Origin of the sequence: Streptococcus cristatus, assembly GCF_001578775.1 — a bacterium.
Taxonomy (GTDB): domain Bacteria; phylum Bacillota; class Bacilli; order Lactobacillales; family Streptococcaceae; genus Streptococcus; species Streptococcus cristatus_A.
In genome coordinates this window covers 1,319,836-1,377,506 of record NZ_KQ969062.1, presented here as the reverse complement: position 1 = coordinate 1,377,506, position 57,671 = coordinate 1,319,836, and the positions used below count along the sequence as shown (strand labels likewise).

Sequence of the window (57,671 nt, the reverse complement as noted above, 5' to 3'; positions counted from 1 at the left end):
ATATAATAACAAGAGGAATTATTTGAAGATGAATATAGGAAAAATGTAAAAAGGACGAAAGAATGAAGAAAGTAAAAAAGATTATGTTGATGAGTGCCTGCACTTTGGCAATTCTTGGCTTAGCTGCATGTGGGAAGGCGCAAAAGCAATCAAACGGCAGTCAAGAGAATCCAACAGTTGGTCAGACTAGCTCAGAAAAATACCCATGGAAGGCGACTTATTCAAATCTAAATAGTCAAAAAAGTGTCGAAGAAGTTAAGAGTCTGTTGGCTGCCGACTTGGATAAGGCCAGTGTCGATAACTTTGTCAATTTAGTCAATGACTACAATGGACTTGTTGGTTCTACTGGATTAACGGGCGATTTCACTAAATTTACCAAAACTGAATATGATGTAGAAAAAATCAATCCTCTATGGCAGGCAAAGAAGGGCGATTTTATCGGGACAAATTGTCGGATCAATACTTATACTCTGCTAAAAAATAGCATCGAAATCCCTCAAATATCAAAGGACGACGAACTCTTGTTCATCGATAATGACTCGATTGACAAGGGCAAGCTCTTTGATGCCAAGGACAAGGAAGAATTTAATATCCTATTTTCAAGAGTCAAGACTGAAGCGACTCAAGATGTCAAGGTACATGCTAAGAAGATGGAGGAATACTTCAAACAGTTCAAGTTTAACGAAAAGGCTCGGATGCTTTCTGTCATCGTCCACGACAATCTTGACGGTGATTCTCTCTTTGTAGGGCATGTCGGAGTCTTGGTTCCAGATAAAGACGGCTATCTGTTTGTCGAAAAGCTGACCTTTGAAGAGCCATACCAGGCCATCAAGTTTGAGACCAAGGAAGATGTCTACAAATACCTGCAGACAAAATATAAAGACTACACAGGAGAAGGATTGGCCAAGCCCTTTATCATGGACAATGATAAGTGGGTAGAGGGGAAATAGAATTTCGAGCTAGTTAAGTTTTATGTAAACTCTAGTTAAGGGAAGGACATAAAAATGGATAAAAAACAGACATATTTTTCGATTGCCCTTACTCTTATCGGTTTTCTACTTGTGGAATCAAGTATCTATATCATACCCTATATTGAAGGATTAAAAGAACTAGAAATAGTTGTTTTTGTAATTGGAATTCTTGTTTTACTAGGTGTCATCATCTTATTAGCAAAGACTAAGAGGCATAATGATTAAAGAGCAGTACTTACGAATAAAAGATTTAGAAATTATTTTATGGGAATTTATTGGTCATAAAGTAGAGGAATTGTCCTTCTTCAAAGCATTATCTGAGAATTTAAACTATCTTAATAGAGAAAAGCTAGATATGGTTGATTCATCCGAAATTCAGGATAGCGAAGGTCTTACTATCTTAGACTTGCAGCAGAATGATAGGGAATTGTTCATTCGCTTTGAAATGGACTTTAAACTAATGGGCTGGGCATCTGCTAGCAATGACTATGCAGCCTATATCCAAGCGACTCTTGTTGGAAGTTATCAAGTTGACTTGAAAGCAGAGCTTGCTTTTTCTGACAAGAATGTAAATTCTCTCACTATAGCTCAATTATTAGAATGTGGCGAAAAATTGATTTCAGATTTAGAATTCCACTACCGAGATGTTGAAGGTTCTGAACACTATGGATGATGAAACCTTCTTAAACGAACAAGTGATAATTGCCTAAATCATCAGTCCTATGACTAGGACTAGTCGGGATTACAGATAAAAATTTTTTCAATAACGTTAAAAATATGTCCTTATGGACAAGAAAGGAGTCGGTTATGACAAATGAACTGAACAAAGAAATTTTTACCAGTATAGTTGAACTGCTAACTGAGGACAGCTCTGTCCGTTCTGCTATAGAAGCTTGTCTTGCCTCACCGTGGGACTACTTTGATGAAAATATCGATCGCTATGACGATCGTGGGATAGAGGACGATGAATCAGAAGATACCATCGTTTGGATCGGGATTGCGGATGAGTTAATTGAGAGTGGTAATGCTATTGAGCTGGATTGGAAGGCTGAGTTAGAAGACTTCACCTATTTCATGAAAGAATTAGCAGATCAAAAGAATCTCCCACTGCAAGATGAGTGGCTAGATGAAGATGGAGACATCCCATCATGGTGCAAGGTCTTGGATGAAAAATGGGAGGAAGCAGGCTGCTGCCTCGGAGCAATGGACATTGATAGCGACAGCTATGTCATGTTTGTCTGTCGCAGGGAGACTTTGACTGAACTGATTCAATTAGGTCAAAAGGTTGGGTTCCGTTTGGATTTTGCAAAGAATATGTAAATATCATATTTAAAAGGGTGAACCAATCCTGATGATACAAGGGAAGCCTGAGACAGCTGGGAAAAGTATCCCGCTGGTTCAGGTTTCCTTTTTTCGCTTATGCTTTGAAGGATGTAGCAGATGAAGCAGATTGCTTCGCCTTTTTTTCTTTTTGTGTTAAGCTAAGATTAGCAAACTGAAAGGTTTTTCCGATGTATCTAGCAGACTTAATGGAAAAGAGCGAAGCGGGGCAGTTTATTGTCCTGTCTTATTTACAGCAGCATTCTACATCCAGTTTGAAGGACGTTATGTCTGAAATCGGTTTCTCGAAAGCAACCTTGACCAAGTACATTAGCTTGATTAACGACAAGGCTATGGACCATCATACATCCTTATCCATCCAGCTTCAAGACGAAACGCTCAGTCTGTCTATTGGATCTGATACCAAGGGACGGGACATTCGCAGACTCTTTTTAAACAATGCTGTCAAATACCAGATTTTAGACTACCTGCTCTATCATCAGCAGTTTTTAGCCCATCAGTTGGCTCAGGAGCTGATGATTAGCGAAGCGACCCTTGGCCGCCATATATCTGGTCTAAATCAGATTTTATCAGAGTTTGAGCTATCTATCCAAAATGGCCGCTTGAAAGGTCCTGAGCACCAAATCCGCTATTTTTATTTCTGCCTCTTTTGCAAGGTTTGGTCCAGTCAAGATTGGGAAAAGGAACTTCAAAAATCAGAAAGAAGGCAGGAAGTTACCGTCTTAGAAGAACTCTGCGGAGCCCAGCTCTCTCAAGGGCAGCGATTGGACTTGGCCCTTTGGGCGCATATTACCCAACAGCGCCTAAGAGTCAATGCCTGTCAATTTCAAAACATTGAGCAGAAAATGCAGGGCTATTTTGAGAATATCTTCTACCAGCGCTTGCATCGCCGGACGAATGATTTCTTTGCCGGACAGCACATCACTCTAAGTCTCGAAGATGGCGAAATGATGATTTTCTTTTCATTTCTGCTTTCCCATCGGATTTTACCCTTGCACACCATGGAATATATACTGGGCTTTGGCGGTGAAATTGCCAGTCTGATTACGCAACTCATTCAAGAGATGAAGGGCCAGGACTTGCTAGGGGATTACATCGAAGACCAAGTGACCTACGAACTCAGTCAGCTCTGCGCCCGCGTCTTTCTTTTCCGAGGCTACCTCTTGCAAGACAAATACAAGCATGACTTGGAATTGCGCCATCCTTACTTATGGAGCGAAGACGATTATAGACAAGTGGCAGACACTATTTTTAGCAAACTGCCTATTTTCCAGCAGGGAACATCTCTGGATAAAAAGGTGCTGTGGGATTGGCTCCAGCTGATGGAGTACATTGCTGAAAACGACGGTCAAGTCATCAAGATAGGCATGGACTTGACAGATAGCTTTATCGTTGTTTCCAGGATGACAGCCATTTTAAGGCGGTACTTAGAGTACAATCGTTTTATTACGATTGAATCCTACGACCTTACCAGAAATTACGATCTCATCATCACCAACAATCCCATTCATCAGACCCAGCAGGCTCCCATCTATTATTTAAAAAATGACTTGGATTTGGAAGATTTGGCTCAAATCCGTCACATGATATTTCATTAAGAAACTTGGAGAAATCCAGGTTTCTTTGTGATTTTCGCACAATCTCCTCAGATTTTTTTAAAATTTAAAAAAAGTTGATAAAAAAGAAAGCGTTTTATTTTATATACTAGTTACTGTAGAGGAAACATCCTCAAGATTTTTACTAGGAGGACAGTTCATGTCACAAGAAAAATACATCATGGCCATCGACCAAGGAACTACTAGTTCCCGCGCCATCATCTTTAACAAAAAAGGAGAAAAAGTTAGCTCCAGTCAAAAAGAATTTACTCAGATTTTCCCTCAAGCAGGTTGGGTTGAGCATAATGCCAACGAAATTTGGAACTCTGTTCAATCCGTTATCGCCGGTGCCTTCATCGAAAGCGGTGTAAAACCCAACCAAATCGAAGCTATAGGAATCACCAACCAGCGTGAAACAACTGTCGTCTGGGATAAGAATACTGGTCTTCCTATCTACAATGCTATCGTTTGGCAATCTCGCCAGACTGCTCCTCTGGCTGAACAGCTGAAAAGCCTAGGCTACGTAGAAAAATTCCACGAAAAGACTGGTTTGATCATTGACGCTTACTTCTCTGCTACCAAGGTACGCTGGATTTTGGATCATGTAGAGGGTGCACAAGAAAGAGCTGAGAAGGGCGAATTGCTCTTTGGTACCATTGATACCTGGTTGGTTTGGAAATTGACTGATGGTGCATCTCACGTGACCGACTACTCAAATGCAGCCCGTACCATGCTCTATAACATCAAGGAACTCAAATGGGATGACGAAATTTTGGAAATTCTCAACATTCCGAAGGCTATGCTTCCTGAAGTTCGTTCTAACTCAGAAATCTATGGTAAGACTGCTCCATTCCACTTCTACGGCGGAGAAGTTCCAATCTCTGGTATGGCTGGTGACCAGCAGGCAGCTCTCTTTGGACAGTTAGCTTTTGAACCTGGTATGGTCAAGAATACTTACGGAACAGGTTCATTCATCATCATGAACACTGGTGAAGAGATGCAGTTGTCTGAAAACAACCTTTTGACAACCATCGGATATGGTATCAACGGCAAAGTTTACTATGCCCTAGAAGGTTCTATTTTCATTGCCGGAAGTGCTATTCAATGGCTGCGCGACGGTCTTCGGATGGTTGAAAATTCACCAGAATCTGAAAAATATGCTCTCAATTCTCGCAACAATGACGAAGTCTATGTTGTACCTGCCTTTACAGGTCTGGGCGCTCCCTACTGGGATCAAAATGCCCGTGGATCTGTCTTTGGCTTGACCCGCGGAACCAGCAAGGAAGACTTTATCAAGGCTACTCTGCAATCCATCGCTTACCAAGTACGCGACATCATCGATACCATGCAGGTTGACGCTAAGACAGCTATTCAAGTCCTCAAAGTCGACGGCGGTGCTGCTATGAACAACTTCCTCATGCAGTTCCAGGCTGACATTTTGGGAATCGATATTGCCCGTGCTAAAAACTTAGAAACAACTGCTCTCGGTGCAGCCTTCTTGGCAGGACTGTCAGTAGGCTACTGGAAAGACTTGGACGAACTCCGCACTCTCAATGAAACTGGAGAACTCTTTGAACCATCTATGAATGAATCCCGCAAGGAACAACTCTACAAAGGATGGAAAAAAGCCGTTAAGGCAACCCAAGTCTTTGCGGAAATCGACGACTAATACTGAAAGAATAACGCGACTAAGTTAGAAAGTGTGTAAATATGGAATTTTCAAAGAAAACACGTGAATTATCGATAAAAAAAATGCAGGAACGCACCTTGGACCTCCTGATTATTGGTGGGGGGATTACCGGTGCTGGAGTAGCCTTGCAAGCAGCAGCTAGTGGTCTTGAAACTGGTCTGATTGAAATGCAGGACTTTGCAGAAGGGACTTCTAGCCGTTCTACCAAACTGGTCCATGGTGGTCTTCGTTACCTCAAACAATTCGACGTAGAAGTGGTCTCAGATACAGTTTCTGAGCGTGCTGTGGTCCAGCAAATTGCCCCTCACATTCCAAAACCGGATCCAATGCTCTTGCCAGTTTACGATGAGGATGGAGCGACATTTAGCCTCTTCCGTCTTAAAGTGGCTATGGACTTGTACGACCTTCTGGCTGGTGTCAACAACACACCAGCTGCTAACAAGGTCTTGAGCAAGGAAGAAGTGCTCGAACGGGAACCTGAACTCAAGAAGGAAGGCCTGGTCGGTGGCGGTGTCTATCTTGACTTCCGCAATAACGACGCACGCCTCGTAATTGAAAATATCAAACGCGCCAACCAAGACGGTGCCCTGATTGCCAACCATGTCAAGGCAGAAGGCTTCCTCTTTGATGAAGCTGGAAAGATTACAGGCGTTGTTGCGCGTGACCTCTTGACAGATGAAGTCTTTGAAATCAAGGCACGCCTAGTCATCAACACAACTGGACCTTGGAGCGACAAGGTGCGCAGTCTGTCAAATAACGGTGAGCAATACTCACAAATGCGTCCAACCAAGGGTGTTCACCTGGTAGTTGACTCTAGCAAGATCAAGGTTTCTCAGCCAGTCTACTTTGATACAGGCTTGGGAGACGGCCGGATGGTCTTTGTTCTTCCACGTGAAAATAAAACCTACTTTGGTACGACTGACACTGACTACACTGGTGACTTAGAGCATCCAAAAGTAACACAAGAAGATGTGGATTACCTCTTGGGAATTGTCAATAATCGCTTCCCAGAAGCAAAGATCACGATTGATGACATCGAAAGTAGCTGGGCAGGTCTGCGTCCTTTGATCGCAGGAAACAGCGCTTCTGACTACAACGGCGGAAACAACGGTACTATTAGCGACGAAAGCTTCAATGCACTGATTGCGACTGTTGAAAGCTACCTGGCTAAAGAAAAATCCCGTGAGGATGTTGAAGCAGCTGTTACAAAACTCGAAAGCAGCACGTCTGAAAAACACTTGGATCCATCTGCAGTGTCTCGCGGTTCCAGCCTGGAACGTGATAACAATGGTCTCTTGACTCTTGCTGGCGGTAAAATCACAGACTATCGTAAGATGGCTGAAGGCGCTATGGAGCGTGTCGTTGAAATCCTCAAAGCCGAATTCGACCGCAGCTTCAAGCTCATCAACTCTAAGACCTATCCTGTTTCAGGTGGAGAGCTCAATCCAGCAAATGTGGATTCCGAAATCGAAGCCTTTGCGCAACTTGGTGTTTCACGCGGATTGGACAGCAAAGAAGCCTTCTATCTTGCCAACCTTTATGGCTCCAATGTTCCTAAAGTCTATGCCCTCGCTCACAGCATCGAGCAAGCGCCAGGACTTAGCCTAACGGATACCTTGTCACTCCATTATGCGATGCGCAATGAATTAGCACTCAGCCCAGTGGACTTCCTGCTTCGCCGGACAAACCACATGCTCTTTATGCGGGATAGCTTAGATGCGATTGTAGAGCCAGTTCTGGATGAAATGGGACGATTCTACGATTGGACAGAAGAAGAAAAAGCAGCCTATCGAAATGACCTAGAAGCTGCCCTTGCGAATAATGATTTAGCAGAATTGAAATAATAGAGAATAGAAGAAGAGGTGGCGGACCAGTTCTCCTGTCTGGCCTCCCCTTCTTTTAAATGGAGTAATATAGATGATGAAAGAAATATTTGGTGAATTTTTAGGAACCCTGCTCTTGCTCCTTTTGGGGAATGGCGTCGTTGCAGACGTGGTTCTTCCCAAAACTAAGAGCCACAACTCTGGTTGGATTGTGATTACCATGGGATGGGGGATTGCCGTTGCCATCGCTGCTTTTGTATCTGGCAACCTTGGCCCAGCCCATCTGAATCCTGCCCTAACCATCGGAGTAGCTCTCAAAGGTGATTTACCTTGGGCATCTGTTCTTCCGTATATCCTTGCTCAGTTTGCAGGTGCTATGGTTGGACAGTTCCTCGTCTTCCTACAGTTCAAGCCCCATTATCTGGTTGAAGAAAATCCAGCTAATATTCTTGGGACATTCAGCACTGGCCCTGCTATCAAAGACACCTTCTCAAATCTGATTAGCGAAATTCTTGGAACTTTTGTCCTTGTACTGACTATCTTCGCTCTAGGGTTTTATAAGCTGCAAGCAGGACTTGGTACTTTCGCAGTTGGAACCTTGATTGTTGGGATTGGTCTTTCACTTGGTGGAACGACTGGCTATGCCCTCAACCCTGCTCGTGACTTAGGACCTCGCATCATGCACGGTCTTCTTCCAATTCCAAACAAAGGAAATGGTGATTGGAGCTATGCTTGGATTCCAGTTGTCGGTCCAATCATTGGTGCCGTCCTTGCAGTAGTAGTCTTCTCCCTATTTTAGAATAAAATAAAGCAATCCTCTTCTCCGAGATTGATACATGCTTGGAGAAGAGGATTTTTCTATAGATTTTCTAATTTCATCGAAGACTTTGCTAGATCAATCTAAAATCAGGAGAAAAGAGTCAGTCAGGACGATATTTGACAGCGGATTTATGCTATAATTGACAGTATAAATGATCTAAAGGAGTTATGATGAATCAAACTGTTCAATATTTACAAGAATTAACGGCTATTCCTTCCCCAACAGGCTTTACGGCTGAGGTGGCAGACTATCTGGTGAAGACACTAGAAGGCTTGGGCTATGAGCCTGTCCGGACCAATAAAGGCGGCGTTCATGTTGTGGTTAAGGGAGCAAATGATGCTCAACATCGGGTCGTGACGGCCCATGTGGATACTCTGGGTGCTATCGTGCGTGCGGTTAAGCCAGATGGTCGCCTCAAGCTGGATCGAATTGGTGGTTTCCCTTGGAACATGATTGAAGGAGAAAACTGTCTAGTCCATGTGGCCAGCAGTGGCAAGACTATCAGCGGTACTATCCTAGTTCACCAGACTTCCTGACATGTCTATAAGGACGCTGGGACGGTTGAACGTACTCAGGACAATATGGAAGTTCGTTTGGATGAAAAGGTGACGAGTGAAAAAGAAACGCGGGATTTAGGAATCGAAGTCGGTGATTTTATTTCCTTTGATCCTCGTACCACTGTTACCGAGTCAGGCTTTATCAAGTCCCGCTTTCTGGATGACAAGGTCAGCGCAGCTATTTTGCTCAATCTTTTGAGCGTTTATAAAGAGGAAAATATTCAGCTACCAGTGACGACTCATTTTGCTTTCAGTGTCTTTGAAGAGGTTGGTCATGGGGCTAATTCCAGCCTGCCGGCGCAAGCGGTAGAGTATTTGGCGGTTGATATGGGGGCTATGGGTGACGATCAGCAGACAGATGAGTACACAGTTTCCATCTGTGTCAAGGACGCTTCAGGTCCTTATCACTATGGCTTCCGCCAGCATTTGGTGAATTTGGCTAAGGATCAGGACATTCCTTATAAACTGGACATCTATCCATTTTACGGGTCAGACGCCTCTGCAGCCATGAGTGCAGGAGCAGAAGTCAAGCACGCCCTGCTAGGTGCTGGTATCGAATCCAGCCACTCTTACGAGCGCACGCATATTGATTCGGTTGTTGCGACAGAGCGCATGGTGGATGCTTATCTGAGAAGTGGCTTGGTGGAGTAAAAGTAGGGCATCTAGCCTTGAATAAAAGGCAGAAATATGAGTATCCTATGGGAAACAGAATGGCTGTTCTTGTTTAATCGGTTTAGTCTTCGTAGATGCTTAAAAATATTTGGGAAATTATGGTGTTCAGGTATTTGAAGAAATTCTTTCTGTGTTTGCTTTTTACAATCATCAGTGCTCTGGTCTTAATCTTTACTTATCATAAAATCTGCCTGACTAAAGAGCAAAAATTACTTGATAATCCCTCAGGTCGACTGGTTCAAGTAGATGGCAAGAAAATGAATGTATATGTAACTGGTCAAGGAGAGCAGACGCTGGTCTTTTTGGCGGGTGGTGGCACAACTTCCCCCATTCTTGACTTTAGGACCCTCTATTCAAGATTGGAAAAAGATTATCGCATAGTTGTGGTTGAACGATTGGGCTATGGCTTCAGCGATGACAGCCAAGGAGATAGTAGAGATATTGACACGGTACTTGCCCAGACGAGGCAGGCTTTACAAAAGTCTGAAGTCACAGGCCCATATACTTTGGTAGCACACTCTATGGCCGGACTAGAAGCGCTTCATTGGGTTGCAAAATATCCAGAAGAAGTCCAAGGCATTATCGGACTGGATATGGCTTTGCCGAGTTCTTACACTGATCTGAGGCTCTATCCTTTAGCTTATAAAGGCTTACAAATGGCCGCTAATTTAGGCTTAAGTCGGGTATTTTATGATGCTGACAAGCAGGTTCCCGCTCTTGCGTCTGGTGATTTGACAGCAAAAGAAAAGCAAATATACAAAGTGCTGTTTTATCGTCGTCCATTGTCAAATGCTGTTTATGAAGAGGTCATGCAGGTTAAGCAAAATGCTGAGCTAGTTTCGAAGGAAAAGCTTCCTGAACTACCGATCTTGCTCTTTGCTTCAAATGGCCAAGGGACTGGCTATAGTCAGAGAGAATGGCAGAGCTTCCAGAAGGATTTTGCAGCAGCGCATTCACAGACAGAGCTAATTCTACTAGACTGTCCTCATTATGTGCATGATTATGCTAGTGATGAGTTAGCAGAAAAAATAAAGCAGTTTCTAAAATAGCAAGTTTTATAGGAGCTTGAAATACTAGAAAAACGAGAGGAAATTTTTCCTTCTCGTTTTTGAATATACAGATTATTTGACAGACCAGACACTGACTGACTTTTCCTCCACTGGAAATTCTCCCCAGCCTTCTTCGTCGATCGTCACGATTTGAGAGCTATTGCCCAGATAATCGCTGAATTCTCTACCAGCCCATTCTGGCCCGACCAGCATAGGCTTGCTGCTAGCTTGGTCATTGCAGACAACAACAGCGATTGGCTGACCATCGTCCTTGCCTTGGCGAGTCCAGCCGATACAGTTGACATCGTCAAAGTAGTCAGTCTGCTCACCGTAAGCGAGATTGAGGCGGACATCCAAGAGCTTGTCCAGCACTTCTTGGAAGCTCTCTTGAGCAAATTCCCCACTAATACCATAGTAGTCACCATAAAAGACGCAAGGCAGTCCTTCATCTCGTAGCAGGATGAGAGCATAGGCTGCTGGCTTGAACCATTCTTCGACGGTGGATTCCAGAGCTTGTCCTCGCTGGGTGTCGTGATTGTCCACGAAGGTCACGGCTGATTCAGGATGATTCTTGGCAAGCGTCTGATCAAAAATCGTCCGTAGGTCAAAGTCTGCCCCAGATATGCTAGCGTCAAAGAAATTATGGTGGAGCTTGACGTCAACAAGATCAAAGCGGTATTCAATATTTTTTAGATAGTCGTTATTAGCTGTCTCATCGCTATTCCAAAATTCTCCAAAAACATAGAAATCCTCACCGTATTTTTCAGTTATATCGCGGATAAAATTTCTCATAAAGAAGGAGTCAATGTGCTTGACAGCATCTAAGCGAAATCCTTGAACGCCTGTTGTTTCGATAAACCAGTAAACCCAGTCGTAGAGGTTTTGAATAACCTCTGGATGCTTAAAGTCAATATCGGCATACATGAGATAGTCATAGTTGCCGTTTTCATTGTCCACAAGCTCATCATCTGCCCAGCCTTTATTGTCTCCTTGGATAAGGAAAATGCCTGACTTGTTGTTTTTGGCATCATAGTCTGTACCGGTAAAGTGGTACCAATGCCATTCAAAGTCATTGTAGGTTTTATTGCGGCCTGGGAAGACAAACTTAGTCCAGCCTTTGATTTCGAAAGGTTCTGACAAGACTTTAGTTCGATCGTTGGGATCCACTTCAACGACAGTAAAACGCTCTTTGTAGTCTGCAGCTGCCTTGTGATTCAGGACTACATCAGCCATGGGTTCAATGCCATTGGCTTTGAGAGTTTGGATAGCTTTTAGGTAGTCTTCTTTAAAGCCATATTTGGTGCGGACAGTTCCTTTTTGGTCAAACTCACCTAGGTCGAAGAGATCATAAACTCCATAGCCGACATCATTTGAGCCTGTTGCTTTGAAAGCTGGTGGCATCCAAACCTTGCGGATACCTTTTGATGCTAGTTGCGGAGCATCCTCCGCCAAGCGATTCCAGTGTTGTCCATCATTTGGTAAGTACCATTCAAAATACTGCATTAATGTTTGATTTTCCATACGAGATACCTCACATTCTTGGGATGGGTCTATTTTACCAAAAGAAGAATGATGACACAAACGTTTATACAAGTTAATTCCATATTTTTTGATGATAAGCTAAAACTAGCATTGAAAATAAAACGTTTACATAGTATAATGGACAAGTAATAAACTTTATAAAAAGAAAGGGGTTCTTTATGAAAAAGAGAGAACTAGTGAGGTTACTCTTATCAGTCTCGCTATTTGCACCTTTGGCCCTAGGCCAGGTTGTTCAAGCCGATGAGGCGAGTCAGGCGAATGTCGAAAGCAAGGAAATTCTTCAAACAGAAGCTATTGCAAAGCCGTCTGAACCAGTATCTTCAGTCCAGCAACCAGCAGTTTTAGAGGTTGAAAGCAAGGAATCGTCGGTTACTGCAAGACCAGAAAAGCAAGAAAGGGAGTTGGTCACTGCTGAAAAATCAGTTGTGGACTCTGAAAAGCCTACCTCATCATTGGAGTCGCCACCTTTAGCTTTGGCTCAAGATGCTAGCTTAGTGCCTTCTGCTGTGCCTGCTACTGCCAAAGGCCAAGACCTGTCTGCTTATACTGGAAGCCTTTCAAATCCAGCCTTGGCTGATAAGGAACTGACCCTGCAAGAAGCAGTCGATGAGCTCCTGAAATGGGCAGCTATCAATGAATCTCAGCTAGGCACCAGTGCCCAAGATAGGGTGAATCTAGCCAAGAGCATGGGAATGATTGACAAAGAGGCCGATTTGACAGCCCGTGTACAGGGAAGCAATCTGCAGACTATGTATGCAGTTGCCAAGCGCCTGCATGATGCCTATCGTGCTGAAAAGAAAGCACCGCTCTTTTTGAATGGTCGGGCACAGCCAATTTTCCCATATAGCAGTGGAGCTAAGGAAGATAAAGACTATTCGTATGAAAAAAGCGATATCGTCCGTTTTCCTGTCTATGTTGAGACGGATCATGACACGGATGGAGACGGGAAGCGTGACCTCGTCAAGGCTATCGTACAACTTCCTAAAGCAGTAGCCCAAGGTGATTTTAAGGCTTCTACAATTTTAGAAGCTCGCCCTTACGTCGCGGGGACTTTGGATGAAAACTATGTGACCTTGGAAAGTCTCAATCTGCCGACAAACGGTTCTTATGACATGAAGAGCTTGCACAATAAGCCTGCTAAGCGCCAACCGGTTTCTAGCATGAGCAGTATTGATGCGGCAAAGAAGGCCAAAGCGTCTGATTGGTACTATTATAGCCCTTATGAAGGGATTTATGATTACGAGAATTTGAACTGGTATGATTACTTCCTAGTGCGCGGCTATGCCTTTGTTTCCAGTGCTGGTCTGGGAACTAAGGGTTCAGAAGGCTTCAATACGACTGGATCTGATTTGGAAGTAGAAGCTTTTAAAAATATTGTCGAATGGGTCAACGGTAAACGAACGGCCTACACAGACAGAACTAGCAATATTGAAATCAAGGCTGACTGGGCCAATGGCAAAGTCGGAATGACTGGCCTATCTTGGGCCGGTACGACAACTTTCGGTGTGGCAACAACGGGTGTAGAAGGCCTGAGAACCATCGTTCCAGCCGCAGGAATTGCTAGCTGGTATGATTATTTCAATAGTCAAGGAACAGCCTACAGCAATCCGCCATACAGTGATCTTTCTTGGCTGTCACTCTACGTTTCTACTCGGATGCTTGATCAAGACGATTGGGCTTCAATCTGGAACAAGTATGCTGACTACATCAATCAGCTAAACAAGGACCAAAAAGCCCACGGTCGCAATTATAGCCAAGTTTGGCGGGAACGCGATTATACCTTAAATTCAGGAAAGATAAAGACTAGTGCCCTGCTGGTACATGGCTTAAATGATGACAATGTCAAAACCAAACAGTTTGAGCTCATGTATGATGTCTTGAAAAAAGCAGGACAAAATGTAAAACTCTATCTCCACCAAGGAGACCATGTCCATCCAGCAGCTATCTCTCGAGGTTATGGTATCAAGGCCAACAATCAAGATTTCTACGACTTGCTCAATATTTGGTTCTCTCATTATCTTTACGATGTCAAGAACGATGTTAGCAAGCTTCCTGCTGTCTTGGCACAAAATAACTACGATCCAAATAAATGGACGAGCTATGATAACTGGAAAAGCACCAATCGTTTGATTTTGACAGCTAAGTCCAAACGTCTCGAAGAGACCATCTCCAGTGACTATGCGGCTGCTGGGATTGACACTAGTAAGCGAGATGAAACTGTCAGTCAAGCTTCTTCTAAGTCCAACATGACCTTTATGACAGAAGTCAAAGAAGACACGACTATAAAGGGCCATATTCCAGTCCACTTCAAGGCAGCTTTAGCCAAGGGAAGTGGCAAAGACTTGCAGGTCAATGCGCTATTGGTGGATGTTTCGGACGAAGAGTTTGATGTTGTTGGAAATGGTGCTGCTAGTGATGATAGCAAGGCTGGTGACTTCTGGATGGGTAGCAATCTCAACAATCTGGATGTTAAAAACTTTGCGACAACCAAAACAAAATACAAGGTCATTGCTAAGGGCTGGCTAAACTTAGCCAATCCAGAATCAGGCTATACACCGTCTAGTTCAGAAAAAAGTATTAAGCCAAAAGTCGGCCAATTTCATGATTATACCATGTATTTGCAGCCGAATCTTTACACGGTGAAAAAAGGTCACAAGCTGGCTCTGGTCTTCAATACTTATGATCCTAGCGACTTGACGATTAAGCGTCAGTATGCGGTGACTTTCAAGACGGATTCTATTAGTGCGCTAGTACCGACTGTGGAAGCTAGTCGTTCTCAAAAAGCTGATTATGTAGCAAGTGCCCTGGATACGGAATATGCTAACTTACCTGAAATTCTTGGTGAGAAACTAGTTGCACCAGAAATCAGAGAAGTTCCAGAATATATCTTTGATAGACAGGAGCCGCAACAAGAAGCTCCGTCAGTCGATTCGAGGGTTGGACGTAAAGAAGATGAGAAAGGCGTGACTGACCATGTGCAGCAATTAGGCAGTCAGAAAGTGGTGCCTCAGGTGCAGCAATTGGCTAGTCAACTAGAAGCGTCTCAAGTGGAGCAGGCAGTTGTTCAACAAGCTCAACAAGCCGCAGCTTCCTTGCCAAAAACTGGTAGCCATTCAGAAAAAGGAATGTTCTATCTAGGCTTGGTACTTCTTGTCAGCACATTCAGCATGTCTGGCCTCGTTAAGAAATATTCTCATCGTTAGTCATTACAAGAAAAAAGCAGCCAAACATTCCGGACTAGGTAAAGATTGGCTGCTTTTGCCTTATCGTCTTTCAGCTGGCCTTGGCTTGCAAGTCAGAAGTGCCAGCAATATAGAGGTAGAAAGAATGAAACAGTATATTCAAGATATTTTTGACCAAAGTATGGCGATTGAAAGTTTTACCCATACTAGTTCTGAGCGGAAGATTGAAGCCTTTCTTCAGGAGCGGATAGGCAAGATTCCTTATTTTCAGGAGCATCCAGAACAGTTTGGCTGCTTTCAGATTCCGAATGATTTTTATGGTCGCAGTGTCAACTGGGCTCTGGTCAAGCGGGATACGCCTGACACCGTGATTCTTTTTCATCATCATGATACAGTAGACATTGAGGATTTTGGCAGTCTCAAAGACTGGGCTTTTGATAATCAGACTCTTAAAGAAAAATTACCCTCCATTTCTTCAGATTCAGATCTTTTAGCGGATATTGCGTCGGACAAATGGCAGTTCGGTCGGGGTTCTTGTGACATGAAAGCGGCTCTGGCCTTGCAGCTAGGAGTGGTAGAAAGATACAGTCAGAGACAGTCTGGTCAGGTCAATTTGCTCTATCTGTCTGTCGGAGATGAGGAGTCCTATTCCCAAGGCATGCGGGCAGCAACAGCCCTGCTTGCTGAACTGAAGGAGCGTTTCCAGCTTCATTACCTTCTGGCTGTGGATTCTGAGCCTTTTGAGAGTCAGTCAGCAGAGGAAAAGGTTCTTCATATAGGAACAGTCGGCAAGTTGATGCCAGTTGTCGTGACTCAAGGCATCCTTTCTCACATGAAAGAGCCACTCAAGGGAATCAATGCTCTATCCTTGCTGGCCAAAGTTGCTGAAAAAATTGACCTCAATCCGGCTCTGTCCGACATGGCCTATGGAGAACGCTCGCCCCTGCCATCTTGGTCCTATCTGCGTGATTTGAAGGAGAATTACGATGTGTCAACTGTGCTGCGTGCTGCAGGCTATTTCAGCGTCCTTTATCTAGAAAAGAGTCCAAGTGAGCTGCTAGCGACCATAAAGAATCTCAGTCAGGAAGCAGTGGATGACTTTTATCAAAACTACTGTCAGTTGCAGAAGGTTTATGAAGAAAGCAAGCATGTACCGAAACCGCGCGTGCTGACCTATCAGGAATTACTGCAAGAATGCCAAGAAAAAATCGGTTTTGAAAGCACTTTGCAGCAGATTTACGAAGAAGCCCAGCAAGCTCTGCAAGAGGGTGCCTCCTATCAGGAAATCAGCATTCAAAATATTCAAAAAGTTTTAGATTTTTACGATCGTAAGGAAGCTTTGGTTATCTTAGCAATCGCGCCGCCTTACTACCCATCCATGAATTGTCGCCGCTTGTCAGACAGTCCGATTAGGATTGATAAGGTCATTCAACTCTATCAAGATTATCTGGACAAGGAAGCTGGTTGTCAACTCCAAGTTGACGAATTTTTCATGGGAATTTGTGACCTTAGTTACTGTGCCTTGGAGAAGCCTGCCGCTGAATACCAAGACCTGATTGCCAGTATGCCTGTGCCTGAGAATCTCTATCATCTGGATTTCCCAGAAATTGCGGCTAATCATATCCCTGGTATCAATCTCGGTCCATGGGGCAAGGACTTGCATCAGCTGACTGAGCGTGTCTATGAGCAGGATATGCTGGAAACCATTCCTAATTTCTTGCTCTATCTGCTGGAGAATGCTCAATCTTTTAAGGTTTAAAGGATGGTTCTTCCTTGTTTTAAAGTAAAATCCGAACTTTTTCGCTAGTTTCTAGACAAATGACTTTTAGGATAGTATAATAACCTCAAAACATAGCAAAGGAGATTCTCATGATTGAATTTAGAGATGTTACAAAAGACTATGATGGCAAGCTGGCGCTTAACCACCTGAATCTGACCTTGGAAAGCGGTGAGATTGTTGGTCTGATAGGGCATAATGGAGCGGGTAAGTCAACGACCATTAAATCCTTGGTCAGCGTCATCAATCCGACACAAGGACAAATTTTTGTGGACGGCAAGGAGCTATCCAGTAATCGTCTAGAAATTAAGAAAAAAATCGGCTATGTAGCTGATTCTCCTGATCTTTTCTTGCGTCTGACAGCCAATGAATTTTGGGAGCTGGTGGCGACTTCCTACGATATGACCACGGCAGAAGTAGAGGCTCGTTTGGGTGAATTGCTGGCTATTTTTGACTTTGCTAGCCATCGTTATGAAGTAATTGAGTCGTTTTCACACGGTATGCGGCAGAAGGTCTTTGTCATTGGTGCTCTTTTGTCCGATCCAGATATCTGGGTTTTGGATGAGCCCTTGACGGGCTTGGATCCTCAGGCAGCTTTTGATCTCAAGCAGATGATGCGTGAGCATGCTAACAAGGGAAATACAGTTCTGTTTTCAACCCACGTGTTAGAAGTAGCTGAGCAGCTATGCGACAAGATTGCCATTCTCAAAAAAGGAGAGCTGATATTCTACGGAACGGTTGAAGACCTGAAAGCCCAGCATCCAGACCAGTCCCTCGAAACCATCTATCTAGGTCTGGCTGGCCGCAGAGAAGAGGTGAGTTCAGATGCGCCTTAAAGCGATTAAAAAATTAGTTGATATCAATATTCTCTATGCTATCCAAGCTTCGCAGTTGCAGCAATACCGCAAGAAGCAGGAAAAAAATCCAGAGGTAAAAGTCAATGTCTCCCTGCAGGCTATTCGAATGTACTTGATTTTGGGGTTGGTCTACCTATTCTTCTTTGGTATCATGAGTGCCTTCAATCACATGGTGGGCAATCCGGGACATTTTGCCAATATGGTCTCCATATTTGCTGTATTCTCCATGTCGCAGGGCTTCCTCGTTTTCTATAATGTCTTCTATGAAAGTAAGGATTTGCAGTCCTATCGGTCCTATGCCTTTAGTGAATCAGAAATCATTGTCGGAAAGAGCATCTCTGTTGTCCTGACCCTCTTGATTGCAATTCTGCCCATGTATAGCTATTTCATCGTGCTAGCTCTTCAAGGCGGAAATCCTTTAGTCGGCCTGCCTATGGCCTTGATTTCGATTGGAATTTTAAGCTCGGTTATAACTTTTGTCATTTTGATTTTGGTGCATTTTATCACCAAGACAGCTTTCTTTAGAAAGTATAAGACTATTCTATCCAATGTGATTCTAGGGCTGGTTTCCCTTGGTTCGGTAGGACTCTATATCTTTATCAATCAAATGAACAGTCGTAGTATCGCCAGCAATACAGTAGCCACACCTTATTTCCCGCCAGTTGTAGCCTTTTACGACTTTATCATCAATCCTTTTAGCTTGTCTGCAATTTTAGGAATTCTAGCTTGGCTTGCCGTGGCGGCTCTGCTCTTCTTGGTGGTTAAGTTCAAGGTCATACCAGAATTTTATGAAGCAGCCTTGATGACGGGTGCAGCAAGTGGCAAACGTGAGCGGGTGCACGATATCAATATGGACGAGGCCAAGAACTTTAAGAAGTTCGTCTGGCGCTATCACATTCGGCTGCTGAGTGAAGGTTCGGTTATCTTGCAGGCTCTCTTCATGTCAGCACTGATTCCTTACATCATCATTTTTAGTATGGCCATGGGGGCAGTCAAAGCAGATCTAAATGTTAGCCCGTTCTTGATTCCGCGATTTTTACTTCCGCTTAGCTTCCTATCTATGTTTATCGCTACCCTCAATTCGGGTGGGAATAATCTGACCTCTATTGGTTTATCCTTGGAGCGGGAAAATTTTGATTATCTGAAGGTCTTACCTTTTGAGCTAAGAAAATACGTTCGTCTCAAATTTTGGTATCTCTTTGCCATTCAGTCCATTTTACCAGTGATTCTTCTTTTGGTGACTAGTCTTATCTTCCATGTTCATTTGGTGACGTTTCTCGTTATGCTGCTGGTTTGGTTTATGGCTAGTCTAGCTTGGAGCGCTTGGGGCTATCATCGGGATTATAAGCATTTGGTGACCAACTGGTCCAATGTCAACGAGCTGATGAGTCGAGATAACAGTATGGGTAAGACCCTATTGGCACTAGCCTTTACCATTGGAGTGATGATCGTGATTGGTGTTCTCTATGTGATTTCATACTCCCTATCTCTCATGGTTCTCTATCTCCTTTCTGTTCTGCTGATTTTGACTTGTGGACTTGTTTCTTATCTGATCTATCGCTACTATATGAAAAAACTTGATAGCGAGATTGCTAGTTTTAATTGCTAATTGACCATAATAAAAAGCTTAGCGGCGAGGTTACTTGATACCTTGCTGCTAAGCTTTTTAGTTGCGATTTATTTTATAGTTTTCCGATATAAACTGTATGTCAGCTGATTTTTATCCTTTTAAGAACGCCAGTTAATCAAGACATACATCAAGCTGGAGCCAAACATATCTGCCAAGGCGTGCATGAGGAAGAAAGGCAGGAGGTTCTTGACCTTGTACTTGTAAAGGAAATAGTAAAAGAGTCCATAGACCACTCCGATAACCAAGGCCCAGAGCATTCCTTGGTAAGTATGGAAAGAAATCCGAATAATGGTAGAATAGGCCAGCGCCCACCACTTATACTTATCCTTAACAGAGGTCATAAGCCCCAGAAAGAAGAATTCCTCATAGAAACCATTGAGCAGTCCGTAGAGGATAGCCATGGGTGTCAGATCAGCAAATTTCCGGAAGATTTCCAGTAAATCAATATAAGACCAGAGGGTTGGATCAAAGTAATTATACTCGCCACTCAGCGTCATCACAATGTCTCCAAAGAATCCCACTGCTACAAAGGTCAGAGGTGTCCAAAGGAGAACCGACCAGCTCAGACGGATAGGGAGCTGCTTAAAGTCAAAGCGCCGAAGCAATAGGTAAAGAATAGTTAAGGTCAGCATCAGGAGCTGAAGATTGAAATTGCTTGAGAATGCTGCGCCTTCGCTAGCTGTATTGCTGACAGTTTCAGTTGCCGCTGTCGTCGCTGTTGTTGCAAAGCTAGCTAGGTAAAGCTCAGTTGATGTGTAGATGAACTGACCAAACATGAGCAGAGTAATCACAAGAATGTCAAACCATTTCAGCTCTTTCAGAGGCTGTGATGGGCGGATTTTTGATAAAATAGCCATTCATTTCCCTTCCATAACTGGCAGAATCATTTGCCAGAGATCATCTTTTCTATCCTTATCTTAGCAGAGAAAGCTTAAATTTATATTATTTCAAAGCTCTTACTTTTGAGAGGTGGTTAGTGCAGATCTGTTGCCGGCTTGGTTGAAGAGCTGCATTATGCTATAGAAAAAAACTGCTTTGAAAAGCAGTTTTACATGAAATAGACAATTGCTAGGTACTGGAGAGCAGAAGCGGCTAGGATGAAGAGGTGCCAAATCATGTGGAAGTAGGGCTTCTTTTTGGCATAAAAACCAGCGCCGACTGTGTAGCAAAGACCGCCTGCTAGCATGAGTCCCCAAAACACTGGTCCAGTTTGTCCGATAATTTGCGGGATGATAAAGATAACCAGCCAGCCCATAATTAGATAGAGAGCCAGGCTGAATTTCTCATTGACCTTTTTGGCAAAGATTTTGTAGAGAATACCAAAGATGGTCGTTCCCCACTGAATCGCGATAATCAGATAGCCCCTCCAGTCATTCATGAGTGAAAGGACGACAGGCGTATAGCTGCCCGCGATAGCGATATAAATCATGGAGTGGTCAATAATCCTTAGGATGTATTTGTGGGTAGAGCCGTAGGACATGGAGTGGTAAATGGTAGAAGAAAGAAACATGAGGAAAAGGCTAATGACAAAGATAGAAGTGCCAACAGCAGAAACGAGGCCATGCCCTTCATAACTGTAAATAGCAGAGATGGGCAGGAGAATCAGCATCAAAACAGCTCCGACGGCATGAGTGACAGCATTGGCAATTTCCTCTCCAAAAGAGAGTTGTTTACTGAGTTTAAGCGCGTAGTTCATCGTTATCGGCCTCCTTTTCGGGTACTTGGATAAAAGCAAGGGTTTGTTGGTAGAGTTTTAAGGTCTGACAGGCACTGGCAATAATGGGAGTCACTTCAAGTTTCCGTCCGTTCATATAATCCACAAAGTCATTGTAGAGCTCTTCAGACTGGGTCTCAGCGTTGAGCATATCTAAAGTAGCAGCAATATCTTGAATAGAAAAAACAGTTTTCAAGCTTGTAATGGCAATCAAGCGGGCAACTTGCTGGCGATTGTATTTTTTCTTTAGAGGTTTTTCAAGGTAGGCATGCTTGACATAATTATTGATCATGGATGCCGTCAAGCCTTTGTCGGATGCAGTAAAAGCTGGCTTGCAGACCTTGTTGACGTAAAGCAGGACTTGGTCCAGATACAGGTCAAGAACAGGTAATTCATCCCATCTCGGGAACAGATTTTTTGTTTCCAAATTTTAAACTTTCTATTATCTAGTTTTGATAACTAGATAATATCATTTTTGAAAATTAAAGTCAAGAATAAATCCGATTTGTCCAAAATTTGCTATAATCATGAGTAGGGAAAACAGGAAAATAGACTCTGAATCCAAGATGAGAAAGGGAAAATATGAAAATTTTAATTCCGACTGCTAAAGAAATGAATGAAGAGCAGAGCTCGCTGGGGCGCTCCCAGTTGACGCCTAAAAGCGCAATCATAATAGAAGAGTTGTTGCAATTCTCAGCCAAGGAGCTGGAAAAATTATACAAAATCAGTCCGCAGATGGCTGAAATAGAATACCAGCGAATTCAAAACCTGAGCAAGAATGAAGCGGAGACCTATCCAGCCTTGCACTTATTTGACGGGCTTATGTATCGCAATATCAAGCGAAAAGATTGGACACAAGAGGAGAAATCCTACATTCAAGACCATTTGCTTTTAACTTCTAGTCTATATGGAGTTATTCCTGCCCTGAGTCCGATTGCCCCTCACCGCCTGGACTTTTTGGTGGGACTGAAGCCCAATGGTCAAACGCTGAAAACATTTTGGCGGGAAGAGTATACAAAAGCAGTAGCGGATGAAGATATGCTGCTTTCTCTCTTGTCCAGTGAATTTGAGGATGTTTTTGATAAATCCGTCAGAGAGAAGATGCTTCGTTTTAAATTTTTAGAAGAAAAGGCTGGCAAACTCAAAAGTCATTCTACTATTTCTAAAAAAGCGCGTGGGCAGTTTTTGACTGCTTTGATGGAAGCGCAGGTCGATCATCTTGAGCAAATCAAAGAGCTCACTTTTGCAGGTTTTACCTATCGAGCGGATCTTTCAGATGATAAAGAATTGGTTTTTGTAAAAGAAGAATAAGAAAAGGAGGCTGGGACAAAAGTCTGGCTTCAAATATAAAAAGCGAACAAAACTAGTTTTCTGGTAATCAGAATTCTACTTTGTTCGCTTTTCGCATTTAATTATAGATTTGAAGGGCTTAATAATTAAGATTTTTAAAAATTGAAATATTTTTGTCCCAAACTCTTTTTTGTAGCAAAGAGATTATTGTCCCGGACTCTTTTACTCTATTATTTAGATTTACCAAAATAAAAATTAACTTAACAGGTATTCTACTGCAACTTTTAATACATTCATTAACTACATTAGAAATAAGAGTAAGGCAATTCGAAACAGAGACAGGGCGAGCAAATGAAGGGGATAAAACCAGTAAAATACTTTTCCAATATTGGCCCCTTTTTGACCGTTGTAGAAAGAGGTCACGAGGAGAAATAGAAGACAGGTGGCAGCCAGATCAGCCAGACCATCATAGGAGAAATTGAAGGCCAAAATTAGGATTTGCACACTATTTAGTGCCAAGACACCGCCAATTTTTCGGAAGATTGGGTCTTTAATCTTTGCAAAGGAATAGATACCAAAAACTCCTCCCGTCAGTCCGCCGTCAGCGATAATGGACAGAGTGAAACATAGTAGAATAATTAGAACTTTTCTCCAGGTTGCTGTTTGCTGATCACTGTAATAAAGAGCACAGAGCCCCAAAAAGAGAGTAACAACCGTATTTTGCATGATAAAGCCAAGACCAGTAACCCAGCCCATCAGAGAGAAAGGGATGATACTGATAAGAGCCAGCAGCCCTAATCGTCTCATATACTTGCTCACATCATGACTGTGCCGATAGCCTTCTGCAATACAAAAGGCAAAGACTGGAAAAGCCAGGCGGCCAATTATGTGCATACTATTGGCCAGCCAGTTAGGAGAGAGAATATTCATATTGGTAGCCAGTGGAAAAGATACCCAGGCGATATGGTCAATCAGCATTGCAAGCATAGCAAGCAGTTTCAAACTGCTATTGTCAATCATTTTTTTCATAGGATACTCCTTTTTCCTTTCCTATGATACAAGAAAGAGTTTCTTCTTTCCATTTCTTTAGCTTACATTTCTCTCATTTTTCTTACAATTTTGTAAGTTGGAATTTCACCTTTTTACCTCATCGATGAATACTTCTGATTTTTCTTGACAAATAAGACTGAACGAGGCTGGGACAAAAAGATTTTGATTTTAGGGATTCTTTATTATAAATTTTTAAAATTGATAGATTAGACAAAAAAGTGAACAAGACAGAATTCTGAGTGTCAGATAACTCCGTTTTGTTCGCTTTTTATATTTAAGGTTAGACTTTTGTCCCAGATTCTTTTACATAGTCTGATAATTGCTTTTGATTCTGCAATTCGATAAATTTTTCAGGATAGGTCTGACGAACCTTTTGATAGAGATTTTTAGTCTCTCTTGTCCTGCCATCCCAAAGGATCCAGCGGATGAATTCCCAATCCAGTCTTTCAGTACAGCCAGATGCCATACTCTCTCGTACTTGATTTCGATATTTTAGATAGCGTTTAAAGGCACGATAGAGGCAGTTCCAGCGAGAAAAGTTCATAAAGATAATCTGGTCAGCCTGCGTCATCCGTTCCTCAAAGTAGGCAAAGGAATAGTTGCCATCGATGACCCAGGATTGTTCTTGATGGAGGAAATCCGCTAAATCAGCCTTGACTTGGTCTTGGCTACGAGTCTGCCAGTTTTTTTCAAACCGAATCGTATCCAGATGAAGCACGGGAATATGGTGAAAGTGGCCTAACTGCTGGGTTAAGGTTGACTTGCCAGAGCCTGAGTAGCCGATGATAGCAATCTTCATATACATTCTCCTAATTACAGTGAGCAACAAAAAAAAGCTCCGTGGAGCTCCTTTGTATGCGCGATGCATTATTTAGCAAGTTTAGCTGAAAGACGTGCTTTATCGCGGCTTGCTTTGTTTTTGTGGATCAAACCTTTAGTTTCTGCTTTATCGATAGCTGAGCTAGCAGCACGGAAAAGTTCTTCAGACGGGTTTGCTTCAAATGCTTTGATTGCAGTACGCATAGCTGATTTTTGAGCTGAGTTTTTTTCGTTTTGTTTAACGTTCAATTCAGCGCGTTTGATAGCTGACTTAATGTTTGCCAAGTTATTCACCTCCATTGAAAATACTAACTATCTAATTATATATGAAAAGTTGTGATTTGACAAGTCTAAATTATTTTTTTAGATAGATTTCGTCAATTTCATGATTTCTAGCCTTATGCAAAATCACTTCGGCCCTATTACGAGTTGGCTCAATATAGTCTAATAAGTTCACAAGATTGATTGTTTCCCAGATATTATGGGCCAGCGCTATGACTTCTTCTTCGGGCTGGGTCGTAAAGCGATGGTAGTAATTATTCGTGTCATGCTTGGCTAGTGCCAATAATTTTTTAAAGCGATCCAGATACCAAGACTCGATATTTTCGACTTCGGCATCAACGTAGATAGAGAAGTCGAAAAAGTCAGTCATATAAAGGCGTTCATTTTGCGGATTTTGGAAAACGTTGATACCTTCTACGATGACAAAGTCAGCTGCCTTGATTTCCTGTTTTTCATTCGGGACAATATCATAAATTTCGTGCGAGTAGACGGGAATTTCATAGTTTTGACCATTTTTAATGCGGTCTAAAAAGTCCAGCAAGAGTTCCATATTATAGCTTTCGGGGAAGCCTTTGCGATTTAAAATGCCTGAATCAATCAAAATTTGATTAGGATAGAGAAAGCCATCTGTCGTCACTAATTCAACGGTGGCATTTGTAAAAGTCCGTGATAGGAGGATTTGCAATAGGCGGCTAATCGTTGATTTTCCAACGGCAACACTGCCAGATACTCCGATAATAAAGGGCTGCCTTTTACTCTCCTTTTGTAGAAAAATACCTTTTGAAAAAGCGAGATCTTCTTTGGAACGTTTGTAAATTTGAATGAGATTTGTCAGAGGTAGATAAACATCTGTTACATCCTGTAGACTGATCTTGTCATTGAAACTCTTGATAGAATTGAGTTCGGACTCAGTAAGCGGTGGATTTTTCTTTCGATGCAGATTCTGCCAAGTTTGGCGGCTGATTTTTTCAAAATGAAGAAATTCGTTAGTCATAAGTTACTCCTATATGATGGATTTTAGTATAACATACTTTTGGAGAAATGAAAACGATTTACAAATCTAGAAAATTTATGATAAAATGGTTTTATGACTAAAATGTATTTTGCAGAAAATCCGGATGCCAAACATGACATTCATGAATTAAAAGTGGAATTATTAGGGCAACAGATGACCTTTTTAACAGATGCTGGTGTCTTTAGCAAAAAAATGATCGATTACGGCAGTCGAGTGTTGTTGTCTGCCTTGGAATTTAACAAAAAAGAAACGTTGCTGGATGTCGGCTGCGGTTATGGAACGCTGGGCTTGACTCTGGCTAAAGCGCAAGAGCTAGAAGTCACTCTCGTGGATATCAATCAGCGAGCGCTAGACTTGGCTAGAAAAAATGCAGATGCGAACCAAGTATCTGCGGATATTTTCCAGTCCAATGTTTACGAACAGGTAACCGGACAATTTCATCATATTATCAGCAATCCACCGATTCGCGCCGGTAAGCAGGTGGTGCACGAGGTTATTTCAGGTAGCTATGATCACTTGCTAGCGGATGGGGATTTGACGATTGTTATCCAAAAGAAACAAGGAGCTCCCAGCGCTAAAACCAAGATGGAAGAAGTATTTGGCAACTGCGAGACTCTCAGGAAGGACAAAGGCTATTATATCCTAAGGAGTGTGAAATAAAGATGCGGGCAGTTGATATTATTCAAAAGAAACGAGATGGACTAGAATTGTCCAGTCAAGAGATTGAATGGCTGATTGAGGGCTATGTAGCTGGAACAGTACCAGATTACCAGATGTCAGCCTTTGCTATGGCTGTTTACTTTAAAGGAATGACTACTCGGGAAATTTCAGATTTGACCATGGCCATGGTAGGTACAGGCCAGCAGTTTGACCTGTCAGCCATTTCAGGTATTAAGGTAGATAAGCATTCGACTGGTGGAGTGGGAGATAAGGTTACCTTAATCTTGGCTCCTCTCGTAGCTAGCTTTGGCGTGCCCGTTGCCAAGATGAGCGGACGAGGCTTAGGCCACACGGGCGGTACCATAGACAAGCTCGAGTCTGTCAAGGGCTACCAGGTAGAGCGCAGTCAGGAAGATTTCATCAAGCAGGTTCAGGATATTGGTGTATCCGTCATCGGTCAGTCAGACCAGCTGGTCAAGGCAGACAAGCTTCTCTATGCTCTACGTGACGTGACTGCTACAGTTGATACCATTCCTTTGATTGCCAGTTCGGTTATGAGCAAGAAAATCGCCGCTGGTGCAGACAGCATCTTGCTGGATGTGACCGTCGGTGAAGGTGCCTTTATGAAAAATCTAGAGGATGCCCGTGTCCTAGCCCGTACCATGGTAGATTTAGGTAAGGCTGTCGGACGCAGAACAGTTGCAGTTATTACGGACATGAGTCAGCCTTTGGGTACTAGCATTGGCAATCGTTTGGAAATCTTGGAAGCATTGGAAATCCTTCAAGGGCAAGGACGCGAAGATATTACGGAGTTTATCTGCGAGCTCGCTCGGATTATGCTTGATTTGGCTAATGTTGAGAAGTCAGTTTCTGAAATCAGAGAACATCTGACAAATGGAGCAGCATTGAAAAAATTTGAAGAGATGATTGCGGCTCAAGGTGGTGATCTAGAGGACTTGTATCGGCCATCCCAGGCGGCTTATGTGGCTGAAGTGAGAGCAGAGCAATCTGGCTTTATCACAGAGCTTCCAGCTATGGAATTTGGCTTGTTTGCGATGAGATTAGGAGCAGGACGAGCAGTCAAATCTGATAAACTAGATTATGAAACTGGAATCGTGTTTGAAAAGAAGGTTGGCGAAACAGTCGAAATTGGGGAAATTGTCGCAAAAATTTACGCAAATGAAAAAATTTCTCAAGAACTAGTTACAGAATTCCAAAAAAATGTTAGAATAGGTAGTGAAAGCGTTGCAGTAAGCGAGATTGTCGAAGTGATCGCTTAATTCTAGGAGAATCCAACATGAAATTAAACAAATACATTGATCATACGCTTTTGAAACCTGATGCAAGTCAGGAGCAGATTGCTACTTTAATTGAAGAGGCAAAAAAATATGATTTTGCTAACGTCTGTGTCAATCCGACTTGGGTGAATTTTGCTGCGCAAGCACTAAAAGCTACAGATGTTAAAGTCTGTACGGTCATTGGTTTTCCTCTGGGAGCAAATACTCCGGAGCTCAAGGCTTTTGAAACGAGTGATGCCATCCAAAACGGAGCGAATGAAATCGACATGGTCATCAATATCGGTGCTCTAAAGTCTCGAAACTTTGATTTAATTGAAAAAGACATTCGAGCTGTTGTGGAAGCTGCCAAAGGAACCTTGGTCAAGGTCATTATTGAGACCTGTCTCTTGACAGATGATGAGAAAGTGAAAGCTTGTCAAATTGCTCAGAAAGCTGGTGCGGATTTTGTCAAGACATCCACTGGTTTCTCAACTGGTGGTGCAACCGTTGAGGATGTAGCTTTGATGCGTAAGACAGTTGGGCCAGATATGGGAGTCAAGGCTTCTGGCGGTGCCCGTTCTTACGAAGATGCACTTGCCTTTATCAAAGCTGGTGCGACTCGCATTGGAGCATCCTCTGGTGTAGCGATTATGGAGGGAGACGTGGCTAATGGCGACTACTGATTTGATTGATTTAGTTGTAGAAACCACGAAGAATGCCTATGTTCCATACTCTCATTTCCCTGTCGGAGCTGTTTTAGTAGCTAAAAATGGACAAGTTTTCACAGGTGTCAATGTCGAAAATGCTAGTTTCGGCTTGACCAATTGTGCAGAGCGAACAGCCATTTTTAAAGCTGTTTCTGAAGGCTTTTTAGACTTTGAGGAATTAATTGTTTACGGAGAAACGGAAAAACCGATCTCTCCGTGTGGTGCCTGCCGCCAAGTAATGGCAGAGTTTTTTAATCAGGATTTACCAGTGACCTTGGTCGCTAAAGATAAATCGACGGTCGTGATGACGGTCAAGGAGTTACTTCCATACTCTTTTACAGACTTAACTTGAGTCTGTTGCTGGTCAACTGACCAAAATTAAACTTGCAACTAAGTTGCACATCTTATATAGGAGGTTCAGAAATGAACAAGAAACAATGGCTAGGTCTTGGTCTAGTGTCTGTCGCAGCAATCGGACTTGCTGCATGTGGGAATCGTGCGTCTAAATCAGATAGCTCTAACGCTAAAACTGATTTAAAAGCTGCTATCGTAACCGATACAGGTGGTGTTGATGATAAGTCATTTAACCAATCTGCATGGGAAGGTTTGCAAGCTTGGGGTAAAGAAAATGGCCTTTCAAAAGATAATGGCTATACTTACTTCCAGTCAACTGACGAGTCACAATACGCGAACAACCTAAACCAAGCTGCTACGGATGGTTACAACCTAGTGTTTGGTATCGGTTTTGCCCTTCGTGATGCCGTTGAATCTGCTGCAAAAGATAATTCAAGTATTAACTACGTTATTATTGACGATGTGATTGAAGGTCAAAAGAATGTTGCTTCAGCAGTCTTTGCAGATAATGAAGCAGCTTACCTTGCTGGTGTTGCAGCTGCAAAAACTACTAAGACAAAACAAGTTGGTTTCATAGGTGGTATAGAAGGCGCAGTTATCACACGTTTTGAAAAAGGTTTCGAGGCTGGTGTGAAATCAGTTGATCCATCTATCAAGATTAAAGTGGACTATGCTGGCTCATTCGGCGATGCAGCTAAAGGTAAAACAATTGCTGCTGCTCACTATGCTGGCGGTGCGGATGTTGTTTACCAAGTAGCTGGTGGTACTGGTGCTGGAGTATTTAACGAAGCTAAGTCAATCAACGAAACAAGAAATGAAAATGAAAAAGTTTGGGTACTTGGTGTTGACCGTGACCAAACTGAAGAAGGTAAATACAAATCTAAAGATGGTAAAGAGTCTAACTTTGTCTTGGCATCAAGCTTGAAACAAGTTGGTAAGACTGTCCAAGACATCGCTAATCAAACTGCTAAAGGTAAATTCCCAGGTGGTAAAACTACAACCTTTGGTTTGAAAGACGGTGGTGTTGATTTGACAACAACCAACCTGTCTGAAGATGCTAAAAAAGCTGTTGAAGAAGCGAAAGCTAAAATCCTTGACGGCAGCCTCACAGTTCCTGATAAATAATTGAATGTTGAGCGATCCGACCTACTAGGGTCGCTCATTTTTAAATTCTGACGCCTTTGCATCGATTAAGCCTACTAGGATAGGAGTCCGAGGAGGTTATATCGATATAAAATGAAATTCTGGAAAGGAAAGAGCCATGACACATGAAAATGTCATTGAAATGCGAGAAATTACCAAGATTTTTGGTGAATTTGTGGCCAATGATAAAATCAATTTGGAACTCCGAAAAGGTGAAATTCACGCTCTTTTAGGAGAAAATGGTGCCGGGAAGTCAACCTTGATGAATATGTTGGCCGGCCTACTTGAGCCGACTAGTGGTGAGATTGTAGTAAACGGAAAGCCAGTTAAGCTGGACTCTCCATCAAAGGCGGCCTCACTTGGTATCGGGATGGTGCATCAGCACTTTATGCTTGTGGAAGCCTTCACTGTTGCTGAAAATATTATTCTTGGAAGTGAGATTACAAAAAATGGTATTTTAGACTTGAAACGCGCTACGCAAGAAATTAAGCGTTTGTCTAAGAAATATGGTTTGTCGGTCGATCCATCTGCCAAGATTGAAGACATTTCCGTCGGAGCACAACAACGGGTTGAAATTCTGAAGACCCTTTACCGTGGTGCAGATATCCTCATCTTTGACGAACCAACAGCTGTTTTGACACCATCTGAGATTGATGAATTGATGAAAATCATGAAAAACTTGGTCAAAGAAGGTAAGTCTATCATTCTTATTACCCATAAGTTGGATGAGATTCGTGCAGTTTCTGACCGAGTGACCGTTATTCGTCGAGGAAAATCAATCGAAACCGTTGAAATTGCTGGTGCAACCAACCAAGACTTGGCAGAAATGATGGTGGGACGGGCTGTTTCCTTCAAGACTGAGAAGAAACCTTCTAATCCGCAAGAAACAGTTCTTTCAATCAAGAATCTTGTCGTTGAAGAGAATCGCGGCGTTCCAGCTGTTAAGGGACTTTCACTGGATGTTCGTGCTGGTGAGATTGTTGGGATTGCAGGAATTGATGGAAATGGTCAGACGGAGTTGATTCAAGCTATTACAGGACTTAGAAAAGCAAGCTCGGGTGAAATTTTGATCAAGAACCAGTCCGTGATTGGTAAGAAACCACGCCAGATTACTGAAATGAAGGTCAGCCACGTACCTGAAGATCGCCATCGTGACGGGTTGGTGCTGCAGATGTCCATTTCTGAAAATATTGCTTTGCAGACTTACTACAAGGAGCCGCTCAGCAAAAACGGCATCTTGAATTACAATAATATTTACTCTTACGCGTGCAATCTGATGAAAGAGTTTGATGTGCGGGCAGCTAGCGAGTATGTACCTGCTTCAGCCCTCTCAGGAGGAAACCAGCAGAAGGCTATCATTGCTCGGGAAGTGGATCGTGATCCAGACTTGTTGATTGTCAGTCAGCCTACTCGTGGACTTGATGTCGGAGCAATTGAGTATATCCATAAACGCTTGATTGAGGAGCGTACTCAAGGTAAGGCAGTTCTTGTTGTCAGCTTTGAGCTAGATGAAATACTCAATCTTTCTGACAGAATCGCCGTTATCCATGATGGCAAGATTCAAGGAATTGTGACTCCAGAGAAAACCAATAAGCAAGAACTTGGTATTCTCATGGCTGGTGGTAAGATTTAGAAGGGAGATTCAAATGTCTAAAAAAACACAGCAGATCGCAGTTCCCTTAATCTCAGTTCTTTTAGGGATTTTATTGGGAGCGATTGTCATGGCTATCTTTGGCTATGATGCCATCTGGGGATATGAATCCCTCTTTAAAACGGCATTCGGTTCTTTGAGAAGTTTGGGTGAAATTTCTCGGGCGATGGGACCTCTAGTTCTCATTGGTCTGGGTTTTGCCGTTGCTAGTCGGGCTGGATTTTTCAATGTTGGACTTCCGGGCCAAGCCTTGGCTGGTTGGATTCTGGCTGGTTGGTTTGCCCTTTCCTTCCCTGACCTACCTCGCCCATTGATGTTGCTAGCAACTGTAGTGATTGCAGCAGTAGCTGGTGGGATTATTGGTGCTATTCCAGGGGTTCTGCGTGCCTATTTAGGAACGAGCGAAGTCATCGTTACGATTATGATGAACTATATCGTCCTCTTTGTTGGAAATGCCTTTATCCGTAGCTTTCCAAAATCTGTGATGCAGAGTGTTGACTCTAGTAAGCGTGTTGGTGCCAATGCTATTTATCAAACAGAATGGCTGAGAAGTTTGACAGCTAACTCTCGGATGAATATTGGTATTTTCTTCGCTTTGATTGCAGTTGTGCTGATCTGGTATATGCTGAAGAAAACAACACTTGGCTTTGAAATCCGCGCTGTAGGGCTGAACCCGAATGCATCTGAATACGCAGGGATGTCCTCTAAACGGACTATTATCTTGTCCATGATTATTTCTGGAGCCCTTGCAGGACTTGGAGGAGTCGTAGAAGGACTGGGTACTTATCAGAACGTCTTTGTACAAGGAAGTTCATTGAGCGTTGGTTTCAATGGTATGGCAGTAAGTCTTTTGGCAGCAAACTCTCCAGTTGGTATCCTCTTTGCAGCCTTCCTCTTTGCAGTTTTAAGTGTTGGTGCGCCAGGTATGAACGTGGCTCAGATTCCAACAGAATTAGTCAATATCGTGACAGCTTCGATTATCTTCTTTGTCAGCGCCCATTACCTGATTGAGCGTCTGACTGGTAAGACAGTTTTTGAATTATTTAAAAACCGTAAGCAAGAAGCTGGTAAAGTGAAAGGGGGAAACTAGGATGAGTATTGTAACGATATTAGGTTTATTAGTATCATCTATGCTGATTTATGCGGCTCCCTTGATTTTCACAAGTATCGGTGGAGCTTATTCGGAGCATGCCGGAGTCGTCAATGTCGGCTTGGAAGGGATCATGGTAATGGGAGCATTTACAGGCGTTCTCTTTAACTTGACTTTCGAAAGTAGTTTTGGCAGCTTGACTCCGTGGCTTTCCCTGATTGCTGCTGGTTTGGTCGGAGTGCTCTTTTCTCTTATCCATGCTGTAGCAACCATTAACTTCCGCGCAGACCACGTCGTTAGTGGTACGGTTCTAAACTTATTAGCACCAGCCTTGGCAGTCTTCCTTGTTAAAGCTATCTACAACAAGGGGCAAACAGACAACATTCAGCGTTCATTTGGTAAATTTAATTTTCCTATTTTGTCTGATATTCCAGTTATAGGAGATATATTCTTCAAACATACAAGTCTGATGGGATATTTGGCCATCGTCTTCTCTTTCCTTGCTTGGTTTATCATGTTTAAGACAAAGTTCGGATTGCGTCTTCGCTCAGTTGGAGAACATCCGCAGGCAGCAGATACATTGGGAATCAATGTTTATCTCATGCGCTATTGCGGTGTTATGATTTCTGGTCTGCTTGGTGGTATTGGTGGAGCTATCTATGCTCAGTCAATCTCCGTTAACTTTGCTGTGACAACTATCATAGGTCCAGGATTTATCGCCTTGGCAGCTATGATCTTTGGTAAATGGAGTCCTATCGGTGCTATGTTGGCAAGTCTCTTCTTTGGAGCTTCTCAAAGTTTAGCCGTTATTGGAAATCAGTTGCCTCTTCTTTCAAAAGTACCAACAGTTTATCTACAGATTGCACCATACGTTTTGACGATTGTGGTTCTTGCAGCCTTCTTCGGTAAAGCTGTTGCTCCGAAAGCAGACGGTATCAACTACATCAAGTCTAAATAATTTTTTACACCAGTTCTTTGGAGCTGGTGTTTTTGTGATTGGAAAAAGCTGCTATAGGAAATAGAAAAAGCCTGCTTCGTCTGAAGCAAGCTTTCTAAGATTAATTTGTAGCAATTTCGTTTAATAAATCTTCTGCAGTAGTGGTTGGGTTCACTCGAACACGATTGAGCGAGAGTAATCCGTTAGACAGTGAAGCCAGGCCGTTATTGGTCGTCAATCCCATCTTATAACCCAGACTTTCAGCGATCTGCAAGGTCGCATCACTATAGCGGCCAGATGGATAGGCAACAGTCGTCGTCTTCTGTGATAGATTGTCATCTAAAAAGGCTTTAGAATCACGTAGTTCAAGGGTTTGTTGATCAGCAGTAGCAGTTGATAGATCAGGGTGGTTGACGGTATGGTCTTCAAAGGACATTCCCTTTTCCTTCATTTCTTTGATCTCATCTAGCGTCAGCATATCTTCACGGCCAGCTTGGACAAATCCAGTAATGACATTGTTGGTTGCCTTCATCTGGTACTTTTGAAGTAGCGGGAAGGCATTGGTATAAAAGTCTTTCAAACTATCGTCAAAGGTCAGCCAGACTACTTTTTTATTTTCAGGTAGGACATTTTCTGTCAAAGCTTTGTAAGCTTCATCTGGGGTTAAAGTATAGTAACCAGCTTCTTTCAGGTCCTGCAAATGACTTTCAAAAGTAGTTGGATCTACAATCAAACCAGCATTGGCTGCCTCAGAGGGATCCATTACATGGATCGCATGGTACATCAAGATTGGGATCTTAACAGGCTCGTCTTGTTTTAACCACTTGATTTTTGAAGCTTCTTCATTTGTTGAGGTAGAGTCTGGCTTCGAGGTGGATTGCACAGTTTGGTTGCCTGCAGAGGATTGTTTGCTAGGAGAGAACTGAGTCTTCCAAAGATAAATTCCGCCTACGATTAGGGCAAGGAGCAAGAAAAGATTGATAATAGAAAAAAGGAATGCCTTTTTCTTAGCTTTATGTCTTTGCATGCGTCTTCCAATGTGTTTATCTGTCATGGTATCTCCTTCTAATCTCATGAGTTTAAAATTTTTATTTACATTATAACAAATATACAAATAGATTTGTAGGCATTTCTATATATTTTTGTTATAATGTTTTTTATATAAGAAATATTCAAGGAGTTCCTCATGTCTATTAAAATTGCTTTACTTGGTTTTGGAACAGTTGCCAGTGGTGTCCCTTTCTTGTTGAAAGAAAATGGAGAAAAGATTGTTCAGGCTGCTCATTCTGAGATTGAAGTCGCAAAAGTCTTGGTCAAGGATGATGCTGAAAAAGAACGTCTATTGGCAGCTGGAAATGATTATAACTTTGTAACCAATGTGGATGAAATCTTAAATGACGGCGAAATTGCGATCGTAGTGGAGCTGATGGGACGGATTGAACCAGCTAAAACCTTTATCACACGAGCACTTGAAGCAGGTAAGCATGTGGTAACTGCTAACAAAGATTTGCTGGCAGTTCATGGTTCTGAATTGTTAGACATTGCTCAGAAAAATGGTGTTGCCCTTTATTATGAAGCTGCTGTTGCCGGCGGTATCCCAATTTTGCGCACCTTGGTTAATTCATTAGCATCTGACAAGATTACTCGCGTTTTGGGCGTGGTCAATGGAACATCTAACTTCATGATGACCAAGATGGTAGAAGAAGGTTGGTCTTATGAGGATGCTCTTGCGGAAGCGCAACGTTTAGGATTTGCTGAAAGCGATCCGACTAACGATGTTGATGGAATTGACGCAGCCTATAAAATGGTCATTCTCAGCCAATTTGCTTTCGGTATGAACATCAAGTTTGAAGATGTCAGTCACCAAGGTATTCGCAACATCACGCCAGAAGATGTCGCTGTTGCTCAAGATTTGGGCTATGTAGTGAAATTAGTCGGCTCAATTGAGGAAACGCCATCAGGAATCGCTGCGGAAGTGACACCGACTTTCTTGCCAAAAGCGCATCCACTAGCTAGCGTAAACGGCGTAATGAATGCGGTCTTTGTCGAGTCAATCGGTATCGGAGAATCCATGTATTACGGTCCAGGTGCAGGTCAAAAACCAACTGCTACCAGTGTCGTTGCGGATATCGTCCGTATTGTCCATCGCTTAAATGAAGGCACGATTGGCAAAGCTTTCAATGAATTTAGTCGCGAGCTTGTCTTGGCTAAACCTGAGGATGTTAAGAGCAACTATTATTTCTCTATCTTGGCTCCAGATGCCAAAGGTCAAGTCTTGCATTTGGCTGAAATCTTCAATGCTGAAGAAATTTCTTTCAAGCAAATTCTGCAAGAAGGTACAGATGGTGAAACTGCTCGTGTAGTCATCATCACGCATGCTGTCAGCAAGACTCAGCTAGAAAATGTCGTTGCCAAACTCCGTGAGGTACCAGAGTTTGAATTGCTCAATACCTTTAAAGTATTAGGAGAATAAGATGAAAATTATTGTACCAGCAACCAGTGCCAATATCGGACCTGGTTTTGACTCAGTTGGTGTTGCAGTCTCCAAATATTTAGAAATCGAAGTCTTGGAAGAAAGTCAGGAGTGGGTTATTGAGCATGACCTCAATCCTCGAATTCCAACGGATAAACGGAATTTACTAATCAAGATTGCCCTGCAATTAGCTCCAGACCTTCAGCCTCATCGCTTAAAAATGACCAGCGATGTTCCTTTGGCACGCGGTCTTGGCTCTTCTAGCTCTGTTATCGTTGCTGGGATTGAACTGGCTAATCAGTTAGCAAATCTGAACTTATCAGATCATGAAAAGCTGAAAATTGCGACAAAAATCGAAGGCCATCCTGACAATGTGGCACCAGCGATTTATGGAAATCTAGTGATTGCAAGCTCTTTCCAAAATCAAGTTTCAGCTGTCGTGTCAGATTTCCCAGAGGTCAGCTTTATCGCTTTTATTCCCGATTATGAGTTGAGAACAGTTGAAAGCCGCCGTGTCTTGCCTAATCGCCTTTCATACAAGGAAGCTGTTGCAGCAAGCTCTGTAGCCAATGTCGCTGTTGCAGCGCTCTTAAAGGGCGATATGAAAACAGCTGGTCGTGCCATTGAATCTGATCGTTTCCATGAGAGATATCGCCAACCGCTTATCAAAGAATTTTCTGATATTAAATTCTTAGCCAGAAAACAGGGCGCTTTTGCGACTTATATCTCTGGAGCTGGTCCGACTGTTATGGTTTTATCTCCGAAAGACAAGGCTGAACAGATTTATCAGCAAATCAAGGAACAAGGTTTTGATGGACAAGTCTTCCAGTTGCAAGTTGATACTCAGGGTGTACGTGTAGAAAAATAGAAGAGAGTTTGAGGATGACGAACTTGTGGACGCAGTGTTGGTCTACAATCTTCGTTCTCCTCTTTCTTTTTGCTTTGAAAAAGAATCTTTATTTCCCCCAGTCTATCGTAAATATCATTTAATTTTGATATAATAGAGTGTAATTTGTAAAGAAGAGAGTAAGTCATGCAAAACCTAGAAAAATTTTCTGCGGAATTAGAAGGAATCGACATCCGTTTTAATGAACCTTTGAGTCAATACACTTATACAAAGGTAGGCGGAGCTGCCGATTTCTTAGTTTTTCCACGCAACCGTTATGAATTGGCTCGGATTGTCAAATTGGCCAATCGTGAAAATATTCCTTGGTTGGTGCTCGGGAATTCAAGCAATATTATTGTTCGAGATGGCGGTATTCGAGGCTTTGTCATCATGTTTGACAAGCTAAATAATGTAGCAGTAGATGGTTATACGATTGAAGCAGAGGCCGGTGCAAATCTAACTCAGACCACTCGTATTGCCCTGCATCATAGTTTAACTGGCTTTGAATTTGCCTGCGGCATCCCGGGTAGTGTCGGCGGTGCTGTCTTTATGAATGCTGGTGCTTATGGCGGTGAAATTGCTCATGTGCTTGTTTCCTGCAAGGTATTGACACCTGAAGGGGAAATTAAGACCTTGGATGCGCGTGATATGCGCTTTGGCTATCGTCATTCACTTATTCAAGAAACTGGCGACATCGTCATTTCAGCTAAGTTTGGTCTGGCACCAGGTGTCCACCAAAACATTCATCAAGAAATGGAACGCCTGACCTATCTGCGTGAACTCAAGCAGCCTTTGGAATATCCATCATGTGGGTCGGTCTTTAAGCGTCCTCTGGGGCATTTTGCTGGTCAGCTCATCAGTGAGGCTGGTTTAAAAGGCTATCGAATCGGTGGTGTAGAGGTTTCAGAAAAGCATGCTGGTTTCATGATTAATGTTGATCATGGTACAGCTAGTGATTATGAAGAGTTGATTGCTCATGTTATTAAAACAGTAGAGGAGCATTCTGGTGTCACTCTGGAACGAGAAGTTCGAATTATTGGAGAAGCATAAGAGTCCGATATGCAATTGTCCAAGTCTTTAGGGTAGCCAATATCCATGTGTCATTAGTAAAGGGGGTGAAAGCCTATCGATATCGCAAGTATGCAGGGCCCTAGTAGCCTTCGAGAGGTTCTTTTGGTCTGACAGAGCCAAAAATCTGTTAATACATGGAAAAGAAGGAATTTATGCCAATTGAAAAAACCAATTATTGAGTTCAAAAACGTTTCGAAGGTTTTTGAAGACAGTAACACCGTCGTTCTCAAAGATATTAACTTTGAATTAGAAGAAGGAAAATTTTATACGCTTCTAGGAGCTTCTGGCTCTGGGAAGTCAACCATCCTTAATATTATTGCAGGACTGTTGGATGCGACTACGGGAGACATCTTTTTGGATGGTGTCCGCATCAATGACATTCCTACCAATAAACGGGATGTTCATACTGTATTCCAGTCCTATGCCCTTTTCCCGCATATGAATGTTTTTGAGAATGTAGCCTTTCCGTTGCGGTTGCGGAAGGTAGACAAAAAAGAAATTGAAGAACGGGTTACTGAAGTTCTGAAAATGGTTCAGCTGGAAGGATATGAGCGTCGTTCAATTCGGAGACTTTCAGGCGGTCAACGTCAGCGGGTAGCCATTGCCCGTGCCATCATCAATCGGCCGCGGGTTGTCCTACTAGACGAGCCTCTTTCTGCGCTGGATTTGAAGTTGCGGACGGATATGCAATATGAGCTTCGTGAACTCCAACAGCGTCTCGGGATCACTTTTGTCTTTGTCACTCACGACCAGGAAGAAGCCCTAGCTATGAGTGACTGGATTTTTGTCATGAATGAAGGGGAGATTGTCCAGTCAGGAACGCCAGTGGATATCTATGATGAGCCGATTAACCACTTTGTTGCGACCTTTATCGGAGAATCTAATATCCTGCCAGGTAAGATGATCGAAGACTACTTGGTCGAGTTCAATGGCAAGCGCTTTGAAGCAGTTGACGGAGGCATGCGACCAAACGAATCCGTTGAAGTGGTGATCCGTCCAGAGGATTTGCGCATTACCTTGCCTGAAGAAGGAAAACTGCAGGTTAAAGTGGATACCCAGCTTTTCCGCGGGGTTCATTATGAAATCATCGCCTATGATGAACTCGGAAATGAATGGATGATCCACTCGACCCGCAAGGCCATCGTCGGAGAAGAAATCGGTCTGGACTTTGAACCAGAGGATATCCATATCATGCGCCTCAATGAAACCGAGGAAGAATTTGATGCTCGGATTGAAGAATACGTAGAAATCGAAGAGCAAGAAGCAGGGCTGATAAACGCCATTGAGGAGGAAAGAGATGAAGAAAACAACCTCTAACCTTTTTATGGTTCCATATTTTCTTTGGATTCTGCTTTTTGTCCTAGCTCCGGTGATGATGATTGTCTGGAAATCATTCTTTAATATCGAAGGGCAGTTCACACTGGAAAACTATCGGATTTATTTCACGTCGCAGAATTTGACCTATCTGAAAATGAGCTTTAATTCGGTATTTTACGCAGGCATCATCACCTTGGTGACCTTGCTCATATCCTATCCAACCGCTTATTTTCTGACCCAGCTCAAGCATCGCCAGCTCTGGCTGATGCTGATTGTCCTGCCGACTTGGATCAATCTTTTGCTTAAGGCTTATGCCTTTATCGGTATTTTTGGACAAAACGGTTCGGTGAATGAATTTCTGACCTTTATCGGTATCGGTCCCAAGCAGATTCTTTTCACTGACTTTTCTTTTATTTTTGTTGCTAGCTACATTGAGCTGCCCTTTATGATTCTGCCAATTTTTAATGTCTTGGATGATTTGGATCCCAATCTCATCAATGCCAGCTATGACTTGGGTGCCAATCGTTGGCAGACTTTCCGCAATGTCGTCTTTCCGCTTTCAATGAATGGTGTGAGAAGTGGCGTGCAGTCAGTTTTCATTCCTAGTCTCAGTCTCTTCATGCTGACACGTTTGATCGGTGGAAACCGTGTTATTACATTGGGTACAGCCATTGAACAGCATTTCTTGACAACGCAAAACTGGGGAATGGGCTCAACCATCGGAGTGGTTCTGATTATTGCCATGCTCTTCACTATGTGGGCAACCAAGGAAAGGAGAGAACGATGAAAAAAATTGCTAATCTCTATTTAGCGATTGTGTTTCTAATCCTTTATCTTCCGATCTTTTATTTGATTGCCTATGCTTTCAATGCTGGCGATGACATGAATAAATTTACGGGCTTTGATCTGGTTCATTTTCAAAAGCTGTTTGAAGATTCGCGCTTGATTTTGATTTTGGCGCAGACTTTCTTCTTAGCCTTTCTTTCTTCCCTCATTGCTACCATTATCGGAACTTTTGGTGCTATTTATATTTACCAAGCCCGCAAAAAATATCAGGATGCCTTTCTATCCATCAATAATATTCTGATGGTGGCTCCTGACGTTATGATTGGTGCTAGCTTCCTGATTCTCTTTACCACGGCTAAATTCCAGCTGGGCTTTGTGTCCGTTTTGGCTAGCCACGTTGCCTTTTCAATTCCTATTGTTGTGTTGATGATTTTGCCACGGTTGAAAGAAATGAATGACGACATGATTAAAGCTGCTTATGATTTGGGAGCCAGTCAAGTCCAGATGCTCAAGGAAATCATGCTGCCTTATCTGACACCAGCGATCATTGCCGGCTACTTTATGGCTTTTACCTACTCACTCGATGACTTTGCTGTGACCTTCTTTGTAACAGGAAATGGCTTCTCAACTCTTTCCGTAGAAATTTATTCTCGTGCACGGCAAGGAATTTCCTTGGAAATTAATGCCCTGTCTGCTCTGGTCTTTCTCTTTAGTATCGCTTTAGTCATTGGCTATTACTTTATCACGCGTGAGAAGGAGGAAGCAGCATGAAAAAACTCTATTCGTTTTTAGCAGGGATTCTTGCGATTATCCTGATCTTGTGGGGAATTAGCTATCGGATTGAAAGTAAAGCCAATAGCAAGGGCAGTGATAAATTGGTTGTTTATAACTGGGGAGATTACATTGATCCGGAATTACTGACTGAGTTTACCAAGGAAACAGGTGTGCAGGTGCAGTACGAAACTTTCGACTCCAACGAAGCCATGTACACAAAAATCAAACAAGGTGGTACTACCTACGATATCGCAATCCCAAGCGAGTACATGATTGCTAAAATGATGAAAGAAAACTTGGTGGAGAAATTGGACCATAGCCAGATCAAAGGCTTAGAAAATATTGGTTCAGACTTTTTGGATCAGCCATTTGATCCAGGAAATCAGTATTCCATTCCTTATTTCTGGGGGACGCTGGGAATTGTTTACAATACTAAAATGGTCGAGCACGCGCCTGAACACTGGAACGATCTCTGGAAGCCAGAATACAGAAACTCCATCATGATGATTGACGGAGCCCGTGAAGTCATGGGGATTGGTCTGAACTCGAATGGTCATAGTCTTAACTCCAAAGATGCTGACCAGCTGCAGGAGGCTGTCGATAAACTTTACACTCTGACGCCCAATATCAAGGCCATCGTCGCTGATGAGATGAAGGGCTACATGATTCAGAATAACGCGGCTATTGGCGTGACCTTCTCTGGCGAAGCTCGCCAAATGCTAGAAGCCAACGAAGATTTGCGCTATGTCGTTCCGACAGAAGCTAGCAATCTTTGGTTTGACAATATCGTTATTCCAAAGACGGTCAAAAATAAAAAAGCGGCCTATCAGTTTATCAATTTCATGTTGAGACCAGAAAATGCTTATAAAAATGCCCTTTATGTTGGCTACTCAACGCCAAACCTTCCTGCCAAGGCCATGCTGCCAGAAGAAGTGCAGGAAGACGAGGCTTTCTATCCAACCGAAGAAACCATGAAGCATCTGGAAGTCTATCAGCAATTAGGTCCAAAATGGCTCGGAACATACAATGACCTCTATCTTCAAGTCAAAATGTATCGCAAGTAGCCAAAGAAGAGGCTGGGACAAAAGTCCTAGCCTCTCAATTGTCTTTGGATTATCGAGCAAGGCGCAGGGGTTGAGTGGGCTCTACTACGCTGATTTCATCAGCTTTTACAGCCCTACTCAACTGTGCGGAGGTGGGACGACGAAATCGAATTCTAACGAATTACCGATTTCTGTCCCACTCTCTTTTTTCTATTTTGACTTGTATAATTATTTGAAATGCAGTAGAGAAAGTAGTAAAATTATATTAACATATGCAATAGAGCTTTGTGCTCAATTAAGGAGGAAATCATTATGTCAGTTTTCTACGTTCCATCAGTCAATTTGATTGGTAAGGGTGTCATCAATGAATTTGGCGGTCATGTCAAAGAGCTTGGCTTCAAGAAAGCTCTCATCGTTACAGACCACTACATTGCATCCAGTGACATTTTACCAAAAGTCATCAAACCGCTAGAAGCAGAAGGCATTGAATATGTGGTTTTTGAAGGTGTAGACCCAAATCCATCTTGTAAGAATGTCTACGATGGCTTAGCTACTCTTCAAGAAAATGACTGTGATTTTATCATCAGTGTTGGCGGTGGCTCACCTCAAGATGCTGCTAGCTGTATTTCCATCATGGCGACAAATGGGGGCAAGCCGCAGGATTATGAAGGGCTCCACAAGTCTAAAGAAAAGGGGTTGCCAGTTGTAGCCATCAACACTACGGCAGGGACTTCTGCCGAAATCACTATCAACTATGTTATAACGGACGAAGAACGTAAGGTTAAGATGGTGATGGTTGATAAAAACAGTCTGGCTCTCATCTCTGTCAATGACCCAGAGCTCATGGTTTCCAAACCAGCTAATTTAACAGCAGCGACTGGGATGGATGCTTTGACTCATGCTGTTGAGGCCTTGGTAACTCCTGGTGCTTATGGCGTGACCAAGAAACTGTCTATCGGTGCTATTGAGTTGATCAAGGAATATTTGCCGCGAGCAGTCGCTAATGGTCATGATATAGAAGCGCGTGAAGCTATGGTCAATGCTATTTTCCTCGGCGGCATGTCCTTTAACAATGCAGGTCTAGGTTATGTGCATTCGATGGCTCACCAGCTTGGTGCGGTCTATCATCTACCTCATGGCGTTTGCTGTGCTATGCTCCTGCCAGTAGTTGAGCGTGAAAATGCCAAACGTGTGCCAGCAGCCTTTAGAAATGTAGCTAAAGCTTTAGGCTTGCATACCGAAGGCAAGACTGATGAAGAGTGTGCAGCATATGCCATTTCGGAAATCGAAACCTTGTCTGAAACGGTCGGTATTCCCAAGAAATTGACCGAGCTTGGTATTGAAGAAAAGGACTTTGACTTTGAATACCTTTCTAAGAATGCCTTGATTGATGCTTGCGTACCTGGCAATCCTTTCATGCCGACTTTGGGAGAAACAATTGCTTTATACAAAGAATTGTTTTAAGCCAAAGGAGAAAGGCTCTCCCTCTAAACTTAGTTGATTTATATCAAAAAAAGACAGTTGCTCTCTCTCCTACAACTGTCTTTTTAATTTATGGAAATATGTTGAGTACAGGATTAGTGCCCTAGGATAAACTTAGCAATAGCTGTGGCAACGCCATTTTCTTCATTGCTATCTGTTACATAGTCGGCCACGCTTTTGACATGGTTGCTAGCATTCCCCATGGCAACGCCCAAGCCAGCAAACTGCAGCATTTCAATATCGTTATTAGCATCGCCCAGTGCCATGATTTCCTCAGGCTTGATTTCTAGACGTTGCGCCAGATGTTCTAGGGCAAAGGCTTTGGTAACACCTTTTGGCATCGCCTCGTAGATGACAGGCTGGGAACGGACGCCACTGAATCGTTGGCAGAGTTCTTGTGAGAACTTGGTCTCAAAATCATCTACCTGTTCTGGATTTCCTAGAAACATAGCTTGAAACATTCGATGCTGACCGCTGCAAGCTTCTTCAAGGCTGATTTCAGTAGGAGTCGTAAAGACAAGAGCCGCATCATCTGTCACAATTTTGCTGGCTTTTTCTCCTACGACGAAGTAATGCTCTTCATCAAACAAGGTCAACTGTACTTGGCTCTGCTCGGCCAAACTGTAGAGGTAGCGAATGTCATTGGGCTTTAATTCTTGCCAGTCGACGACCTGCCAATCGCTAGTCTGATGGATAGCGCAGCCATTGTCTACGATGACATATTCATTTTCATTCTCCAAGCCCAACTCCTGATAGTAGGGCTTGACTCCCACGAGCGGTCTGCCTGTACAGAGAACCAGTTTTACTCCAGCTTGGATAGCTTGGTGGATAGCATCAATATGAGCTTGAGGAATCTTTTTTTCCTCAGTTAGTAGGGTTCCATCCATATCAAGGGCAATTAGTTTGATCATAGTTTTTCTCCAATAGTATTTGTGAATATTATAGCATATTTTCTATTGCTAGGAGAGCAGAAATGGGGAAAGATTGTTTTTTTAATTTTCCTGTCCTTATGGTATAATAAGAAAATCTAGTAAGGAAAAGAGAAGCTATGAAAGCAAAGCGTATTGTATTTAAAGTTGGAACGAGCTCATTGACAAATCCTGACGGCAGCCTGTCGCGGGCAAAGGTGCGGGAAATCACGCATCAATTATCGGTCTTGCATGAAGCAGGGCACGAGTTGATTTTGGTATCGTCTGGAGCCATTGCGGCAGGTTTTTCTTCTCTAGGCTTTACAAAACGCCCCACCAAGGTGGCCGATAAACAGGCTTCGGCAGCTGTTGGTCAGGGCCTTCTCCTAGAGGAGTACACCACCAATCTGCTTCTGAAAAAGATTGTATCTGCCCAGATTTTGCTGACGCAGGATGATTTTGCGGATAAGCGACGTTACAAAAATGCCCACCAAGCTCTGTCAGTCCTCCTTAATCGGGGTGCCATTCCCATTATCAATGAAAATGACACAGTTTCTATCGAGGAGCTAAAGGTGGGAGACAATGATACGCTCAGTGCTCAGGTGGCAGCCATGGTTCAGGCGGATCTTTTGGTACTTTTGACAGATGTTGATGGGCTTTACACTGCTAACCCAGCTTCAGATCCAACCGCCCAACGTCTTGAAAGAATTGAGACGATCTCTAGCGATTTGATTGACATGGCAGGTGGTGCGGGCTCCAGCAATGGCACTGGTGGCATGCTGACTAAGATCAAAGCAGCAACTTTGGCGACCATGTCTGGTGTACCAGTTTATATTTGTTCGTCACTTAAAAGCAATGCTTTATTGGAGGCGGCGAGCCAGACTCGAGACGGGAGCCTTTTCTTAGCGCAGGATAAGGGCTTGAAAACACAAAAGCAGTGGCTAGCCTTCTATGCCAAGAGCCAAGGTGCCATCTATGTAGATGAGGGAGCGGCACAGGCACTCCGCTACGATGGCAAAAGCCTCCTGGCATCAGGAATTGTTAGGTTAGAGGGGCATTTTTCTTACCAAGATACGGTAACGGTGTACGAAGAAGAGACTGGTGCGATTTTAGGAAAGGGGCGCGTGCGCTTTGGTAAACCTGCCCTCAAGGACATGCTGCGATCTAGTAAACCAAAGGGAGTCGTGATTCATCGTGACGATTGGATTTCTATTACTCCAGAGCTCCAATTGCTCTTTTCTGAATTTTAAGAGGACATAGGAGCTTACTTATTTCCTTTACCCGAACTCTCCAACATCTTCGCCAATAGAAAAAAGAAATTATTGTATCTTACGAAAGGAGGCGCTATGACCTCAACACAAGAATTATTTGAAATTGTAAAAAAGTCAAAAAAATCAATCAACACAGTTACAACTGCTGAGAAAAACAAAGCGTTGGAAGAAATGGCAAAGCAGCTCTGGCTTTCTCGTGCGGACATTTTGGCAGCTAATGAACTGGATATGGCAGCGGCTAAAGGTAAGATTTCAGATGTCATGCTGGACCGCCTTTATCTAGATGAGGATCGGATTGCTGGCATGGCAGAGGGCATTCGTCAGCTGATTGACTTGGAGGATCCTGTAGGGCAAGTCTTGGAAAGGACCGAGCTTGAGAACGGCCTCGTCATCAGCAAAAAGCGGGTGGCTATGGGCGTGATTGGTATTATCTACGAAAGCCGGCCTAACGTCACCTCAGACGCTGCGGCTCTCGCCCTAAAAAGTGGTAGTGCAGTCGTTCTCAGAAGTGGCAAGGATGCTTATCAGACAGCACTAGCTATTGTCACAGCTCTGAAAAAAGGTTTGGCTCAGACCAAGATTTCGCCGGATTGTATCCAGTTGGTTTCTGATACCAGTCGGGCTTCCGCCCAGGCTATGATGAAGGCCAAGGGATATCTGGATCTGCTTATTCCTCGTGGAGGTGCCGGGTTGATTCAGGCAGTCGTGGAGAATGCGACTGTGCCAGTTATTGAAACAGGTACTGGAATTGTCCATGTTTATGTAGATAAGGATGCTGATCAAGACAAGGCTTTGGCGATTATTGAAAATGCTAAGACCAGTCGTCCCTCAGTCTGCAATGCCATGGAGGTACTGCTGGTTCATGAAGAAATTGCAGCAACATTTTTACCACGTGTGCAGAAGATGCTGGTGACAGATCGTGATGCTGCGCAAGAAAACTTTGTTGAATTGCGTCTGGATGAGAAAGCAGCTCAGTATATCTCGGGCTCACAAGCTAGATCGGAAGATTTTGATACCGAATTTTTGGACTATATCTTAGCAGTCAAGCTGGTTTCCTCGCTGGAAGAAGCGGTGGAGCATATTGAAGCTCACAGCACCCATCACTCGGATGCCATTGTGACGGAGAATGATGCAGCGGCGGCTTACTTCACAGAGCAGGTGGATAGCGCAGCAGTTTATGTCAATGCCTCAACCCGCTTTACAGATGGCGGTCAATTTGGCCTTGGTTGCGAAATGGGGATTTCCACTCAAAAACTGCATGCCAGAGGTCCTATGGGACTAAAAGAGTTGACCAGCTATAAATACGTCATCCAAGGGACGGGTCAAGTGAGGAAATAAAGATGAAAATTGGATTTATCGGTCTGGGAAATATGGGTGGTAATCTCGCTCGTCTAGTTGCCCAAGATGAAAGATATAGAAGCGAATTACTACTAGCCAATCGCAGTCGTGACAAGGCTGAAAAGATTGCTGCGGAAGTTGGTGGTCAGCCGGTCAGTAATGCAGAAGTTTTTGATCAGGCAGAGGTCATTTTTCTGGGTATCAAACCAGCTCAATTTGCTGACTTGCTGGCTGATTATCGGGAAATTCTAGAAAAACGGGACTCTCTTTTGCTGGTTTCAATGGCTGCTGGGCTGCCTTTGGAAACGTTAGAAAAATTGACATCTAGTCGCCATCGTTGGATTCGGATCATGCCTAATACACCGGTAGCTGTTGGCGAGGGGGTTGTTAGCTATGCCTTATCCCTGCAAGCGAATCAAGCAGACGAAGAATTGTTGCGGGGACTTCTTTCTTCGGCTGGCCTTTTGGTCAAACTAGAGGAAAAGCAGTTGGATGCGGCGACAGCTCTTGCTGGCTGCGGACCAGCTTTCGTCTATCTCTTTATAGAGGCTTTAGCAGATGCAGGTGTCCAAGCAGGACTCAGTCGCGACATAGCCCTTCAACTGGCCAATCAGACCCTTTTAGGCGCTGCCAAGCTAAGTCAGGTCACCGGGCAACATCCGGCTCAACTCAAAGACCAGGTCTGCAGTCCGGCCGGTTCGACCATTGCTGGGACGGCCAGTCTAGAAGAAAATGCCTTTCGAGGAACGGTCATGGCTGCCGTTCAAGCAGCCTACAAGAGGACGAAGGAACTTGGTAAGTAGGGTAATTGTCATTTTGCCTTTTTTGAAGAAAAAATAGAATCGTCAAGTGATATACCACATCATCATATAAAGTGGTGCAGAGAGACACTCGTAGATGACTTGTTTAAAGTCAGTACGAGTGTCTTTTTGTTTTTCAAAATAGTTATCCATGCTAGGTAGATAGATGGAGACTTTGCTATAAGAAGAAGTAGATTTAAAAATCAACAGCTTAGCTCATTTTTCTTTTGTTTTTCCTTGACAGTTAAATTGTCAGAATTTATAATAAAAGGAGAAAGGTGATAACAGTGTTATCAAATCAAAATCATGAAAAAAGAAACAGATGAGTTAAACGAAAAAATCTTGGAAAGTGCGAGGAGTGAGTTCTTGGCTTATGGCTATCAGGATGCTTCACTGCGGAGAATTTGTCGCGCTGCTGGCTTGACGACTGGGGCACTTTATAAGCGCTATGAGGGTAAGGACAGTCTCTTTAGTGCTCTGCTTGAGCCTACTCTGACAGCCTTAGATCAGTATGGACAAGAGCAGAAGCGGCGTGATTATACTTTCCTAGAGGAGGGGCACCTCCTGTCTGATATGTGGACTCATCGCTTAGAGGATCTCCAGTCCCTGATGCGGATTCTATATAAGCATAAGGATATTATGCAGCTCTTGCTCTTTAAATCTCAGGGTTCTTCGCAAGCGGACTTCAGGATGCGTCTGCCTCATTTGGCTGCAGACGAGACTTATCGCTATTTGGAGCTGGCTTACAAAGAGGGGAAGATCAATCATTTGGTCAAACACGAGTTTCTGCGATCGTGCATGACAGCTTATTACACAGCTGTATTTGAGCCTTTGGCTCAAGACTGGCCCCAAGAGCAGGCGCTGGAATTTTGCCATTCCATCATGGACTTGTTTGACTGGGGAGGTTTGCTCGGTTTTTGATAGAAAGAAGGAAATTCTATGAAGAAAAAATCTGTTCTTGCTTGGATCTGGGACTTTGTTTCCCATCATAAGCTATATTTTGTGCTCAGTCTGATCTTTGCTTTTGCCTCTGTGCTTTCAGGATTTCTGCCTTATTTCTTTATTGGTGGAATGATTAATCAGCTCTTGGCTGGCAATAAAAACTGGGATTTCTACCTGCAGCAGTCGGCTTGGGCGGGTCTGACCTGGATTGGCTACTGGGGCTTCCACGGTATTTCTACCATGCTGTCACATACGGCTACTTTTAAGATTTTAGCGGAAATACGGCGTCGACTGACAAACAAGCTAGCTAGGCTGCCTCTAGGTACAGTACTCAGCCAGTCATCAGGCAGTTATAAAAACATCATTGTCGAGCGGGTAGATGCGACCGAAACGACTTTGGCTCATCTGATTCCAGAGTTTACTGCTGGGATTTTTGGTCCGATTATTGTCCTCATTGCCATGCTGGTCATCGATTGGCGGCTGACCTTGCTGTCTCTCCTGACTATTCCTATCGTTGTGCTGGCCTATGTTCGTATGGCTGTCAATAGCGAAGCAGACTATCAAAATACTCTGGTCAAGACCAAAAAGCTCAATGATACAGCGGTGGAATACATCAATGGGATTGAGGTCATTAAGGTCTTTGGCAAGGAAAAATTTTCTTACGATAAGTTTGTGACGGCTGCTAGAGAAGGAGCAGACTGCTTTATTGAGTGGATGCGCAAGTTCAATCTGGAGATGGGCATTGTGACTGCTTTTCTGCCATCAGGCTTGCTTTTTCTGCTGCCGGCTGGCTGTTATTTCTATCTGCAAGGCAGCTTGACTGCTGGCAATTTCATTCTGATGATTATTCTTTCGCTCAGTCTGCTGACTCCTCTGATTTTAGTGGCTAGTTACATGGACGATTTACGGAAAATCGGGACTATTTTTGGCCAAGTCATTGATACTTTGGAAAAGCCTGATTTGAAAAGGCCTCGGGAGCTGAGAGAACTTCCAAAAGGAAGGGATCTGGTCATGACGAATGTCAGCTTTGGCTATACAGATGAAGAGGAGGTGCTGCATGGAATTTCGCTAGATATTAAGGCTGGCAGCATCAATGCTTTAGTTGGGCCATCAGGCTCAGGTAAGTCTACAATTGCTAAGCTTCTGGCTTCTTTCTGGGATGTCAGTTCTGGTCAGATTACCTATGGTGGTTTGGATATTCGCCAGCTTCCGCTAGACTATTACAGTCGGCAGATTGCTTATGTGACCCAGGATAACTATCTCTTTGATGAGACTATTATGGAAAATATCCGGATGGGAAATCCAGCAGCATCTGATGAAGAGGTCATCGAAATTGCCCGTCGCTGTGGCTGTTATGACTTTATCATGAACTTGGAAGACGGCTTTGGAACTCAAGTAGGCTCTGGCGGCAGTCATCTATCTGGTGGGGAGCGTCAGCGGATTGCCATCGCCCGTGCCATGCTTAAGGATGCGCCGATTCTTATTTTGGATGAAGCGACTGCTTATACAGATCCGGAAAATGAAGCACGAATCCAATCCAGTCTAGCTCGTCTGATCGAGGGACGGACCTTGATTGTCATTGCCCACAGGCTGTCTACGATTATGAGTGCAGACCAAATAGTCCTGGTCAAGGATGGTCGGATTGAAGCTAGAGGCCGGCATGAAGAATTGCTGACAGCAAGTCCACTTTATGCTTCCATGTGGCAGGCCCATATTGCTACCAGAGATAGTGGTGAGATGGAAGGAGGGTTGACTCATGCTTAATATACTGAAGAAATTCTTTGATTTCTGTACGGCAGAGGACCGTAGGAAATTTTATCAATCCATTTATCTGGGCATCATCAAGTCCTTTATCATCGCTCTGCGTATCCCAGCAATCGGTCTAGTTGTTATGGGACTGATTGAGAAGAATCTCTCTATGCAGACCTTCTGGCTGGCTCTGGCTATCATGTTGGTATCCACTGTGCTAAACGTCTGGATTACCCTGAAAATTACCATGCTGCAGACGGAAGCAGGCTATCATACCTGTGCTCAGAAGCGGATTGAAATTGCCGAGCACATGCGCTATCTGCCCATGGGTTACTTTAATCAAAATAGCTTGGGCAAGATTACCAGTGTTACGACCAATACGCTGGAAGGGCTGTCTGATGTAGCTACACGAGTGGTTATGATGACTGTGCAGGGCTTTCTGACGACTGGTCTCATCACTATTTTGGTCTTTCTCTATGACTGGCGGGTTGGACTGGTTCTCTTGGTGGGTCTCGTCCTCTTTCTCCTACCAAATACTCTCATGCGTTGGCAAGTTGGCAAGGTTTCTGATGACAAGTATCAGGCGGATATGGACCTGGTAGCTGTTGTTTTGGAGTACAACCAAGGGATTGCTGAGGTTAAGAACTACAATCTGGTCAACCGTTCTGCCAAGAAGCTGTCCAAGGCTATTGAAGGCAAGAGTCAGCTAGATACCAAAATGACACTCGTGACCTCACCTTACATTGCCCTCCAGGGCATGGTGACCAAGCTGACCGGTCTCTTTATGGGGCTTTTCTCGATCTACTTTTATCTTAATGGCAGTATGGAGCTGCTGGTAACCATTATGATGATTGTCAGTGGTTTTATGATTTATGAAAATCTAGACGGCGTTGGGTCTTTCTCTTCTCTCCTGCGTATTGTTGATCTGTCGGTTGATATGGTCAATCAAGTCTTGGCTATCCAGCCGATGGACATTAGTGGTCAGGATATTGAGCCTAAGAGCAGTCGGATTGAGCTGAGAGATGTTAGCTTCTCTTATGGAAATAAGAAAATTATTGACCAAGTTTCCCTCACCATTCCCGAAAAAACGACAACTGCTTTGGTTGGACCTTCTGGATCAGGCAAAACAACGCTCTGCAACCTCATCGCCCGCTTCTGGGATGTGGATCAGGGAAGTATCAGTCTGGACGGGCATGATGTCAGGGATTACAGCTATGACAGCCTGATTCGTAATTTCAGCTTTGTCTTCCAAAGTGTCTATCTCTTTGAGGATACCATTGCCAATAACATTCGTTTTGGCAAGCCGGAGGCCAGTCAGGAAGAAGTGATAGAGGCTGCCAAGAAAGCAGCCTGTCATGACTTTATCCTCTCACTGCCTGATGGCTATGACACCAAGATTGGTGAAGGAGGTGCCAGTCTTTCTGGAGGTGAGCGTCAGCGCATTTCCATTGCACGGGCTATTATCAAGGATGCACCTATTATCATTCTGGATGAAGCAACAGCCAATGTTGACCCAGAAAACGAAGAAGCCCTCATGCAGGCTATTCAAGCTTTGACTCGCGATAAGACCATTATCATGATTGCCCACCGACTCAAGACGGTTGAGCATGCAGACCAGATTTTGGTGCTAGATCAAGGCCGCATTGTCGAGCAGGGTAAACACCAAGACTTACTAGCCAAACAAGGTATCTACAGTAAGTTTATCCAAGAAAGAAAAACAGCCGCCAGTTGGCGGATTGAGATGGAAGAGTGATAAACTGAGACAGCAGGCTAACGGCTTGCTGTTTTTCATTTAAAGGGAAGAATGGTATAATGAAGTAGAGAAAAATCTTGAATGAGGTAGCCATGAACGAAATTAAATGCCCCAACTGCGGGGAGGTTTTTACAGTCAATGAGAGCCAGTACAGTAAGCTTTTGTCGCAGGTGCGGACGGCGGAGCTTGACAAGGAAATCCATGTTCGGATTGAGCAGGAGCTAGCTTTAGCAGACCAAAAATCCCAGAATGTCCAACAAGCTCTGCTATCGCAGAAAGAGCAGGAAATTAGTAATCTTCAAAGTCAGATTGCTCAGTTTGAGACCCAGCAGCAATTGGCAAAGAAAGAGGCGGAGCAGGCGGCTAATCTTCAATTGCAGGAGAAGGATAAGGAAGTTCAGCGATTGGAAAGCCAGCTGACAACGCTGCGCTTGGAGCATGAAAATCAACTCCAAAAGACCTTGTCTGCGCTGGAAAAAGAGCGCGACGAGGTTAAGAATCAGCTAGTTTTGCAAGAAAAGGAAGCAGCACTCGCTCAGACTTCTCTCAAAGAGCGCTATGAGGTAGAGCTACGGCAGAAGGATGAGACCATAGAGTTCTACAAGGATTTCAAGGCCAAGCAGTCCACTAAGATGATTGGTGAGAGTTTGGAACAGCACTGCGAGTACGAGTTTAACAAGAACCGCATGGCCATGTTTCCACGAGCGGAATTTGGCAAGGACAATGATGCCAGAACTGGCAGCAAGGGTGACTACATTTACCGTGAGGTGGATGAAAATGGTGTAGAAATCCTCTCCATCATGTTTGAGATGAAAAATGAAGGCGATGAGACAGCAACCAAGAAGAAAAACGATCATTTCTTCAAAGAGCTGGATAAGGACCGGCGGGAGAAGGGGTGCGAGTATGCTATTCTGGTGACACTTCTGGAGGCTGACAGCGAGCTCTACAATTCGGGTATTGTCGATGTGTCCTATGCCTATGAGAAGATGTATGTTATCCGACCACAGTTCTTCCTGCCCATGATTACCCTTTTGCGTAATGCTGCGCTCAACTCGCTCCAATACAAGCAGGAGCTGGCCTTGGTGCGGGAGCAGAATATTGATATTACGCATTTTGAGGAAGATTTGGACGCCTTTAAAGTTGCTTTTGCCAAGAACTATCAGTCTGCTTCGACCAATTTCGGCAAGGCCATCGAGGAGATTGACAAGGCCATCCGTCGGATGGAAGAAATCAAGAAATTCCTGACGACCTCTGAAAACCAGCTGCGCTTGGCTAATAATAAACTGGACGACGTCTCTGTCAAAAAATTGACACGCAAAAATCCTACTATGAAAGCTAAGTTTGAAGCTTTGAAGGAGAAGTAAGAAAGTAAGACATGAACGGAATTATCAACTTAAGAAAAGAAGCGGGCATGACCTCGCATGATGCGGTCTTTAAGCTGCGTAAAATTTTGGGAACGAAGAAAATTGGTCACGGGGGCACCTTGGATCCAGATGTAGTCGGGGTGCTTCCGATTGCTGTGGGCAAGGCGACACGCTTGGTCGAGTTTATGCAGGAGGAAGGCAAGGTCTACGAGGGGGAGGTTACGCTAGGATGCTCAACGACAACAGAAGATGCCAGCGGAGACATCCTTGAGCGGACTCCGGTGACAGAGCTTCTAGAAGAATCCCTTATCGATGAAGCGATGGAGTCCATGACTGGTGAGATTCGCCAGATACCGCCCATGTACTCAGCAGTCAAGGTCAATGGCCGTAAGCTTTATGAGTATGCGCGTGCAGGTCAAGAAGTGGAGCGTCCCGAGCGGCAAGTGATCATCTATAGCTTTGAACGCACCAGTCCGATTGCCTATGAAGATGAACAAGCACGCTTTCGCTTTCGAGTCAAGTGCAGCAAGGGAACCTATGTCCGAACCCTGTCTGTTGATTTAGGAGCCAAGCTTGGCTTTGCCAGTCACATGTCCCAGCTGACACGGACTTCCTCAGCAGGTATGAGCTTAGACGATGCCTTGACCTTGGAGGAAATAGCAGAGCGAGTAGCAGTGGAGGATTTCTCCTTTCTCCAGCCTTTGGAGTTGGGGACAGGTGATCTACCAAAGATTGAACTGATGGCTGAACAGCTAGAGGAAGTCCGCTTTGGTCGCTTTATTTTCATTGAAAATGCGGCAACAATATTGGCTGGTTTCCATAAAGGTAAGCTTATCGCTATCTTAGAAAAAAGGGAAGAATCTTATAAACCTAAAAAAGTTTTTCTTTGATCATATGAAAATATCAGAGTCCTGAAATTTATTTTCAGGATTTTTTTATGCCTAGAATAATTAACCAAATCTATAAACTAAAAAATGTATAAATATACTGTCCAAATAGACCGGAAACACTTATAAAATTACTGTGAATTCTGAAATAGTAATACTCAAAAATTGGATGGTTTTACTAAAAATGATTAAGTAATAAAAGGGCTATGAAATTGCTTAAGTCCCACTTATATGGTACTCTTGAGAGAGTGACAATTTTAAAATAATAAGGAGGATTCCAATACATGGGATAAGACTGGAAGAAAATAGAAAGGCAACGTTTCACAATTCGTAAGACGAGAGCATGGGGCGCAAGTTCAGTTTTTCTAGGATCAAGTATTTTCTTTCTAGGAAGGGGAGTTGCAGGTGCGCAAGAAGTTAGTCCTTCTGCACAAGATCAAGCACCTCAAGTAGCAGAAGCTGCTGGAGTTTCAGATGAAAAAGAGTCTGAGAAACCGGCAACTGAAGCACAAGCTGAACCTGAAAATAATGCTGCGTCAGCAAATGCAAATGCTCAAGCAACTGAAGCTAATGATCAAGCAGCGCCTAGCACTGAAGAAGTAGCTAAAGCAGAAGAAGCAGCTGTTTCAAAAGATGAAAAGTCAGAAGAAACAAGCGCTCCGAAAGAAGCTAAAGCAGAAGAAAAGGCTGAGCCAAAAGAAGAAAAATCAGAGCCAAAAACAGCAAGTTCTGAAACTAATGCAGCCGCACAACCTAAGCGTTCAGGCTCATCAGGATTCAGAAGTGTTAGCGGTACATCAGGATTCCGAAATACTGGTGCTACTCGCCAAGGATCTGACTATACTGTTACTCAAGATGGTAATCTAGCTACAGTTCAAGCGAATGCCTTGAAAACTCAGTTGGATAGAGCAGCATCAGAGAACTTGCCAGTTACACCGAACCAGCTTAGAAATTTTGGAACCGCAACAACTGACGAAGAAAGACGCAGATTAGAACGTCAAGCAGCTGATCTTCAAAATGCTGAAGCTCAGGCAATGAATAAAAAAATCTCTGATTACTTGACGGCTAAATAAAGAGCTCAACAACTAACTGGTCAAGAAGGAAGTTTGCAACAAATTGCTCCGCAAAACCTCGTGTTCTCTGATGAGCCAAATGCAACGGCTAAGATTAAGCTGGCACAAGGAGACTGGTTCGTCAAAGACAGTACCCTCTTATCTCGAAATCAATATGTTCGTGAAGCTTTGGATAGTCGAAGCTACAGTGAGTGGCGAGACGGGACAACGACCCAACCAAATGCAGTCATCACTAGAGCCGATACGAGTCAGCCAGCAGCTGAACGAATCATCAAGGACCAAACAGACGGTTACTATATGGTTCATACGCAAGTTGGTAGAACCACAACAGTAGAGTACACCTTGCATAACTCATTTGCCGGTGGTCGACCTATTACGAAAGCTATTGCTCGATATACGCCTAAGAAGAGTTCTGCTTATGATGATAGTATGGTAATGGCTATCCATAAAGATCCAACTATGACAGTTTGGAATGGATCCAGCTATGATCGTAAAGGAACTGGTAACCAATTGCATATGGAATGGGAATTCTATTATGCGGATGGCACTAAGGTAGACTTTGGCAGAACACCTGGTGTTGTTTCTTTCGCTTCACGTAACCACCACGGGAATGATATTTACGCTGAAATTTATGGTAATTTGAGCTCAAATATGCAGAATGTACAAATTGTAGGTTCTTCTATCGTTCCACAGGCAAATGGTTGGTACTATGCAAATGGTAAGAATAACTCTTATAAAGGCCAAACTGAATATCAATGGGACCAACAAGGTAATCCAAATGAATTCTGGGGAGCGGGTGCTGCAAAAGTTACAAGTGGTACATCATTGAGCTTTGATATTGCTACCACTAATCCTGGTCAGCACTGGCCACGTCCAATTCGCCAATGGTTCTCATTTAATACCAACGTAAAAGCGAATAACGTCGTAACGAACCCTAATTTGACTTATACTCCTGCAGCATATGTCAATGAAGTTCCAGCACCAGAACCAGAAAAATCTTATGACAGATTTGTCATGGATATTCCACATAATGTCAGAGTCGTAGATTATGAGAATGCCACTCCAGATCAAAAACGCGCCTTCGACAATCAAACTGGTTCTCAGATTGTCTACCAACAAGGTAAGGACGGACAGGTTATTGTTGTAGGACCAAAACCAGAAAATCTAAATGACGTACCAAATCCTAAGTTTACAGCTCAAGAACTTGAGACACTTAAAAATGGTGGAACTGTAAGAGGATTTAAAGGACACAATTACGTTGATCCTGTAGATACCATCATAGTTGTCAAACGTAATGCGGGACCAACTGGACCAAAAGGTGATAAGGGCGCTACTGGCGCAACCGGAGCCACAGGTGCAGCAGGACCAAAAGGTGATAAAGGTGCAACTGGCGCAACCGGAGCCACAGGCGCAGCAGGACCAAAAGGTGATAAGGGTGCGACAGGCGCAACTGGAGCCACCGGAGCCACAGGCGCAGCAGGACCAAAAGGTGATAAGGGTGCAACAGGCGCAACTGGTGCAACCGGAGCCACAGGCGCAGCAGGACCAAAAGGTGATAAGGGTGCAACAGGAGCCACCGGAGCCACAGGCGCAGCAGGACCAAAAGGTGATAAGGGTGCAACAGGAGCAACTGGTGCAACCGGAGCCACAGGTGCAGCAGGACCAAAAGGCGATAAGGGCGCGACCGGAGCTAAAGGCGATAAAGGTGAAACTGGTGCTACAGGCGCAACTGGTGCCAAAGGTGAAGATGGTAAGCCATCATTAGCTCAAGTCGTAGACAACAACGACGGTACTCATACTGTTAAAGTTGGACTTGATAAGAATGGCAACGGTCAGTTGGATCCAGACGAAGTAACCTCATCAACTATCGTCAAAGACGGAAAAGATGGGAAATCTCCACTAGCTAAAGTAGTCGATAACAATAACGGTACCCATACTGTTCAAGTCGGACTCGATAAGAACAACAATGGTCAACTTGATCCAGATGAAGTGACATCTTCTACAGTCATTAAAGATGGAAAAGCTGGCGCAACCGGTGCCACAGGTGCTACAGGTGCGGCCGGAGCTAAAGGCGATAAAGGTGAAACTGGAGCTACAGGAGCAAAAGGTGAAGATGGCAAGCCATCATTGGCTCAAGTCGTAGACAACAACGACGGTACTCATACTGTTAAAGTTGGACTTGATAAGAACGGCAATGGTCAATTGGATCCAGACGAAGTAACCTCATCTACCATTGTTAAAGATGGTAAGGATGGCAAA

The 57,671-nt window shown here is 43.5% G+C and carries 51 protein-coding genes and 1 pseudogene; 42 read left to right on the top strand and 10 right to left on the bottom strand.

Annotation, left to right across the window (positions count from 1 at the left end):
- Positions 1-62: 62 nt before the first annotated feature.
- The 10 genes and pseudogenes from SCRDD08_RS06855 to SCRDD08_RS06810 all read left to right on the top strand — a co-directional run bounded on the left by SCRDD08_RS06855 (position 63) and on the right by SCRDD08_RS06810 (position 10,518).
- Positions 63-950, top strand: a complete 888-nt coding sequence (locus SCRDD08_RS06855) for a DUF4300 family protein (protein ID WP_061422976.1) — start codon at positions 63-65, stop codon at positions 948-950.
- Positions 951-1,004: 54 nt separating this feature from the next.
- The gene (locus SCRDD08_RS06850) at positions 1,005-1,196 is read left to right on the top strand and encodes a hypothetical protein (protein WP_061422975.1); all 192 of its coding nucleotides are present in this window, start codon (positions 1,005-1,007) and stop codon (positions 1,194-1,196) included.
- Positions 1,189-1,644 carry a hypothetical protein gene (locus SCRDD08_RS06845; protein WP_061422974.1) on the top strand — a complete coding sequence of 152 codons (456 nt, stop codon included), beginning with the start codon at positions 1,189-1,191 and terminating at the stop codon, positions 1,642-1,644. Before SCRDD08_RS06850 ends, SCRDD08_RS06845 begins: the two co-directional genes overlap by 8 nt.
- A 134-nt stretch (positions 1,645-1,778) precedes the next feature.
- Complete coding sequence (locus tag SCRDD08_RS06840) at positions 1,779-2,291, top strand: DUF6630 family protein (RefSeq protein WP_061422973.1); 513 nt, start codon at positions 1,779-1,781, stop codon at positions 2,289-2,291.
- A 191-nt stretch (positions 2,292-2,482) separates the two neighbouring features.
- Positions 2,483-3,910 (top strand): AcpB/EbpR/MafR family transcriptional regulator, encoded by a 1,428-nt coding sequence (locus tag SCRDD08_RS06835; RefSeq protein WP_061422972.1) that lies wholly within the window; start codon positions 2,483-2,485, stop codon positions 3,908-3,910.
- A gap of 157 nt (positions 3,911-4,067) precedes the next feature.
- Positions 4,068-5,576 (top strand): glycerol kinase GlpK, encoded by a 1,509-nt coding sequence (glpK, locus tag SCRDD08_RS06830; RefSeq protein ID WP_061422971.1) that lies wholly within the window; start codon positions 4,068-4,070, stop codon positions 5,574-5,576.
- A 41-nt stretch (positions 5,577-5,617) separates the two neighbouring features.
- On the top strand, positions 5,618-7,441 hold the full coding sequence (gene glpO / locus SCRDD08_RS06825) for a type 1 glycerol-3-phosphate oxidase (protein ID WP_061422970.1): 1,824 nt from the start codon (positions 5,618-5,620) through the stop codon (positions 7,439-7,441).
- Positions 7,442-7,514: 73 nt separating this feature from the next.
- Positions 7,515-8,219: an MIP/aquaporin family protein gene (locus SCRDD08_RS06820; protein WP_061422969.1), complete on the top strand. Its 705-nt coding sequence runs from the start codon at positions 7,515-7,517 to the stop codon at positions 8,217-8,219.
- 191 nt (positions 8,220-8,410) lie between these two features.
- Positions 8,411-9,448: pseudogene (locus SCRDD08_RS06815) on the top strand (M42 family metallopeptidase).
- A 155-nt stretch (positions 9,449-9,603) separates the two neighbouring features.
- Complete coding sequence (locus SCRDD08_RS06810) at positions 9,604-10,518, top strand: alpha/beta hydrolase (RefSeq protein ID WP_231089348.1); 915 nt, start codon at positions 9,604-9,606, stop codon at positions 10,516-10,518.
- A gap of 72 nt (positions 10,519-10,590) precedes the next feature.
- Here SCRDD08_RS06810 and SCRDD08_RS06805 read toward each other — a convergent pair whose 3' ends face one another.
- Positions 10,591-12,039 carry an alpha-amylase gene (locus SCRDD08_RS06805; protein ID WP_061422967.1) on the bottom strand — a complete coding sequence of 483 codons (1,449 nt, stop codon included), beginning with the start codon at positions 12,037-12,039 and terminating at the stop codon, positions 10,591-10,593.
- A gap of 179 nt (positions 12,040-12,218) precedes the next feature.
- Here SCRDD08_RS06805 and SCRDD08_RS06800 point away from each other — a divergent pair, with 179 nt between their 5' ends.
- The 4 genes from SCRDD08_RS06800 (at position 12,219) to SCRDD08_RS06785 (ending at position 19,485) form a co-directional block, all read left to right on the top strand.
- Complete coding sequence (locus SCRDD08_RS06800; RefSeq protein ID WP_061422966.1) at positions 12,219-15,263, top strand: CocE/NonD family hydrolase; 3,045 nt, start codon at positions 12,219-12,221, stop codon at positions 15,261-15,263.
- 124 nt (positions 15,264-15,387) lie between these two features.
- Positions 15,388-17,001, top strand: a complete 1,614-nt coding sequence (locus SCRDD08_RS06795; RefSeq protein WP_061422965.1) for a M20/M25/M40 family metallo-hydrolase — start codon at positions 15,388-15,390, stop codon at positions 16,999-17,001.
- A 110-nt stretch (positions 17,002-17,111) separates the two neighbouring features.
- Complete coding sequence (locus SCRDD08_RS06790) at positions 17,112-17,855, top strand: ABC transporter ATP-binding protein (protein ID WP_045497015.1); 744 nt, start codon at positions 17,112-17,114, stop codon at positions 17,853-17,855.
- Positions 17,845-19,485 carry a hypothetical protein gene (locus SCRDD08_RS06785; RefSeq protein WP_061422964.1) on the top strand — a complete coding sequence of 547 codons (1,641 nt, stop codon included), beginning with the start codon at positions 17,845-17,847 and terminating at the stop codon, positions 19,483-19,485. Before SCRDD08_RS06790 ends, SCRDD08_RS06785 begins: the two co-directional genes overlap by 11 nt.
- Before the next feature lie 119 nt (positions 19,486-19,604).
- Here SCRDD08_RS06785 and SCRDD08_RS06780 read toward each other — a convergent pair whose 3' ends face one another.
- The 3 genes from SCRDD08_RS06780 to SCRDD08_RS06770 all read right to left on the bottom strand — a co-directional run bounded on the left by SCRDD08_RS06780 (position 19,605) and on the right by SCRDD08_RS06770 (position 21,647).
- The gene (locus SCRDD08_RS06780) at positions 19,605-20,363 is read right to left on the bottom strand and encodes a CPBP family intramembrane glutamic endopeptidase (protein WP_061422963.1); all 759 of its coding nucleotides are present in this window, start codon (positions 20,361-20,363) and stop codon (positions 19,605-19,607) included.
- Between the two features lie 191 nt (positions 20,364-20,554).
- On the bottom strand, positions 20,555-21,202 hold the full coding sequence (trhA, locus tag SCRDD08_RS06775; RefSeq protein WP_048791816.1) for a PAQR family membrane homeostasis protein TrhA: 648 nt from the start codon (positions 21,200-21,202) through the stop codon (positions 20,555-20,557).
- Complete coding sequence (locus SCRDD08_RS06770; protein WP_179856437.1) at positions 21,186-21,647, bottom strand: DUF1836 domain-containing protein; 462 nt, start codon at positions 21,645-21,647, stop codon at positions 21,186-21,188. Before SCRDD08_RS06770 ends, trhA begins: the two co-directional genes overlap by 17 nt.
- Before the next feature lie 155 nt (positions 21,648-21,802).
- On the opposite strand from SCRDD08_RS06770, the gene yaaA reads away from it, so the two are divergent.
- Positions 21,803-22,531, top strand: a complete 729-nt coding sequence (yaaA, locus tag SCRDD08_RS06765) for a peroxide stress protein YaaA (protein ID WP_061422962.1) — start codon at positions 21,803-21,805, stop codon at positions 22,529-22,531.
- Between the two features lie 279 nt (positions 22,532-22,810).
- Here the strand turns inward: yaaA and SCRDD08_RS06760 are convergent, their stop codons facing one another.
- The 4 genes from SCRDD08_RS06760 to coaA form a co-directional block, all read right to left on the bottom strand.
- Complete coding sequence (locus SCRDD08_RS06760) at positions 22,811-23,539, bottom strand: TraX family protein (protein WP_061422961.1); 729 nt, start codon at positions 23,537-23,539, stop codon at positions 22,811-22,813.
- A gap of 301 nt (positions 23,540-23,840) precedes the next feature.
- Positions 23,841-24,359: a DNA topology modulation protein gene (locus SCRDD08_RS06755; RefSeq protein WP_061422960.1), complete on the bottom strand. Its 519-nt coding sequence runs from the start codon at positions 24,357-24,359 to the stop codon at positions 23,841-23,843.
- Positions 24,360-24,427: 68 nt separating this feature from the next.
- A complete protein-coding gene (gene rpsT, locus SCRDD08_RS06750) occupies positions 24,428-24,664 on the bottom strand; it encodes a 30S ribosomal protein S20 (protein WP_001274000.1) in 237 nt (78 codons plus the stop codon).
- A gap of 70 nt (positions 24,665-24,734) precedes the next feature.
- Positions 24,735-25,655, bottom strand: coding sequence for a type I pantothenate kinase (gene coaA / locus SCRDD08_RS06745; protein ID WP_061422959.1), 921 nt, complete (start codon positions 25,653-25,655; stop codon positions 24,735-24,737).
- A 93-nt stretch (positions 25,656-25,748) separates the two neighbouring features.
- Between coaA and SCRDD08_RS06740 the strand changes: the two genes are divergently transcribed.
- The 8 genes from SCRDD08_RS06740 (at position 25,749) to SCRDD08_RS06705 (ending at position 33,516) form a co-directional block, all read left to right on the top strand.
- Entirely contained in the window at positions 25,749-26,336 is a 588-nt protein-coding gene (locus tag SCRDD08_RS06740) for a class I SAM-dependent methyltransferase (protein ID WP_061422958.1), read from the top strand.
- A 2-nt stretch (positions 26,337-26,338) separates the two neighbouring features.
- Positions 26,339-27,616: a pyrimidine-nucleoside phosphorylase gene (locus SCRDD08_RS06735; RefSeq protein ID WP_005590141.1), complete on the top strand. Its 1,278-nt coding sequence runs from the start codon at positions 26,339-26,341 to the stop codon at positions 27,614-27,616.
- Positions 27,617-27,633: 17 nt separating this feature from the next.
- On the top strand, positions 27,634-28,296 hold the full coding sequence (gene deoC / locus SCRDD08_RS06730) for a deoxyribose-phosphate aldolase (protein WP_061422957.1): 663 nt from the start codon (positions 27,634-27,636) through the stop codon (positions 28,294-28,296).
- A complete protein-coding gene (locus SCRDD08_RS06725; protein ID WP_015604783.1) occupies positions 28,283-28,672 on the top strand; it encodes a cytidine deaminase in 390 nt (129 codons plus the stop codon). The genes deoC and SCRDD08_RS06725 overlap by 14 nt, the downstream gene beginning before the upstream one ends.
- A gap of 71 nt (positions 28,673-28,743) precedes the next feature.
- Positions 28,744-29,799 carry a BMP family lipoprotein gene (locus SCRDD08_RS06720; RefSeq protein WP_048791817.1) on the top strand — a complete coding sequence of 352 codons (1,056 nt, stop codon included), beginning with the start codon at positions 28,744-28,746 and terminating at the stop codon, positions 29,797-29,799.
- Positions 29,800-29,935: 136 nt separating this feature from the next.
- Positions 29,936-31,450 (top strand): ABC transporter ATP-binding protein, encoded by a 1,515-nt coding sequence (locus SCRDD08_RS06715; protein WP_045497051.1) that lies wholly within the window; start codon positions 29,936-29,938, stop codon positions 31,448-31,450.
- Between the two features lie 13 nt (positions 31,451-31,463).
- Positions 31,464-32,558, top strand: coding sequence for an ABC transporter permease (locus SCRDD08_RS06710; RefSeq protein WP_061422956.1), 1,095 nt, complete (start codon positions 31,464-31,466; stop codon positions 32,556-32,558).
- A gap of 1 nt (position 32,559) precedes the next feature.
- Positions 32,560-33,516: an ABC transporter permease gene (locus tag SCRDD08_RS06705; protein ID WP_061422955.1), complete on the top strand. Its 957-nt coding sequence runs from the start codon at positions 32,560-32,562 to the stop codon at positions 33,514-33,516.
- Between the two features lie 100 nt (positions 33,517-33,616).
- On the opposite strand, the gene SCRDD08_RS06700 is transcribed toward SCRDD08_RS06705, so the two are convergent.
- Positions 33,617-34,549: a polysaccharide deacetylase family protein gene (locus tag SCRDD08_RS06700; RefSeq protein WP_061422954.1), complete on the bottom strand. Its 933-nt coding sequence runs from the start codon at positions 34,547-34,549 to the stop codon at positions 33,617-33,619.
- 132 nt (positions 34,550-34,681) lie between these two features.
- On the opposite strand from SCRDD08_RS06700, the gene SCRDD08_RS06695 reads away from it, so the two are divergent.
- The 8 genes from SCRDD08_RS06695 to SCRDD08_RS06660 all read left to right on the top strand — a co-directional run bounded on the left by SCRDD08_RS06695 (position 34,682) and on the right by SCRDD08_RS06660 (position 43,309).
- On the top strand, positions 34,682-35,968 hold the full coding sequence (locus tag SCRDD08_RS06695) for a homoserine dehydrogenase (RefSeq protein ID WP_061422953.1): 1,287 nt from the start codon (positions 34,682-34,684) through the stop codon (positions 35,966-35,968).
- A 1-nt stretch (position 35,969) separates the two neighbouring features.
- The gene (gene thrB / locus SCRDD08_RS06690; RefSeq protein ID WP_061422952.1) at positions 35,970-36,836 is read left to right on the top strand and encodes a homoserine kinase; all 867 of its coding nucleotides are present in this window, start codon (positions 35,970-35,972) and stop codon (positions 36,834-36,836) included.
- 165 nt (positions 36,837-37,001) lie between these two features.
- Positions 37,002-37,904 (top strand): UDP-N-acetylmuramate dehydrogenase, encoded by a 903-nt coding sequence (gene murB, locus SCRDD08_RS06685; RefSeq protein WP_061422951.1) that lies wholly within the window; start codon positions 37,002-37,004, stop codon positions 37,902-37,904.
- A gap of 180 nt (positions 37,905-38,084) precedes the next feature.
- Positions 38,085-39,242 carry an ABC transporter ATP-binding protein gene (locus tag SCRDD08_RS06680; protein ID WP_048763121.1) on the top strand — a complete coding sequence of 386 codons (1,158 nt, stop codon included), beginning with the start codon at positions 38,085-38,087 and terminating at the stop codon, positions 39,240-39,242.
- Positions 39,223-40,029 carry an ABC transporter permease gene (locus SCRDD08_RS06675; RefSeq protein WP_061422950.1) on the top strand — a complete coding sequence of 269 codons (807 nt, stop codon included), beginning with the start codon at positions 39,223-39,225 and terminating at the stop codon, positions 40,027-40,029. The genes SCRDD08_RS06680 and SCRDD08_RS06675 overlap by 20 nt, the downstream gene beginning before the upstream one ends.
- Positions 40,026-40,799, top strand: a complete 774-nt coding sequence (locus tag SCRDD08_RS06670; RefSeq protein ID WP_061422949.1) for an ABC transporter permease — start codon at positions 40,026-40,028, stop codon at positions 40,797-40,799. Before SCRDD08_RS06675 ends, SCRDD08_RS06670 begins: the two co-directional genes overlap by 4 nt.
- Positions 40,796-41,866, top strand: a complete 1,071-nt coding sequence (locus SCRDD08_RS06665; protein ID WP_005590161.1) for an ABC transporter substrate-binding protein — start codon at positions 40,796-40,798, stop codon at positions 41,864-41,866. The genes SCRDD08_RS06670 and SCRDD08_RS06665 overlap by 4 nt, the downstream gene beginning before the upstream one ends.
- A 291-nt stretch (positions 41,867-42,157) precedes the next feature.
- Entirely contained in the window at positions 42,158-43,309 is a 1,152-nt protein-coding gene (locus tag SCRDD08_RS06660; RefSeq protein WP_061422948.1) for an iron-containing alcohol dehydrogenase, read from the top strand.
- 113 nt (positions 43,310-43,422) lie between these two features.
- Here the strand turns inward: SCRDD08_RS06660 and SCRDD08_RS06655 are convergent, their stop codons facing one another.
- Positions 43,423-44,238 (bottom strand): Cof-type HAD-IIB family hydrolase, encoded by an 816-nt coding sequence (locus SCRDD08_RS06655; protein ID WP_061422947.1) that lies wholly within the window; start codon positions 44,236-44,238, stop codon positions 43,423-43,425.
- A gap of 137 nt (positions 44,239-44,375) precedes the next feature.
- Between SCRDD08_RS06655 and proB the strand changes: the two genes are divergently transcribed.
- The 11 genes from proB to SCRDD08_RS12210 all read left to right on the top strand — a co-directional run.
- A complete protein-coding gene (proB, locus tag SCRDD08_RS06650; protein WP_061422946.1) occupies positions 44,376-45,485 on the top strand; it encodes a glutamate 5-kinase in 1,110 nt (369 codons plus the stop codon).
- Between the two features lie 96 nt (positions 45,486-45,581).
- Complete coding sequence (locus SCRDD08_RS06645; RefSeq protein ID WP_061422945.1) at positions 45,582-46,844, top strand: glutamate-5-semialdehyde dehydrogenase; 1,263 nt, start codon at positions 45,582-45,584, stop codon at positions 46,842-46,844.
- A 2-nt stretch (positions 46,845-46,846) separates the two neighbouring features.
- Complete coding sequence (gene proC, locus SCRDD08_RS06640) at positions 46,847-47,647, top strand: pyrroline-5-carboxylate reductase (RefSeq protein ID WP_061422944.1); 801 nt, start codon at positions 46,847-46,849, stop codon at positions 47,645-47,647.
- 303 nt (positions 47,648-47,950) lie between these two features.
- A complete protein-coding gene (locus SCRDD08_RS06635) occupies positions 47,951-48,565 on the top strand; it encodes a TetR/AcrR family transcriptional regulator (protein ID WP_061422943.1) in 615 nt (204 codons plus the stop codon).
- Between the two features lie 18 nt (positions 48,566-48,583).
- Positions 48,584-50,350: an ABC transporter ATP-binding protein gene (locus SCRDD08_RS06630; RefSeq protein ID WP_061422942.1), complete on the top strand. Its 1,767-nt coding sequence runs from the start codon at positions 48,584-48,586 to the stop codon at positions 50,348-50,350.
- A complete protein-coding gene (locus SCRDD08_RS06625) occupies positions 50,343-52,088 on the top strand; it encodes an ABC transporter ATP-binding protein (RefSeq protein WP_061422941.1) in 1,746 nt (581 codons plus the stop codon). Before SCRDD08_RS06630 ends, SCRDD08_RS06625 begins: the two co-directional genes overlap by 8 nt.
- Before the next feature lie 92 nt (positions 52,089-52,180).
- Positions 52,181-53,452 carry a DUF2130 domain-containing protein gene (locus SCRDD08_RS06620; RefSeq protein WP_061422940.1) on the top strand — a complete coding sequence of 424 codons (1,272 nt, stop codon included), beginning with the start codon at positions 52,181-52,183 and terminating at the stop codon, positions 53,450-53,452.
- Between the two features lie 11 nt (positions 53,453-53,463).
- Positions 53,464-54,342: a tRNA pseudouridine(55) synthase TruB gene (gene truB / locus SCRDD08_RS06615; RefSeq protein ID WP_061422939.1), complete on the top strand. Its 879-nt coding sequence runs from the start codon at positions 53,464-53,466 to the stop codon at positions 54,340-54,342.
- Between the two features lie 471 nt (positions 54,343-54,813).
- Positions 54,814-54,942 carry a hypothetical protein gene (locus SCRDD08_RS12105; protein WP_269139711.1) on the top strand — a complete coding sequence of 43 codons (129 nt, stop codon included), beginning with the start codon at positions 54,814-54,816 and terminating at the stop codon, positions 54,940-54,942.
- 284 nt (positions 54,943-55,226) lie between these two features.
- Positions 55,227-55,412 (top strand): hypothetical protein, encoded by a 186-nt coding sequence (locus tag SCRDD08_RS11415; protein WP_196756178.1) that lies wholly within the window; start codon positions 55,227-55,229, stop codon positions 55,410-55,412.
- Between the two features lie 33 nt (positions 55,413-55,445).
- Positions 55,446-57,671: GbpC/Spa domain-containing protein (locus SCRDD08_RS12210; protein WP_414162609.1), on the top strand; the 2,226-nt coding region annotated here is incomplete at its 3' end.

Excerpts from the sequence above, each read along its gene's own strand:
- SCRDD08_RS06855 (WP_061422976.1), top strand. The coding sequence starts at position 63 with ATGAAGAAAGTAAAAAAGATTATGTTGATGAGTGCCTGCACTTTGGCA.
- SCRDD08_RS06850 (WP_061422975.1), top strand. The coding sequence starts at position 1,005 with ATGGATAAAAAACAGACATATTTTTCGATTGCCCTTACTCTTATCGGT.
- SCRDD08_RS06845 (WP_061422974.1), top strand. The coding sequence starts at position 1,189 with ATGATTAAAGAGCAGTACTTACGAATAAAAGATTTAGAAATTATTTTA.
- SCRDD08_RS06840 (WP_061422973.1), top strand. The coding sequence starts at position 1,779 with ATGACAAATGAACTGAACAAAGAAATTTTTACCAGTATAGTTGAACTG.
- SCRDD08_RS06835 (WP_061422972.1), top strand. The coding sequence starts at position 2,483 with ATGTATCTAGCAGACTTAATGGAAAAGAGCGAAGCGGGGCAGTTTATT.
- glpK (WP_061422971.1), top strand. The coding sequence starts at position 4,068 with ATGTCACAAGAAAAATACATCATGGCCATCGACCAAGGAACTACTAGT.
- glpO (WP_061422970.1), top strand. The coding sequence starts at position 5,618 with ATGGAATTTTCAAAGAAAACACGTGAATTATCGATAAAAAAAATGCAG.
- SCRDD08_RS06820 (WP_061422969.1), top strand. The coding sequence starts at position 7,515 with ATGATGAAAGAAATATTTGGTGAATTTTTAGGAACCCTGCTCTTGCTC.
- SCRDD08_RS06805 (WP_061422967.1), bottom strand. The coding sequence starts at position 12,039 with ATGGAAAATCAAACATTAATGCAGTATTTTGAATGGTACTTACCAAAT.
- SCRDD08_RS06800 (WP_061422966.1), top strand. The coding sequence starts at position 12,219 with ATGAAAAAGAGAGAACTAGTGAGGTTACTCTTATCAGTCTCGCTATTT.
- SCRDD08_RS06795 (WP_061422965.1), top strand. The coding sequence starts at position 15,388 with ATGAAACAGTATATTCAAGATATTTTTGACCAAAGTATGGCGATTGAA.
- SCRDD08_RS06790 (WP_045497015.1), top strand. The coding sequence starts at position 17,112 with ATGATTGAATTTAGAGATGTTACAAAAGACTATGATGGCAAGCTGGCG.
- SCRDD08_RS06785 (WP_061422964.1), top strand. The coding sequence starts at position 17,845 with ATGCGCCTTAAAGCGATTAAAAAATTAGTTGATATCAATATTCTCTAT.
- SCRDD08_RS06780 (WP_061422963.1), bottom strand. The coding sequence starts at position 20,363 with ATGGCTATTTTATCAAAAATCCGCCCATCACAGCCTCTGAAAGAGCTG.
- trhA (WP_048791816.1), bottom strand. The coding sequence starts at position 21,202 with ATGAACTACGCGCTTAAACTCAGTAAACAACTCTCTTTTGGAGAGGAA.
- yaaA (WP_061422962.1), top strand. The coding sequence starts at position 21,803 with ATGAAAATTTTAATTCCGACTGCTAAAGAAATGAATGAAGAGCAGAGC.
- SCRDD08_RS06760 (WP_061422961.1), bottom strand. The coding sequence starts at position 23,539 with ATGAAAAAAATGATTGACAATAGCAGTTTGAAACTGCTTGCTATGCTT.
- SCRDD08_RS06755 (WP_061422960.1), bottom strand. The coding sequence starts at position 24,359 with ATGAAGATTGCTATCATCGGCTACTCAGGCTCTGGCAAGTCAACCTTA.
- coaA (WP_061422959.1), bottom strand. The coding sequence starts at position 25,655 with ATGACTAACGAATTTCTTCATTTTGAAAAAATCAGCCGCCAAACTTGG.
- SCRDD08_RS06740 (WP_061422958.1), top strand. The coding sequence starts at position 25,749 with ATGACTAAAATGTATTTTGCAGAAAATCCGGATGCCAAACATGACATT.
- SCRDD08_RS06735 (WP_005590141.1), top strand. The coding sequence starts at position 26,339 with ATGCGGGCAGTTGATATTATTCAAAAGAAACGAGATGGACTAGAATTG.
- deoC (WP_061422957.1), top strand. The coding sequence starts at position 27,634 with ATGAAATTAAACAAATACATTGATCATACGCTTTTGAAACCTGATGCA.
- SCRDD08_RS06725 (WP_015604783.1), top strand. The coding sequence starts at position 28,283 with ATGGCGACTACTGATTTGATTGATTTAGTTGTAGAAACCACGAAGAAT.
- SCRDD08_RS06720 (WP_048791817.1), top strand. The coding sequence starts at position 28,744 with ATGAACAAGAAACAATGGCTAGGTCTTGGTCTAGTGTCTGTCGCAGCA.
- SCRDD08_RS06715 (WP_045497051.1), top strand. The coding sequence starts at position 29,936 with ATGACACATGAAAATGTCATTGAAATGCGAGAAATTACCAAGATTTTT.
- SCRDD08_RS06710 (WP_061422956.1), top strand. The coding sequence starts at position 31,464 with ATGTCTAAAAAAACACAGCAGATCGCAGTTCCCTTAATCTCAGTTCTT.
- SCRDD08_RS06705 (WP_061422955.1), top strand. The coding sequence starts at position 32,560 with ATGAGTATTGTAACGATATTAGGTTTATTAGTATCATCTATGCTGATT.
- SCRDD08_RS06700 (WP_061422954.1), bottom strand. The coding sequence starts at position 34,549 with ATGACAGATAAACACATTGGAAGACGCATGCAAAGACATAAAGCTAAG.
- SCRDD08_RS06695 (WP_061422953.1), top strand. The coding sequence starts at position 34,682 with ATGTCTATTAAAATTGCTTTACTTGGTTTTGGAACAGTTGCCAGTGGT.
- thrB (WP_061422952.1), top strand. The coding sequence starts at position 35,970 with ATGAAAATTATTGTACCAGCAACCAGTGCCAATATCGGACCTGGTTTT.
- murB (WP_061422951.1), top strand. The coding sequence starts at position 37,002 with ATGCAAAACCTAGAAAAATTTTCTGCGGAATTAGAAGGAATCGACATC.
- SCRDD08_RS06675 (WP_061422950.1), top strand. The coding sequence starts at position 39,223 with ATGAAGAAAACAACCTCTAACCTTTTTATGGTTCCATATTTTCTTTGG.
- SCRDD08_RS06670 (WP_061422949.1), top strand. The coding sequence starts at position 40,026 with ATGAAAAAAATTGCTAATCTCTATTTAGCGATTGTGTTTCTAATCCTT.
- SCRDD08_RS06665 (WP_005590161.1), top strand. The coding sequence starts at position 40,796 with ATGAAAAAACTCTATTCGTTTTTAGCAGGGATTCTTGCGATTATCCTG.
- SCRDD08_RS06660 (WP_061422948.1), top strand. The coding sequence starts at position 42,158 with ATGTCAGTTTTCTACGTTCCATCAGTCAATTTGATTGGTAAGGGTGTC.
- SCRDD08_RS06655 (WP_061422947.1), bottom strand. The coding sequence starts at position 44,238 with ATGATCAAACTAATTGCCCTTGATATGGATGGAACCCTACTAACTGAG.
- proB (WP_061422946.1), top strand. The coding sequence starts at position 44,376 with ATGAAAGCAAAGCGTATTGTATTTAAAGTTGGAACGAGCTCATTGACA.
- SCRDD08_RS06645 (WP_061422945.1), top strand. The coding sequence starts at position 45,582 with ATGACCTCAACACAAGAATTATTTGAAATTGTAAAAAAGTCAAAAAAA.
- proC (WP_061422944.1), top strand. The coding sequence starts at position 46,847 with ATGAAAATTGGATTTATCGGTCTGGGAAATATGGGTGGTAATCTCGCT.
- SCRDD08_RS06635 (WP_061422943.1), top strand. The coding sequence starts at position 47,951 with ATGAAAAAAGAAACAGATGAGTTAAACGAAAAAATCTTGGAAAGTGCG.
- SCRDD08_RS06630 (WP_061422942.1), top strand. The coding sequence starts at position 48,584 with ATGAAGAAAAAATCTGTTCTTGCTTGGATCTGGGACTTTGTTTCCCAT.
- SCRDD08_RS06625 (WP_061422941.1), top strand. The coding sequence starts at position 50,343 with ATGCTTAATATACTGAAGAAATTCTTTGATTTCTGTACGGCAGAGGAC.
- SCRDD08_RS06620 (WP_061422940.1), top strand. The coding sequence starts at position 52,181 with ATGAACGAAATTAAATGCCCCAACTGCGGGGAGGTTTTTACAGTCAAT.
- truB (WP_061422939.1), top strand. The coding sequence starts at position 53,464 with ATGAACGGAATTATCAACTTAAGAAAAGAAGCGGGCATGACCTCGCAT.
- SCRDD08_RS12105 (WP_269139711.1), top strand. The coding sequence starts at position 54,814 with ATGAAAAAGAGTCTGAGAAACCGGCAACTGAAGCACAAGCTGAACCTG.